Here is a 56,036-nt window from a genome sequence, read left to right as displayed (position 1 = left end):
ACCTTCTTTCCTGCCCGGTGCCGGCGGACCACGGGCGACGAGGAAAGGAGGCACGCCAGTGCCCGGCGAACTCGATCTCGAACAGCTGCGCAAACGCGCGAAAGAACGCGCGCGCACCGAAGGCGTCAAGCTCACCGAAGCGCAGTTCCGGATCGCGCGGGACCACGGGTTCCCGAGCTGGCCGAAGCTGCAGGCGTACGTCCGGCGCGTCACCGAGCACGGCGAAACCCTGCAGCACCCGTACCACCAGGACGTCGAGTACTACGCGGGACGCGCACTCGGCCTGCTCGCTTCGGCCGAGGACGACACACCCGGCGCGAAAGAACCGTTCGACCGCTGGAACCAGCCACTCACCCGCGACGGCGCCCGCGTGGTCGTCGCCCGCGAGCACGGTTTCGTTTCCTGGAGGGCACTTCGCGACCACGTGAAGTCCCTTGTGGACAGCGGCGAGCCGTTCGCCCGCGCGTACCGGGCGATCGAGGCGCGGGATCCGGCACAGCTCGAGACGCTGCTGGGCGAGTTCCCCGGCCTGGTCTCCGCCCGCGGCACGAACGGCAACGACCTGCTCGGCATGGCCGGTGCCACCGGCGACGAGCGGCTCAGCCGCCTGCTCCTCGACCACGGCGCCGATCCGGCGCGCGGCAACGTCCACGGCTGGACGCCGTTGCACCAGGCCGCCTACAGCAACCAGCCGGGCTTGCTCGGCATGCTGCTCGAAGCGGGCGCGCCCACCGACGTCTCCGCACGCGGCGACGGCGGCACCCCGCTGGTCGTCGCCCTGTTCTGGGGCCACCGCACGGCCGCGAAGATGCTGGCGGAGCACAGCCGGGCGCCGGGCAACCTGCGGGTCGCGGCCGGGCTCGGCGACGCGGACCTGCTCCGCGAGCTGCTCCGGCCGGGCCACCCGGCGGCCGGTGCCCACCGCGGGTTCTACCGCCCGCACAGCGGTTTCCCGCACTGGCAGCCGACGGACGACCCCGCCGAGGTCCGGAACGAAGCCCTCTCCTGGGCCGCGCGCAACGACCGCGTCGCCGCCGTCGGCATCCTGGTCGAGCACGGCGCCGACGTGGACGCCGACGTGTACCGCGGCACGGCGCTGACCTGGGCCGCGGCGCGCGGCCGCAGCGCCGCCGTCCGGACGCTGCTGGAGCTCGGCGCCGACGTGAACCGGGCCGGCACGTTCGGCGGCCCGACGCACGGCGAAGGCGTCACGGCCCTGCACCTGGCCGCCGAGAACGGGCGCCTCGACGTCATCCGGATCCTCGTCGCAGCCGGCGCCGACCTCGGCGCGCGAGACGCCCGTTACGGCAGCACCCCGGAGGTCTGGGCGGAGGTCGGCGACCAGCCGGCCGCCCGGGACCTCCTCCGCTCCCTGTAGACAACCGGAGTCAGCAGTCCGTATCGTCACAGACGGACTGCTGACTCCGGTTTGCCCTCTGGGAGGATTCATGACCCCACCACGCGACGTCTTCGCGGCGTTGTCCGACGGCATCAGCGAAGGACGCTTCGCCGAGCTGTCCGCGCTCTACGCCGAAGACACCGTCGTCGAACACCCGCAAGCGGTTCCCCGGCCCACCCGTCTGGTCGGCCGCGAAGCGGTCCACGAGCGGTTCACCGGCGCCCTCGCCGGAGCGCTGCGGCTCAAGCGCAAGAACGTCGTCGTCCACGAAACGACCGATCCCGAGGTGATCGTCGCCGAATACGACTACGACGCCGAGTCGCTCGAAACCGGCAAGACCACGACGACGGCCAACATCCAGGTCCTGCGCGTGCGCGACGGCCTCATCGTCCACTCCCGCGACTACCACGACTACCTGCGGCTCGCCGCGCTCCGCGACGGCGTCGACCAGCTCGCCCAGGCGTACGCGCAGGCGCCGCCGCGCGCACTGTCGCCGGTCACGCCGGAGAGCGCCGACACGGTGTTCGAGCGGCTCGTGCACGGCGTCGCCGGCGGGCGCTGGGACGAACTGCCGGAGCTCTACGCGGAGGAAACGCACGTCACGCACCCGTTCCTGCCGGGCTCCGGAGTGGTGCGCACCCGCGACGAGCTGCGAGCGCACTTCGCGGCGGGCAAGGCGATGAACCACGGGTTCGCCGTCGCGGACGTGGTCACCTACCGCGGCGCCGATCCGGAAGTGCTGATCGGCGAGTTCGCCTATCAGGGCGAGTACGGCGGGAACCCGGTGCGGATCGCCAACATCTTCTCGATGCGGGTGCGCGACGGGCTCGTCGTCGAATCGCGCGACTACGGCGACCACCTGGGCATCGCGGGCGACCTCGGCCGGATCCCCGAGCTGGCCGCGAAGCTCTAAGCCTCGGCGAGGTCCTCGGGCAGGTCGAACTCGCCGTCGCGGACGCCCTTGACGAACGCGTCCCACTCCCCCGGCGTGAAGACGAGGATGACGCCGTCGGGCTTCGCCGACTGCCGCATCGCCGTGTAGGTGACGCCGTCGGTGTGCTCGATGAAGGCGTACTCGACGCAGTCGTCGAGGGTGACGCCTTCGGGCTCCGCGCGGATCCACTCGGCCTTCGTGAAGTCGAGGTGGTGCCGGATGTGCGCCTTGTCGTCGACCGGCTGATCGCTCATGTGACCAGCGTAGCGAAACGACCACAGAACGCACCGAAGGGGACGCCCGGCACCGGGCGTCCCCTTCAGGCGACGGGAATCAGGCGGTCTCGGTGATCGGCCGGTCCACCCACGACATCAGGTCGCGCAGCTTCTTGCCGGTCGCTTCGATCGGGTGCTGGTTGCCCTGCTCCTCGAGCTTGGTGAAGTTCGGCCGGCCGGCCTCGTCCTCGGCGACCCATTCGCGGGCGAACGTGCCGTCCTGGATCTCGCCGAGGATCTTCTTCATCTCTTCCTTGACCGCCGGCGAGATGACGCGCGGACCGCGGGTCAGGTCGCCGTACTCGGCGGTGTCGGAGATCGAGTAGCGCTGGCGCGCGATGCCGCCCTCGTACATGAGGTCGACGATCAGCTTGAGCTCGTGCAGCACCTCGAAGTAGGCGATCTCCGGGGCGTAGCCGGCCTCGGTGAGCACCTCGAAACCGGTCTGCACCAGCGCGGACGCACCACCGCAGAGCACGGCCTGCTCGCCGAAGAGGTCGGTCTCGGTCTCCTCGGTGAACGTCGTCTTGATGACGCCGGCGCGGGCGCCACCGATGGCGGCCGCGTAGGAGAGCGCGAGCGCCTGGGCGTTGCCGGTGGCGTCCTGCTCCACGGCGATGAGCGCCGGGACGCCCTTGCCGTCGACGAACTGGCGGCGGACGAGGTGGCCCGGGCCCTTCGGGGCGACCATCGCGACGTCGACGTTCGACGGCGGCTTGATCAGGTCGTAGCGGATGTTGAAGCCGTGCCCGAAGAACAGCGCGTCGCCGTCCTTGAGGTTGGGGGCGATGTCCTGCTCGTAGATGAAGCGCTGCTTGGTGTCCGGCGCCAGGATCATGATCAGGTCGGCCTCGGCCGACGCCTCGGCCGGGGTGAGCACGCGCAGGCCCTGCTCCTCGGCCTTCGCCCGCGACTTGGACCCCTCGGGCAGGCCGATGCGGACGTCGACGCCGGAGTCGCGCAGGCTCAGCGAGTGGGCGTGGCCCTGGCTGCCGTAGCCGATGACAGCGACCTTGCGCCCCTGGATGATCGAGAGGTCGGCGTCGTCGTCGTAGAAGATTTCCACTGCCATGGGGGTACTGCTTCCTTTCCTGACTTACTTCGTTAGCGCGGTGAGGTGGCGGTGATCGAACGGGCGCCGCGACCCACCGCGACCATGCCGGACTGCACGAGCTCGCGGATGCCATACGGCTCCAGCATCCGCAGCAGCGCACCGATCTTGTCGGACGTCCCGGTCGCCTCGACGGTGAGCGCCTCCGGGGACACGTCCACCACCTTCGCACGGAAGAGCTGGACGGTTTCGAGGACCTGGCTGCGCACGGTGTTGTCGGCGCGCACCTTCACGAGCAGCAGTTCGCGCTGCACGGCGGTCGACTGCTCCAGCTCGACGATCTTGATCACGTTGACCAGCTTGTTGAGCTGCTTCGTCACCTGTTCGAGCGGTAGCTCTTCCACGGCGACCACGATCGTCATGCGGGACACCTCGGGGTTTTCCGTGGGCCCGACGGCGAGGGACTCGATGTTGAACCCGCGGCGGGAGAACAGGCCCGAGACGCGCGCGAGCACACCGGGCTTGTTCTCGACCAGGACACTCAGCGTGTGGACGCTCATCTTCAGCGCTCACCCTCTCCGGCGGCTTCCGCGGCGGCCTCGGTCGTCTCGACCGAAACCTCGTCGTCGTCGAACAGCGGCCGGATGCCCCGGACCGCCATGATCTCGTCGTTGCCGGTGCCGGCCGCGACCATCGGCCACACCTGGGCATCCTTCCCCACGACGAAGTCGATCACGACGGGGCGGTCGTTGATTTCCATCGCGCGGCGGATGGTGGCGTCGACGTCTTCCTTGGTCTCGCACCGCAGGCCGGCACAGCCGAGCGCCTCGGCCAGCAGCACGAAGTCCGGGATGCGATGCTTGTGCGTGCCGAGGTCGGTGTTGGAGTACCGCTCCGAGTAGAAGAGGTTCTGCCACTGCCGGACCATGCCCAGGTTGCCGTTGTTGATGACGGCGACCTTGATCGGCGCGCCTTCGATCGCGCAGGTGGCCAGCTCCTGGTTGGTCATCTGGAAGCAGCCGTCGCCGTCGATCGCCCACACCTGCGTGCCCGGGACGCCGAACTGCGCGCCCATCGCGGCCGGCACGGCGTACCCCATGGTGCCGAGGCCACCGGAGTTGATCCAGGTGCGCGGGTTCTCGTACTTGACGAACTGCGCGGCCCACATCTGGTGCTGGCCGACCCCGGCGGCGTAGACGGCGTCCGGGCCGACGAGCTGCCCGATCCGCTCGATGACGTACTGCGGCGACAGCGAACCGTCGTCCGGCCACTCGTAACCGGCCGGGTAGGTCTTGCGCCAGTCGTCGGCCTGGGTCCACCAGTCGGCGAGGTCGGGCTTGCCGCTGTGGTCGAACTCGGTCTGCACGGCGGTGATCAGCTCGCCGATGATCTCCTTGCAGTCGCCCACGATCGGAACGTCGGCCTTGCGGTTCTTGGAGATCTCGGCCGGGTCGATGTCGGCGTGCACGACGGCGGCGTCCGGCGCGAAGGAGGACAGCTGGCCGGTGACCCGGTCGTCGAACCGGGCGCCGAGCGCGATCAGCAGGTCGGCGCGCTGCATGGCGGCGACCGCGGCGACCGTGCCGTGCATGCCCGGCATGCCGAGGTGCTGCGGGTGCGAGTCGGGGAACGCGCCGCGCGCCATCAGCGTGGTGACGACGGGGATGTTCGTCAGCTCGGCGAGCTCCTTCAGCTGCGCGTGCGCTTCGGCCTTGATGACACCGCCGCCGACGTAGAGCACCGGGCGCCGCGACTTCGCGATCAGCTTCGCGGCTTCGCGGACCTGCTTGCCGTGCGGGCGCAGCGTCGGGCGGTAACCCGGCAGCCGCAGCTCGGTCGGCCAGGAGAACGAGGTCATCTCCTGCAGCACGTCCTTGGGGATGTCCACCAGGACCGGGCCGGGGCGGCCGGTCGCGGCCAGGTGGAACGCCTCGGCGATGGTCCGCGGGATGTCCGCGGGGTCGGTGACGAGGAAGTTGTGCTTGGTGATCGGCATGGTGATGCCGCAGATGTCGGCTTCCTGGAACGCGTCGGTGCCGATCAGCGCGCGCGACTGCTGGCCGGTGATGGCCACGACCGGGACCGAGTCCATGTTCGCGTCGGCGAGCGGGGTGACCAGGTTGGTCGCGCCCGGGCCGGAGGTCGCCATGCAGACGCCGACCTTGCCGGTGGCCTGCGCGTACCCGGTGGCGGCGTGACCGGCGCCCTGCTCGTGGCGGACCAGGACGTGGCGGACCTTCGTCGAGTCGAGCAGCGGGTCGTAGGCGGGCAGGATGGTGCCGCCCGGAATCCCGAAGACCACCTCGGCGCCGACGGCCTCGAGCGAGCGCACGAGGGACTGGGCGCCGGTGACGCGCACCGGCGTTCCCGCCGGTGGGGCCGGCTTCGGACGTGCTCCGGGCGTTCCGGGCGTCGGCCCGGGCTTCGCGTCGCTGCGCGACGTCGCACTGGTCATCGGATCTGCCTCGTGGGTCTCGGTGTCACTCGTTCGGGTCTGTTTTGGGCTCGTTTTGTGCGGTGGGGCCGGGAATCTCTTCCCTTGGGCAACAAAAAACCCTCGCCGACCGTAAGGTCGCACGAGGGTTCGCGCGTCGACGCAGCGGAAAGTCTTCCCTAAGCGTCGACGCGCTTGGGAAGTACGAGGCCGGTCAGCGGTGTCACGGCGATGACGCTAGACCGAACGCCCCGCGGGTGTCAACTCTGCGGGATGACGTGTCCGCATCGTGGACGTGGGTCACACCGGCGCGACCCGGGTCCGGGCCCGGCGTGCGCGCGGTGCACCATTTCCGGGTGGCCGAAAAGCAGCAGGAAGAAGGTCGGAAGGCCGTCTTCCGCATCCCCCGCACGTCGTTCATGGCGATCGCCCTCCTGACGATCTGCGTGACCCCCATCGCCCTGGGGGAGATCCCGTACCTGCAGTGGCTCTACCTCTTCCCGATCGCGCTGGCGGTGTTCGTGGTCCGCCACCGCACGATCGCGACGCGCTCGGGGCTGGCGGTCCGCACGGTGTTCGGCCACCGCGACATCCCGTGGTCGGCGCTGAAGGGGCTCGCGATCACCAAGAAGTCGCGGGTGCAGGCGGTGCTGCAGGACGACACGAAGGTGCCGCTGCCGACCGTGCGGACCCGGCACCTGCCGGTGCTTTCACTGGTCAGCGAGGGACTGGTCGCCGACCCGAGCGGGCTGCTCGACGCCGAGGACATCAGCCCCGGGACGCCGGAGGCTTCCGCGTCGGAGTGACCCGGCCCCCACCCGCACCGGACCGGTTGGGCCGGGCAGCGTAAATTGGTCCTACCAGTTTGCCCGGCCCGCCTTTGACCTGGGAGTTCCCGTGCCGCCTCTCCGTTCCCGGACCACCACCCACGGCCGCAACGCGGCGGGCGCGCGCTCGCTCTGGCGCGCCACGGGCATGACCGACAGCGACTTCGGCAAGCCGATCGTCGCGATCGCCAACTCCTATACACAGTTCGTGCCGGGCCACGTGCACCTCAAGGACCTCGGCGAGATCGTCGCCGAGGCGGTCAAGGAAGCGGGCGGCGTCGCGCGCGAGTTCCACACGATCGCCGTCGACGACGGCATCGCGATGGGCCACTCCGGCATGCTCTACTCGCTGCCCTCGCGCGAGATCATCGCCGACTCGGTGGAGTACATGGTGAACGCGCACCAGGCCGACGCGCTGGTGTGCATCTCCAACTGCGACAAGATCACCCCGGGCATGCTCAACGCGGCGATGCGCCTGAACATCCCGGTGGTGTTCGTCTCCGGCGGCCCGATGGAGGCCGGCAAGGCCGTGGTCGTCGGCGGCGTCGCGCAGGCCCCGACCGACCTCATCACGGCGATCGCGGCGTCGGCCAGCCCCGACGTCGACGAGGACGGGCTCTCGATCGTCGAGCGTTCGGCCTGCCCGACCTGCGGTTCGTGCTCGGGCATGTTCACCGCGAACTCGATGAACTGCCTCACCGAGGCGCTCGGTCTGTCGCTGCCGGGCAACGGCTCGACGCTGGCGACGCACGCCGCGCGCCGCGCGCTGTTCGAGGAGGCCGGGCGGACGGTCGTCGAGCTGTGCCGCCGCTGGTACGAAAACGACGACGCCTCGGTGCTGCCGCGGTCGATCGCGTCGAAGGCGGCGTTCGAGAACGCGATGGCCCTCGACATGGCGATGGGCGGTTCGACGAACACGGTGCTGCACATCCTCGCCGCCGCGCAGGAGGGCGAGGTCGACTTCACGATCGCCGACATCGACGCGATCGGCCGCCGCGTGCCGTGCCTGTCGAAGGTGGCGCCGAACTCCGACTACCACATGGAAGACGTCCACCGGGCGGGCGGCATCCCGGCGATCCTGGGCGAGCTGCACCGCGGCGGCCTGCTGAACACCGACGTCTGGTCGGTGCACTCCCCCGACCTGGACTCGTGGCTCGCGGCGTGGGACATCCGGGCTTCGTCGCCCTCGCCCGCGGCGGTCGAGCTGTTCCACGCGGCGCCGGGCGGAGTCCGCACGACGCAGGCGTTCTCGACGTCGAACCGCTGGTCGTCCCTGGACACGGACGCGGCGGAGGGCTGCATCCGCGACGTCGAGCACGCATACACGAAGGACGGCGGCCTGGCGATCCTGCGCGGCAACCTGGCGGAGAACGGCGCGGTCATCAAGTCCGCGGGCATCGACGAGGACCTGTGGCACTTCGAAGGTCCGGCGCGGGTCCTCGAGAGCCAGGAGGAAGCGGTCTCGGCGATCCTGAAGAAGGAGATCCAGCCGGGCGAGGTCCTGGTGATCCGCTACGAGGGCCCGGCGGGCGGCCCGGGCATGCAGGAGATGCTGCACCCGACGGCGTTCCTCAAGGGCTCGGGCCTGGGCAAGAAGTGCGCGCTGATCACGGACGGCCGCTTCTCGGGCGGCTCATCGGGCATCTCGGTGGGCCACATCTCCCCGGAGGCGGCGGCGGGCGGCCTGATCGGCCTGGTGGAGAACGGCGACCGGATCCTCCTGGACGTCCACGAGCGCCGGCTGGAGCTGCTGGTGGACGCATCGGTGCTGGCGGAGCGGCGGGCGAAGATGGAGGCGTCGGAGCGGCCGTGGCAGCCGAAGGACCGCCAGCGCCCGGTGACGGCGGCCCTGCGCGCGTACGCCCGGATGGCGACATCGGCGGACACTGGTGCGGTGCGGGACGTGAACAAGTAAGTCAGGGTCGAGCGGAGAAGGCCGTCCCGGGGTTCCCCGGGGCGGCTTTTTCCTTGCCACGACACCCCTGGGCCCTCGGGGGACCCCCGGTTTCAACGTTACTCGCGCCCACCGACAATCCCGGCCCCGCGAACCCCAGTTGTCCACAACCGCACCCGAACCCGCCGAGTTGTCCCCAGCCTTGGCGGGTCAAAACAATGACCACCACAGCCGCCGCGCATTCACCGTTCCCAGGTGGCTCGCAGACAGCCACCCTCGGCTCCCCTACGTGGTCGCGACTCGCGAAGACCGGTGAGCGTGGCTGCGTCCAGTCAAATTCAAACCGCCACCGAAGATTTACCCGGCGTGAAGCCTCGTCGAGACGCGAATCAACATGCCGATCACTTGGCCACCGAAGCACTGCTGCGGGCACAAACACCCCCGGCCCTCGGGGGACCCCCGGTTTCAACGTTACTCGCGCCCACCGACAATCCCGGCCCCGCAAACCCCAGTTGTCCACAACCGCACCCGAACCCGCCGAGTTGTCCCCAGCCCTACCGCGTCAAAACAATGACCACCACAGCCGCCGCGGCCGCCAGCAGCAGCGACACCAGCCCCAGCGGCAACGGCCGCTTCCGCCAAGGCGTGTTCCGCTCCAGCGAAATCGTCCCGGACCCGGTGAACAGCAGCCCCAGCGCCACCGCCCCCAGCAGCAGCTCCAGCTCGAACCCCTGCCCCGAACCCTCGAAGAACCCACCGTGGAACTTCGCGTACACCGCGTTCGCCGCCACCCCGAGCAACCCGGCCGCCGCCAGCGGGGTGAACAGCCCGACGATCACCAGCACGCCGCCGCCGACCTCGGTGATGCCGGTGATCCACGACAGCAGCGTCGGCTGCTTGTGGTAGCCGAACGTCTCCAGCACCCGCGCGAACCCGCCGACGCCCGGCCCGCCGAACAGGCCGAACAGGTGCTGCAGCCCGTGCGCGCCCATGGTCACGCCGAGCGCCAGCCGCAGGATCAGCAGGCCGAAACCGAGCCCTGCCTGGCGCGGCGTGTCGTCCGGCCGATCGTCCTCGACACCCGACAGGACGCTGGTGGGCTGCTGCGAAAAGTCGTCTCCACTGCTCACCCGCGCAGGTTAGGGGAATCCCGCGGGCATGGCGAACCCGGTGAGGCGTGTCCAGCCGTCCGCCACCGGCCTGACCGGAACCAGCATCAGTATTCGCCGTGGACGAGGTTGTCCGGCAGCTCACCACCGGCGTACCGCGCGATCTCGGCCGCGGCGACGGCGTACGAACGGCCACGGACCCCGCGCACGGCCCCGCCGACGTGCGGGGTCAGCAGCAGCCCCGGCGCCGTCCACAGCGGGTGCCCGGGCGGCGGCGGCTCGGGGTCCGTCACGTCCAAAGCGGCCCGCAACCGGCCCGTGGTCAATTCGGCGACCAGGGCGTCGGTGTCCACGACGGCGCCGCGCGAGACGTTCACCAGCACCGCGCCGTCGCGCATCCGGGCCAGGAACTCCGCGTCGGCCATCCCGCGCGTGCGGGACGTCAGCGGCACCATCAGCACGACCACGTCGTGCAGCTCCAGCAGCCCGGGCAGCTCCCGCACGCCGTGCACGCCCTCCCGCGCGGTCATCCCGACCATCGTGCAGCGCGCGTCGAACGGCTCGAGCCGCCGCCGCAGGTGCCGCCCGAGGTCGCCCGCGCCGACGACGAGCACGCGCTTGCCCTGCAGCGTGTCCGCCGTTTGCCGCTCCCACCGGCCTTCGCGCTGGGCCACCGCGAAGACGTCCAGCTTCCGGTACATCGACAGCAGCGCGGCGACGACCCACTCGGCGGTGCTCCCGCCGTGCGCGCCGCGGCAGGTGGAGAGCAGGACGCCGTCGGGCACCTTGCCGATCCAGTCTTCGGCGCCGGCGGACAGCAGCTGGATCAGCTTCAGCTTCGGCAGCGTGCGCCACAGCTGCTCCCCCGGCGGGTGCTTGCCGGGGATGAGCACCTCGGCCTTGGCGGCCTCGGGTGGTACCGGCTCGCCCCACTGGTAGCGCACGGGCAGGACCCGCGGGACCTCGGCGAGCACGTTCATGCCCTCGTCGTCGGGCACCAGCACGGTCAGCGTCATGATCCCCAACGTAATCGAGGAGTGCTCACCCGTGGTTCACGCACCGGCCCTTAGGCTGGGGGATCATGCGCACCCGCTACCGCTCGGCCCTGCTGGCGATCTTGGCCTGCGGCGTCCTGCTGCCCGCCGGGTGCGCGCGGTTCGACGACACCGCGGCCGGCCAGACGTTCAGCCCCGCGCCCGTGCCGAGCCCCGAGTCGCCGCCCGAGGTCCAGGGCCCCGGTGCGGACTCCGGCAGCGGCCCCAAGCAGGCGCGGCCCGGCCAGTCGGCCACACCGGTACCGCCGCCGCAGGGCTGCAAGGACTTCGACCCGGCGGTCATCGCGACCTGCCTGGACACCGTCGCCGCGGTGGCCGGCCTCCCGGGCGACGGCTCGACGCCGAGCGCGCTGGCCGGCGAGCGCAAGAGCGGCCGCGTCCTGCTGGCCACCGGCGGCAAGGACGCGACGGACTTCGCGAAGCTCGATGTCCAGACCGACGGCGACGGCGGCCTGACCGGCCTCGCGCTGTCGCCGTCGTACGTCGAGGACCAGCTGGTGTTCGCCTACGTCACGACGGCGACCGACAACCGCGTCGTGCGCTTCGCCAAGGGCCAGGCGCCCAAGCCGGTGCTGACCGGGATCCCGAAGGGTGCGTCCGGCAACCGCGGCTCGATCGGCACCGACAACCGTGGCGCGCTGCTGGTCGCCACCGGTGACGCGGGAAATCCCAACGCCGCGGCCGACCCGAACTCCCTCGCCGGGAAGCTGCTGCGGATCGACACCTCCGGCAAAGCCGCGGCGGGCAACCCGAACGGCTCGCTCGTCGTGGCGGCCGGGCTGCACGCGCCGGGAGGGGTGTGCGCGTCGGCCGACGGCGGTCGCGTCTGGGTCACCGACCGCCTCGCCGACAAGGACGCCCTGTACCGGATCCGGTCCGGGCAGCCGCTGTCGACGCCGGCGTGGACGTGGCCGGACAAACCGGGGGTCGCGGGCTGCGCCGACTTCGTCGACGCCAACGGTTCGCTGTCGGTGGGCACGTCGCTGACCGGCACCCTGCAGAACCTGCCGGTGACCCCGGACGGCGCGATCAGCGGCAAGCCGACGACGAGCCTCGACGGCAAGAGCGGCAAGCCGCCGCTGACGTACGGGCGGCTGGCCGGCATGAGCATGATCAACCCGCAGCTGGCGGTGGCGGGCACGGTCAACAAGGACGGCGGCGCCCCGGTCTCGAGCGACGACCGCGTAGTGCTCATCACCCCGGCGACGTCCGGCGGCGGCAACGGCAAGGACTGACCCGTCCGGCGCAACCGGTCCCACTCTCGGTCGCCCTGGGTGACGACGATCATCCCCTTCTGGCGCACGATTCGGCGATCTTCGTCCTGTTAAGGTCACGTCCGGGCGGATCCTCACAGTGATCCGCCGAGGGGGATTTCCGGATGTTCACGGCTTTTCGCGCTGCCCGCACGACGGCTGACGGCCCGCCGTCGGCGGGCTGACGCCTTCCGGTCGTTTCCCACGCCCGAGCACCGGACGGTGTGGCGCCGGTGCGCGTCTACGGAAAGAGAGCCATGAGACCGGTGAAAAGAATTCAGCGGCTCCGGCGCGGCGGCCTGGTCGTCGCGCTCGTCGCCGCATTGACCGCCCAAACGGTGCAACAGGCCACCGCAACCCCGACGGCGGCGCCACGGGCCACCGCCACGGCAACCGCCGGCACGCTTTCCCCGCGCGCCAAGGTCCTCACGATCTGGCGCAGCGCGGGCTCACAGGTCAAGGCCGAGGCCGAAAAAGCCCTGATCGGCTCGGACGCCGACATCGCGGCGTTCCTGAACGACAAGCTGGGCCGCCTCGCCGCGCTGGACGACCGCCTGTCGGTCAACCAGATCCTCAACGCCGGCGGCCCGGCGGTGAAGACCGCGGCGCAGCAGGCCCTCGACGCCGCCGACACCGATCCGAACGCGCTGCGCACCTTCATCAACGAAACCTGGGCGCCCGCGTCGGACACGGACCTGCGCGTCCGGGTCAACCAGATCATGGCGGCGGGTGGCCCGCAGGTCAAAAAGGCCGCGCAGGCCGCCCTCGACGACGGCAGCTACGACGCTCTCCACCGGTTCCTCGACACGACCGCGGCCACCGCCGAGGCGACCGACCTGCGCCTCCGGGTCAACCAGATCCTCGCGATCAGCGGCCCCGAAGCGAAGGCCGCGGCACAGGCGGCGCTCGACGACGGGACCCCGAACCGGCTGCGCCTGTTCGTCGACCGCGAGTGGGAGGTCGCCGCCGCCCGCGACCAGGAAACGGCGAGCATCCAGCAGCTGGTCGACGCGGCGAAGATCGCCGGCGCCCAGGCTGCCCAGGAGACTCAGGAAGCCAAGGACGCCGCCGATCGCGCGGTGAAGGAAGCCGACCTCGCGCGGCAGGCGAGCGAACTGGCCGCCCAGGCCGCGGCGGCGGCCAAGGACAACGCCGCCGGTGCGGCGGAAGCGGCGGGCCGTGCCGCAACCGCGGCCGATCGTGCGGCGAGCGCCGCGGTCACCGCGATCGGCGCGGCCAACGCCGCGACGTCCGCGGCCCGGGTGGCCGCCAGTGCGGCGACGCGCGCCGCCGCGGCCGCGTCGAAGGCCGGCCGGGCGTCGACCGCCGCGTGGAACGCCGCCGCGGCCGCGCGCGTGGACCGGGGCAAAGCCGGGGACGCGTCCAAGGCGGCCATCGACGCGGCCGCCGCGTCGACCAGCGCGCAGCAGGCGGTCGAGGCGATCGACCAGGCGAAGGTGGCACTGGGGCACGCCAAGGAAGCCATCGACGCGGCGAACTCGGCCGGCACCAACGCCTCGAACTCGGCGGCTGCGGCACGCGAAGCCGTCAAGTGGGCGAAGGCGGCCGGCGCTGACGCACGGCAGGCCGAGGCCGCGGCGGCGACCGCCCAGCGGCAGGCCGACCGGGCGAACCGGGCGGCGGCGTCGGCCCGCGCGTACGCGGTCGAAGCCGCGGACGCGGCCGGGCAGGCACGCGAGCTGGCCTCCCGCGCGGCGGCGGACGCCGCTGTGGCCGCCGCGGCGGCGAAGGACGCGGCGGACCACGCGGTCAACGCCGACCAGGCGGCCCAGCTCGCCACCGACCACGCGAACGCGGCCAGCTCGGCCGCGCAGATCGCGATCGACTCGGCCAAGCAGGCCCAGCGGATCTACGACGCGGCCCGCAAGGCCGACGCGGACCGGATCGCACTGCAGGCCGACCAGGCCACCGAAGCCGCGCAGCAGGCCCTCGGCGTGCACGACCAGCTGGGTCTGACCCGGAAGTGGAGCGCGGCGCAGGAAGTCCAGCGCGACGCGGAAGCGAACCGGCTGCTGGCCGAGGCGAACGCGCCGGGCGCCGATCCGGCACTGGTCACCCTCGACGGCCGCAAGGTCGCGCTGCGGCTGCTGACCACCGGCGGCCCGTGGACGAAGTCGGCCGCCGAAGGCGCGCTTTCCGGCGCCGATCGTGAGGTCCAGGAGTTCGTCCACACCGGCGTCGCGCGGGCGGCGGCACTGGACGACCGCGAGACCCTGCAGGAGATCGTCGACGACGCGAACCCGGCGAAGAAGGCCGCCGGCCAGCAGGCCCTCGCGGGCAGCGACGCCGACGTCAAGCGGTTCCTGGCGTCGCCGGACTACCCGACCGAGGGCAGCGACCTCCGGTTGCAGGTCAACCAGGTCCAGGCGACCGCGCGCGCCGAGAACAACGCCGTCGTCGTGTCGGAAGCGCAGAAAGCACTCGACGCCGGAACCGTGGCCGCGTACCGGCAGTTCCTGGACACCGGGCAGAACATCGCCCGGGAGAAGGACGACCGCCTCGCGCTGAACCAGCTCATCGCCGACACCGCGACCGGGCCCGAAGCCCGGATGCTGGCCCAGGCGGCGCTGGCCGGGCCGCCCGACATGATCCGCATGTACCGGCTCAACGGCCAGTACGTCGCGGCTCGCCACGACCGGGAGTCCGCAGCGCACAACGCGGTCGTCGCGGGACTGGTCAACGAAGCGACTTCGGTCGCGGCCACGGCGTCCCAGAACGCCGCGCTGGCGCAGTCCGTCGCCGCCAACGCCCGCCACGCGGCCGCGGACGCACTCGAGTACGCCAAGCAGGCCGACGCCTACGCCGAAAGCGCCATCAACTCGGCGCAGGACGCGGCGAAGTCGGCGCAGGACGCGCGGGATTCGGCGATCCGGGCCGCGCAGTCGGCCGACACCGCGCAGCAAGCCGCGGCCCGGGCTTCCCAGGCGGCCGTCCGGGCGACGCAGTCGGCGCTGTCGGCGCGGCATTCGGCCAACCTGGCCAACCAGTACGCACAGAGCGCCATCGCGGCGGCTCACCAGGCGTACCAGGACGCGATCGACGCCGGCAAGGACGCCGACGCCGCCGTCACGGCCGCGAACGACGCCCGGGACAAGGCGATCGCCAAAGCGAACGCCGAGATCGACGCGGCGAAGAAGAAGTTCGCCGACGACGTCAACGGCGCGTGCAACGCCGTTCCGGCGGGGCCGGCGCACGACGACTGCGTCGCCCGCGCGACCCGGTTGATCAACGACCCGAAGGGCGAGTCCGAGCGCAACGTCGCGGTCTGCAACCAGCTCAAGCAGTACAGCGAGCAGACGTTCAACGACTGCCTCAAGGGCGCGTACAACCCGGCGCTGACCTACATCATCGACAAGGCGATCGCCGACGCCAAGCAGAAGGCCGAGGACGAGGCCGACTCCGAACGCTGGTGGTCGATCGCCGGCACGATCGTCGCGGGCGCGGTGATCGTCGGGGCGGGCATCTTCTGCGCGGAGGTCTGCACGGCTCCGCTGGTGGGCGCACTGGCCGGAGCGGAAGCGGGCTTCCTCGCCGAAGCGGCGGGCGCGGGCATCGAGCTCACGATCGGCGCGGAGTTCGTCACCGGCATCGCGAGCGACTCGTTCCTCGCGTCGCGGTTGAGCGCCCTGAGCTCAGAGGAATTCCTTTCCAGCATCGCGGTCCGCAACACCCTCGGCGACCTCGCCCGCACCATCGCCTCGAAGATCGGCGGGGCGTGCATCCCCGGCTTCGCGGCGGCCCACCGCGCCGCGGCGGCCGCGGGCTTCTGTCTCAACGCCATCCCGTACGAGCGCTGGGGCAGCGAGCTGGCCGACAAGGCGTACGAACTGCGCCGGACGATGGGCCTGCTCAACAAGCCGGGGATCAACGTCTCGGTGGCGAAGATCCCCGGTTACACGGATCCCGTCCTCGGCGAGGGCTACATCGGCGCGATCAGCGGCAGCGGCAAGCACGCCGAAGAACGCATCATCGACACCCTGCGGCAGAAGGGGTTCGACACGAAGACGATCGAGCGCCTGTTCACCGAGCGGAGCCCGTGCATCGACCGGTGCGCGCCGCTGCTGGGTGAGGCTTTGGCGAACGGGACGACGGTGGACTTCGCGGTCTACTACCTGAAGCAGAGCCGGCAGGAAATCGCCTCCCTGAAGGCGCTGCTCGCCCAGCGCGGCCAGGGTTATCGCTGACCGATCGACCGCCGGTGGTGGCCGTGCGCTGCGGCGCCGGTCACCACCGGCCCGGTGTTAAGGTGCCGAAGTGACCGACCCGTTCCGTTACGAAAAGGCCGCGCTCGTCGCGGACGACCCCATGTTCCGCGCCCCGGACGAAGCCGTGGCCGCCTGGCGGGAGCTGGCCGAAGCGGTGCGCGCGGAGCTCACCCGCATGGGGTTCGCCGCCGCGGTCCTCGACCGGTTCAGCCCCGACCCGTGGCCGGCCGGCGCCCAGGTCCTCGTCAACGACATCCAGCCGTTCGGCGTCACGCTGGACTGGCGCGCCCCGGTCGAGGACACCGAGTCCTACCGCGCGCACCTGCTCGCGCAGGACTCCGACGACCCGTTCGTCGGCTACGTGCTCACGGCGAACGAACTGATCGTCCGCACACTGCTGGAAGTCGTGCGAGCGGCCGGTTTCCGGACGCTCGTCGACCACGAAGAACGCCAGACGTACCACTACCGCGTGCTCGAAGCCCCGCAGTTCCCGCAATCCTGAACTAAGCCAGGGGCTTCAGCTCCACCCGCCGTCCCTCCGCCGACGACGTCAACCCGGCCTCCGCCACCTGCAGCCCGCGGGCGGCGGACAAGAAGTCGTACCGGTGCCGGCGGCCGGCGACGACGTCCCGGACGAATTCCTCCCACTGCGCCTTGAAGCCGTTGTCGAACTCGGCGTTGTCCGGCACCTCCTGCCACTGGTCGCGGAACGGCTCGGTGGCCGGCAGGTCCGGGTTCCAGACGGGCTTCGGCGTCGCCGAGCGGTGCTGGACGCGGCAGCGCCGCAAGCCGGCGACCGCGCTGCCTTCGGTGCCGTCGACCTGGAATTCGACCAGCTCGTCGCGGAAGACCCGCGTCGACCAGGACGAGTTGATCTGCGCGATGACCCCGGAGTCCAGTTCGAAGATCCCGTACGCGGCGTCGTCCGCCGTCGCCGCGTACGGCTCGCCCTGCTCGTCCCAGCGGCGCGGGACGTGCGTCACCGCCTTCGCCGTCACCGCCGAGACGCGGCCGAAGAGGTTCTCGAGCACGTAGGTCCAGTGGCAGAACATGTCGAGCACGATCCCGCCGCCGTCCTCGGCGCGGTAGTTCCAGCTCGGGCGCTGCGCCTCCTGCCAGTCGCCTTCGAAGACCCAGTAGCCGAACTCGCCGCGCACCGACAGGACCCGTCCGAAGAAGCCGCCGTCGATCAGCCGCCGCAGTTTCAGCAGGCCGGGCAGGAACAGCTTGTCGTGCACGACGCCGTGGCAGATCCCGGCGTCCCGCGCGAGCCCGGCCAGCTCCAGCGCCGATGTCAGGTTTTCGGCAAGGGGCTTCTCGGCGTAGACGTGCTTGCCCGCGGCGATCGCCGCCCGCACCGACGGCTCGCGCGCCGACGTCAGCTGCGCGTCGAAGTAGACGTCGACGTCCTGCAGCGCGGAGCCGGCGTCGGTGGTCCACGCGGTCAGGCCGTGCCGGTCGGCGAGGTCCTTGAGCTTCGCGGCGCTGCGGCCGGCGAGGATCGGCTCGAGCTGCACGCGGCTGCCGTCCGGCAGGGCGACCCCACCCTGTTCGCGGATCGCCAGGACCGACCGGAGCAGGTGCTGCCGGTAGCCCATCCGGCCGGTCACCCCGTTGAGCAGCACTCCGATGCTGGACTGGTTCGTCACGGCAAGCCTTCCTGGTCGAGCGGGATGTCGTATTCGGTGCGGCGGCCGCACATGCCGTAGCCGTCGGGGTTCGACGGCGTCGCGACCCGCAGGCCGGACCGGTCGAGGTGGCTCCCGTCGCCGTCGGCGAGCGCCTTCAGGTGGGCGCCGGTCAGTTCGGCGGCCCGCAACGCCCCGGTCTGCCAGCGCGGTACCCACTCTGCGACCTTCGGCGCGACGAGCGCGACGGCCGCACGGTGGAACGCCCGCAGCGGTTCCGGATCGCCGTCCCGCAGAGCGGCACGCAGCGGCAGGTACCCGCGAATCGCCAGGTCACGGCGGTGTCGCGCGGCTTGGTCGGTTTTCGGCAACGCCGCGGCCTCGGCGTAGGCGGCGGCGTCGGCGAGCACTTCGGGCGGGAAGGTGAAGACGGCGTCCCCGGCCTCCGGCAGCCCGCTGTTCTGCATGAGGACCGTGACGCGCAGACCGTCCTCCGGCACCATCCGGTGCACGGTGCCGGGCGCGAACCACGCGATCACGCCGGCTTCCAGCGGCGTCTCGGCGTAGCCGCCGGTGCTCAGGGTCTGGACGACGCCCCGGCCGCCGGTGACGACGTAGGCCTCGGTGCAGGCGAGGTGGACGTGCGGGCTACCGCCGCGGACGCCGTCCTCGGCCGCCCAGTCGTAGGCGCGCAGGTGCGAGACGCCGATGGCGCCCGGGAGCGGAAAATCGGTCATGACCACCCGTGCCCATCGAGGTAGCAGGTCACCCGGTCGCGGTCCCAAGCCCCGTCGGCGACGACGATCCGGTACCGGTAGGCGAAGCTCTCGCCCGGCGGCAGGTCGAACTCATCGAAAAACGCCCACGAGAAGGCGACCATGGGTGCTTCCCGGGCGCGGACGAACCAGTGCGACTCGTGGATAGCCTTGTCGTTCTCGGGCGCGTGGGCGAAGACGAGCGTCGAATGCGCGTCGACGTCGTCGTGCTCGCCGACGAACGCGAGCCACGGCGCCTGCGCGCCCATCATCGCCTCGCCCTCGAGGTCGCTGGGGCCCAGCACCTGGCCACCGCCGAAGTCGCGCGGCCCCCGCCAGTGCAGGCCGGTGTACCCGGCGCGCTCGCGGCCGGCGGTGGTCGGGCTGCCGAACACGAGCGGGACGTCACGGATGTTGGTCAGCTCGATCGCCCAGTCGAGCGCCCAAGCCCCTTCACCGGGCTCGACCGAGTGGACGACGATGTCCCGCCGCTCGCGCGCCCACTCGTCGCCGTCGTTGGCGACCCAGGTGAGGTCTTCGGTCAGGCTCAGCCGGTCGCGTTCGACGGTGAAGCCGGCGAATCCGTCGTGCCGCATGGAGCCGATGCGGTCGGGCAGCTCCTGGTACCAGTCGCCGGGGACGAAGGTGTGCCCGCCCCAGAAGTTCTGCCCGGAGAGGTGACTCGACGTCATCTGCAGGCCCTTGTGCCACCGGTGGTCGGCAGGCCGGTAGCCGCTGACGTGCCGTCCGCCGAGGGTCCGCAGCGGGTGGGCGTAGGGCTTGCGGGACTCGAAGGCCACGGGGTCGGGCCGGTACACGTAGGACATCAGCCGGACGCCGCCCGCCTCGACGGCCACGTGCTCGCCGTGCCGGTGGGTCACGGTGATCGTCGCGCTCATCCGCCCTCTCCTGTCCGAATTCCGGCCATCGAGCGGTAGAAGGGGTCACCGGGCCCGATCTCCCCGCGTCGCACACCGGCGCCGGTGGCCGCGGACTTGTACAGCGCGGCGACGAACTCGAGCACCCGCCGCCCGTCGTCCCCGCTGCACGGCGGCCGCCGCCGGGCCCGGTAGGCGGCGAGGATGGGCGCGAAAGCGGCGGCGTGCGAGCTGCCGACGTCGTCGGCCGGGGAGTGCCACCGCTCGACGGCGTCCCCGTCGACGTGCGGCGCCGGCGTGTAGCGCCAGTCCTTGACGCCGTATCCGTAGAGATGGGTGAGCTCCGCGGTGGCGAGTTCGCAGTCGACCCGGATCCGGCTCACCTCGTCCGGTGAGAGGACGCTGTTGACGACCGTCGCCAGCGCCCCCGACTCGAACCGGACGAGCGTGGTGGAGACGTCTTCGGTCTCGACGTCGTGCACCAGCCGCGCGGTCATCGCGCGCACCTCGGCCCAGTCGCCGAGCAGGTGGAGCAGCAGATCCATCTGGTGGATACCGTGGCCCATGGCCGGCCCGCCGCCCTCGGTGTCCCAGCGCCCGCGCCACGGCACCGCGTAGTAGGCGGCATCGCGGTACCAGGTGGTCTGGCAGTGCGCGACGAGCGGCCGTCCCAGCTCGCCACCGGCGAGCAGCTCCCGAAAGTGCGCGGCACCCGAGCCGGACCGCTGCTGGTAAACGAAGGCGGCGTACGGACCGCCCTTCCGCTCGGCGACGGTCATCTCGTCATACTCGGCGAGCGATCGGCATGGTGGCTTTTCGCACCAGACCCAGGCACCGCTTTCGAGCGCCTGTTTCGTGTGCTCGACGTGCAGGCCCGGCGGCGTGCAGATCGAGATGAGGTCAGGTTCCTGCTCGGCGAGCAGGGTGCCCAGATCACGGTAGGGCCGGGCGCCACCGGCCTCGGCGCAGAAGGCGGCAACGCGCGCCTCGTCGACGTCGGCGGCGGCCACGATCTCGACGTCCTCACGGTGAACCTCGAAGGCGACCCAGTGGCTTTCCGCAATGGCCCCGGTCCCGACGACGGCGACCCGTAAGCGCTTTCTCTCAGCCACCTCGAGCCTCCTTCGTTCGGCTCCGCGCCCCCGCAGCGTCGATCTCGCACCGCGCCCACCCACGGGACGGCGACCTCCACGCCCGGGCTGCGCCTCACCGACCGTTCCAGAAAGCGCTTTCTCATGCAACGCTCGCCCGTGATGACAACGTTGTCGGCGCCCGCGATCCACCGGTCGGACGACTCCGCGATCCCGACGGAAGTTCTCCGCAGCAGGACTCTTATCGAGCGACCGCGCGACACCCGCGAAGGTCAGCGGATCTTGCTGCGCGCCTTCCGCGGCTGCCGGCTCTCAGCCCGCATGGCCCGCACATCCAGAAATGCGACAACGCAGGACACGAGCGCGGCGAACAACCCGAGGAACCGGCCGAGCCCGGGCCCGATGGCGATCCCGGCCGCCTCGAAGATGCCCCGCTGGTCGGCGTCGAACTCCCAGTCCAGGGTGAACCAGCCCAGCGCCATCAGCAGCAGCGACGCCGCGGCGACCACCAGCCACAGGTGCGGCAGCCCGCTGATCCGCAGGTTCCGGATTCGCCCGAAAACGACCACGACCAGCCCGGCCAGCAACAGCGGCAACGGCGGACACCAGGCGAAGAAGCTCGAGTGCCAGGCATCGCGCACGACGTCTCCGTGCGGCAGCTGCGTCAGGATGTCTTCGATGTCCGGCCTGGTCGCGGTCAGCGTGGTCCACGGCAGGAACGTCGAGCCCAGCGCGAGCAGCCCGGCCGCCAGGCCGAGCCACTCGCGCCAGGTGACGCTCTTGACGAAATTCGGCAACGTCAGGAACCGACGCGTTCGATGATCAGCTCACGCACCCGCTTGGCGTCGGCCTGCCCCTTGGTCGCCTTCATGACCGCGCCGACGATGGCCCCCGCGGCGGCGACCTTCCCGCCGCGGATCTTCTCCGCGACGTCCGGCTGCGCCGCCAAGGCCTCGTCGATCGCCGCGAGGAGGGCCGAGTCGTCCGAGACCACCTTCAGCCCCCACTTCTCGACGACCTCGCGAGGCTCGCCCTCGCCGGCGAGCACGCCCTGGACGACCTCCTTGGCGAGCTTGTTCGTCAGCTCACCGGACGACACCAGCCCGATCACCTCGGCCACCTGCTTCGGCGTGATCGCCAGGTCCGTCAGCTCGACCTCGCGCGCGTTCGCCTCCTGGGCGAGGGTGTTGACCCACCAGCCGCGCGCCTCGTCCGGCGTGGCGCCGGCCTCGACCGTGGCCGCGACGAGGTCGACGGCACCGACGTTCAGCAGGTCACGCAGGGCTTCGTCGGAAAGCGACCATTCCTGCTGGATCCGCTTCCGCCGCTCCGACGGCATCTCCGGCAGGGTCCCGCGCAGCTGTTCGACCCACTCCCGCGACGGCGCGATCGGGACCAGATCGGGCTCCGGGAAGTACCGGTAGTCCTCCGCGGTCTCCTTCGTCCGCCCGGACGACGTGGTGCCGTCGGCCTCCTGGAAGTGCCGCGTCTCCTGCTTGATCGAGCCACCCTCGGCGAGGATCGCCGCCTGCCGCGTCATCTCATACCGGACGGCGCGCTCGACGCTGCGCAGCGAGTTGACGTTCTTCGTCTCGGTGCGCGTCCCGAACTCCGTCGCGTCCTTCGCCATCAGCGAGACGTTCGCGTCGCACCGCAGCGAACCCTGGTCCATCCGGACGTCGGAGACGTCGAGCGCGCGCAGCAGGTCGCGCAGCGCCGAGACGTAGGCCCGGGCGACCTCGGGCGCACGCGAGCCGGTGCCCGTGATCGGCTTCGTCACGATTTCGATCAACGGCACGCCGGCCCGGTTGTAGTCGAGCAGCGAGTGCTCGGCACCGTGGATCCGCCCGGTGGCGCCGCCGACGTGCAGCGACTTGCCGGTGTCCTCCTCCATGTGCGCGCGCTCGATCTCGACGCGCACGACCTCGCCGTCGTCGAGCGTGACGTCGAGGTAGCCGTTGAAGGCGATCGGCTCGTCGTACTGCGACGTCTGGAAGTTCTTCGGCATGTCCGGGTAGAAGTAGTTCTTCCGCGCGAACCGGCACCACTCGGCGATCTCGCAGTTCAGCGCGAGCCCGATCCGGATGGCACCCTCGACGGCCTTGCCGTTGACGGCCGGCAGCGCCCCGGGCAGGCCGAGGCAGGTCGGGCAGACCTTCGTGTTCGGCTCGCCGCCGAACTCGTTCGGGCAGCCGCAGAACATCTTCGTGTTCGTGTTCAGCTCGACGTGCACCTCGAGCCCGAGCACCGGGTCGAACCGCTCGACGACGTCGGCGTAGTCCATCAACTCGGCCACGGCAGTCACTTCGTTCCTCCCAGCTCCGGGACCTTGTGGATGAGCGCCCCGCCGGCGGCGGCGTCACGGGCGGCCTCGTAGGCGGCGCCGACCCGGTAGAGCCGGTCGTCGGCGAGCGCCGGGGCCATGATCTGCAGGCCGACGGGCAGCCCGTCCTCGTCCGACAGCCCGCTCGGCACGCTCATGGCGGCGTTCCCGGCGAGGTTCGACGGGATCGTGCACAGGTCGGCGAGGTACATGGCCATCGGGTCGTCGACGCGTTCGCCGATCTTGAACGCCGTGGTCGGCGTCGTGGGCGAAACGAGGACATCGACCTGCTCGAAGGCGGCGTCGAAGTCCCGCGTGATCAGCGTGCGCACCTTCTGCGCCGACCCGTAGTAGGCGTCGTAGTAGCCGGACGACAACGCGTAGGTGCCCAGCATGATCCGCCGCTTGACCTCGGCGCCGAAGCCCTTTTCCCGCGTCAGCGACATGACCTCTTCGGCGCTGTGCGTGCCGTCGTCGGCGACGCGCATGCCGTAACGCATGGCGTCGAACCGCGCGAGGTTCGACGAGCACTCGCTGGGCGCGATCAGGTAGTAGGCAGGCAACGCGTAGACGAAATTCGGACACGACACCTCGACGACGTCGGCGCCGAGCGCCCGCAGCTGCTCGACCGCGGCCTGGAACGACCGCAGCACCCCCGCCTGGTAGCCGTCGCCGCCGAACTCCTTGACGACCCCGACCTTGACGCCCTTCAGGTCACCGTTGGCACCCTGCCGCGCCGCGGCGACGACCGGCGGCACCGGCGCGTCGATGGACGTCGAGTCCCGCGGGTCGTACCCGGCGATGACCTCGTGCAGCAGGGCGGCGTCGAGCACCGTCCGCGCGCAGGGCCCGGCCTGGTCGAGCGAGGACGAAAAAGCGACAAGGCCGTAGCGCGACACCCCGCCGTAGGTCGGCTTGACCCCGACGGTCCCGGTGACGGCCCCCGGCTGCCGGATCGAGCCGCCGGTGTCGGTACCGATGGCGATGGCGGCCTCGAACGCCGCGATCGACGCCGACGAGCCACCGCCCGACCCGCCCGGGATCCGGGCGTGGTCCCACGGGTTGTGCGTCGGGCCGTACGCCGAGTTCTCGGTCGACGACCCCATGGCGAACTCGTCCATGTTCGTCTTGCCGAGAATCACGACACCGGCTTCGCGCAGCTTGCGCGTCACCGTCGCGTCGTACGGCGGGATCCAGCCTTCGAGCGTTTTCGAACCACAGGTCGTCGGCACGCCCTCGGTGGTCAGGACGTCCTTGAGCGCGAGCGGCACGCCGGCCAGCGGCGACGCGGGCGCGTTGCCCTCGGCGATCCCCTCGTCGACCTTCTTGGCCGCGGCGAGCGCGCCCTCGGTGTCGACGTGCAGGAACGCGTGGATGTGGTCGTCGACCTCGGCGATCCGGTCCAGGTGCGCCTGCGTGACCTCGACCGACGACACCTCGCGCGCGTGGATCTTCGCCGCCAGCTCGGCGGCGGTCAGCTTGATGAGCTCGCTCACTGCTCTTCCCCCAGAATCCGCGGCACCCGGAAACGCCCGTCCTCGGCGGCCGGCGCACCGGCCAGTGCCTGCTGCTGCGTGAGCCCGGGGACCACGACGTCCTGTCGGAAGACGTTCGTCAGCGGCACGGCGTGCGACGTGGGCGGCACGTCGGCGGCGGCGACCTCGCTCACCTTGGCCACCGAGTCCAGGATCTGGTCGAGCTGGCCGGCGAAGACGTCGATTTCGTCGTCGGTCACGGCCAGCCTGGCCAGCTTCGCGAGGTGCGCGACCTCGTCTCGGGAAATGTTGGGCACGCGGGTGACTCCCGGGTTGTGCTGTGCGGGTTGTCTCGGAAGCTGCAAGTCTATGGTGGCGGCGCGGGCGGACTCGACTGGGTTACGCCCGGCGCAGGCCGGCTGCCGTCCGGCGACGCTCACATCCCGCCCGGCGGACAGCAGGTCCCGCGAGCCGGGTGGGTCTGTCACAATCGGCGACCGGCATCGAGCGTCCCACGGCAAGGCTGGGACGCCAGAGGTGAGAGGGGCGCGTGGTGTCGTTCCTGATCCGGGTCCTCCTTCCGGACAGCCCGGGGACCCTCGGCGCGGTAGCCACGGCGCTCGGCACGGTAGGCGCCGACATCCTCAGCGTGGACGTCGTCGAGCGCGGCACCGGGGTCGCAGTCGACGACCTGGTGGTCGAGCTCCCGTCGGGCCGCTTGCCCGACGCGCTGATCACGGCGGCGGAGAGCGTCGAGGGCGTCGAAGTCGACGCGGTCCGTCCGTACGCGGGTGTCCTGGACACGCACCGCGAGCTCGAACTGGTCGAAGAGATCGCCGCGCAGCCGAAGTCCGGCCTGGACATCCTCGCCGAGGGTGTCCCCCGCATCGTGCGCGCCGGCTGGGCGATGATCGTCGAGCATTCGGAGACCGGCGCGGTCCGGCTGGCCTCGTCCAGCGCGGCTCCGGAGACGCCGATCACCGACCTGCCGTGGCTGCCGCTCGAACGCGCCACGGTCCTCGACAGCGAAGAAGCCTGGATCCCGGAGACGTGGAAAGAGCTCGGCACCGAGCTGGCCGCAACTCCGCTCGGCAAGCCGGGCAAGGCGCTGCTCGTCGCCCGCCCCGGCGGCCCGAACTTCCGCGCCGCCGAAGTCGCCCGGCTCGCCCACCTCGCCGGCATCGTCGCGGTGGTCCTCGACGGCTAGCGTCGAAACGGCGGAAAGGGACGAGCCCACCCGGGTTCGTCCCTTTCCCGACAACGCCCAGGTCAGACGTCGATCTGGTAGGCGATCAGCGTGATGTGCGGAAACGGCCGCCAGTCCCGCTCGGCCAGGCGCGCGAACCCGAGACGCTCGTAGAGCCGATGCGCGCTGTGCATCCGTTCCAGGCTGCTGAGCACGACCTTCCGGAGCCCCAGACTGCGAGCGCGGTCGAACACGGCTCGGGTCAGGGCCTCGCCGATACCGCGCCCACGCGCGGACGGCGCCACCGCCAACATCCGGAACTTGAGCTCACCCGGACGCGAAATCTCGGCGTATGGCGACCCCGGCCGCACGATGGTCACGGTCCCGACCACCTCCCCCGCACCGTCGACGGCGACGAGGACCTCGGCCTCCTCCACCCGACTGGCGACGTCACGCAGCACGGCGTCGTAGCCGACGTCGTGCGCCAGATGGCCGTCGGCCTCGTAGGCCTGGACTGTGACCTCGCCCGCCGCGGCGTACTCCTCGGGCCGCGGCGGCCGGATCTCGACATCACCCATCCGTTCCCCCGGTCTCGTCCTCGGCGGTCTCGTCGCCGGCGGGCAGCGCCACCTCCCGCGCCGCGTCGGGGCCCTGCTCCAGCAGAACGCGGAAGCCCGCTTCGTCGAGCACCGGAACCTTGAGCTGAACCGCCTTGTCGTATTTCGAACCAGGCGAATCCCCGACGACCACGAACGCTGTCTTCTTCGAGACCGACCCGGCGGCCTTGCCGCCACGCGCCATGATGACTTCCTTGGCCTCGTCGCGGGAGAAGCCGTCGAGCGAGCCCGTCACCACGATCGACAGGCCTTCGAGGTTGCGCGGGATCGAGTCGTCGCGTTCCTCCTCCATCCGCACGCCGGCGCGTCGCCACTTTTCGACGATCTCCCGGTGCCAGCCGACCTCGAACCACTCCCGCGTCGCGCGGGCGATGGTCGGGCCGACGCCGTCGACGTCCGCGAGCTCTTCCTCGGTCGCCTGCTCGATGCGCTCGATCGAGCCGAACTCCCGCGCCAGGGCCTGCGCCGCGGTCGGCCCGACGTGGCGGATCGACAAAGCGACCAGCACCTTCCACAGCGGCCGGTCCTTCGCCACATCGAGGTTGGCAAGCAGCTTTCGCGCGTTCGCCGACAAGTCGCCAGCTTTGGTCCGGAACAGTTCGACCTCGGCGAGGCTGTCTTCGTCGAGGTCGAAGACATCGCCCTCGTCGGCGATCACCCGCGCGTCGAGCAGCGCGGCCGCCGCCTCGTATCCGAGGACCTCGATGTCGAAAGCGCCGCGCCCGGCCAGGCTGAACAGGCGTTCCCGCAGCTGCGCGGGGCAGAAGCGGCTGTTCGGGCAGCGGATGTCCTTGTCGCCTTCCTTCTGGTAGGCGAGTTCGGTGCCGCAGGCCGGGCAGTGAGTGGGCATGACGAACTCGCGTTCGTCACCGGTGCGCGCGTCCACCACCGGCCCGAGGACCTCGGGGATGACGTCGCCGGCCTTCCGGATGACGATCCGGTCGCCGATGAGCACGCCCTTGCGCTTGACCTCCTCCTGGTTGTGGAGGGTGGCCCGCGCGACGGTCGACCCCGCGACCTTGACCGGCTCGGTGACGGCGAACGGCGTCACCCGCCCGGTCCGGCCGACGTTGACCTGGATGTCCAGCAGCGTCGTGATGGCTTCTTCCGGCGGGTACTTGTAGGCGATCGCCCACCGCGGCGCGCGCGACGTCGTGCCCAGCCGCCGCTGCAGCGCCACCCGGTCGACCTTGATTACGACACCGTCGATCTCGTGCTCGGCGTCATGCCGGTGCTCACCCCAGTAGGTGATGTGCGCGGTGAGTTCGTCGGCCGACGTCAGAACCTTGCTGTGCGGCGACACCGGAAGCCCCCACGCCGCCAGGGCGTCATACGCCTCCGACTGACGCTGTGGCTCGAAGCCCTCGCGCTTGCCCAATCCGTGGCAGATCAGCCGCAGCCGCCGCTCGCGGGTGATCTTCGGGTCCTTCTGCCGCAGCGAGCCGGCCGCCGTGTTGCGCGGGTTCGCGTACGGCGGCTTGCCCGCCTCGACCATCTTGGCGTTCAGCTCGAGGAAGTCCTCGACGCGGAAGTAAACCTCGCCGCGCACCTCGACGAGCGCAGGCACGGGGAACTGGTCGGTCCCGGTCAGCGTCTCCGGGATCTGGTCGAGAGTGCGGACGTTGAGCGTGACGTCCTCGCCGGTCCGGCCGTCGCCGCGGGTGAGCGCCCGGGTGAGGTGGCCGTTTTCGTACAGGAGGTTGATCGCCAGGCCGTCGATCTTCAGCTCGGCCAGGAACTCGGTCTGCCCGACCTCCTTTTCGACACGCTCGACCCAGGCAAGAAACTCCTCGGTGTCGAACACGTTGTCCAGGCTCAGCATGCGTTCGAGGTGGTCGTACGCGGTGAACTCGGTCGAGAAAGTGCCGCCGACCCGTTGGGTCGGCGATTCGGGCGTCACCAGGCCCGGGTATTCGTCCTCGATCTGCTGCAGTTCGCCCAGCAGCTCGTCGAACTGCCCGTCGGAGATGATCGGCGAGTCCAGAACGTAGTACCGGAACTGGTGGTTGCGCAGTTCCTCGGCGAGGGCGCCGTGCCGCTCGCGCACGTCGGCCGGGACGTCGGTCACGTCCTCCGCGGCCGCCACGACCTGGTCCTGGGGAAGTTCGGTGCTGCTCACGGGTGGTAACCCTAGCCGGAGGTACCGACATTTTCGTCCGGTCCGGGGGCCAGTCCGCGGACCAGCTCACGGAACTCCAGAAGGGTGATGGCGCCGGTCGGCTCGGCCTCCGCGGTCTCGACGCGCCGTAACCGTTCGGCGGCGAGCCGTTCACCCAATGTCGCATCGAGCGGCAAGAAGGTCATCGTCCGCCGGGTCGCGTCGTCGAGCTCACCGAAGCGCGGGTGGAAGACGGCGACGTCGACCACGTGCTCGTCGTCGTCCACCTGAGCGACGACCCGGACATCGGCCAGCGCGATCCGGTGCTCGCCGAGGTTCACCGTCACCTCGGTCGGATCGGGCACCGGCGGCACGGAGTCGTGGTACTCCCAGATCGCGTCGTCGGGCGGCGCGGCAGCACGCCAGGCGTCGGTGAACGGCCGCACGTCGGGGTCTTCCTGACCGGTCACGACCAGGGCGTAGATCGCTTGGCGACCACGCTCGAGCGAGAAGTGCAGCCGCGGGTGCAGGGCCTCCACCAGCTGGCAGAGCTCGTGCTCGACCCGGTGCGGCTCACCTTCGCCCAGCGCCGCGCTGACCATCGGCAGCAGCTCGAACCAGCCGTGCCAGAACGCCTCCGCAGCGGCCGCCGGATCGGCAGGCACGGGCTGCTCGGACCACGCCGTGCGCGGATCGGGCGGATCGGCGGCGGTGCTCTTGCGGCGGAACAGGCGCATGGTCTCGGGTGGTCCTCGTTCGGTCGGCTACCCCGCCAACGCTACTTGCCGGCCGCGGCGCACGTCGGCGAGTTGCCCGATTCCGTCACCAGCCTTCCGGCGGTTCGACGAAGGCCTTGCCGAGGTCCCGCGTCAAGGACAGGGCCCGGCGCATCCATTCCGGCGTCGCGCCGGCGAGGCCGCAAGCGGGTGTCGGCACCGCGCGTTCGGCGAGGACGCTGCGATTGAAGCCGAGCCGATCGGCCAACCGGAACGCCGGCTCGCCGACGTCCTTCAAACTCGGCGAAGCGCCGGACGACGTTGTCGGGACCGCACCCAGGAACAGCGTGGCCCCGCCGTCCCACACTTCCCCGATCTCGTCGAGGAACGCGGCGGAGGCACCATCGAGCGCGGCGAGGTCGAAGGCCAGGGCGTCCGCACCCGCCTCACGCAGCAGGCCCAGAGGCGGTTTCGCTGCGCAGCAGTGCACGATCACCGGGCGGCCGGTGATCCGCCGGGCACCGTCGATCACGGTGTCGAGCAGCTGGCGCGCTTCGGGCTCAGGAACCGCCGGGACGTTCCCGTAGCCGGACGGGGTCGACAGATTCCCAGCCAGCACCGCGGGCAACGACGGTTCGTCGAACTGGACCACCACCGGCGCACCGGTCCTGGCCTGCACTTCCGCGACGTGTTCGACGAGGCCGTCCAGTAGGGACGACGTGAAGTCCCGCAGGGCCCCGCGATCGGTGAGTACCCGGTGCCCGCGGGGTAGTTCGATCCCGGCGCCGAGCGTCCACGGCCCCGCCAGCTGGATTTTGAAGACCGGCGGGGTGGCTCCGGCCTTCTCCCGCGCCTCCTGCACGGCGTCAAGGTCCCACTGGAGCAGGTCGACGGCCCGGCGGTGCTCGTGCCCGGGCCGGGACGCAACTCGGTAGCCGCTCGGCACCACGTCGACGGCCAGGTCGACGAGCAGCGCGGCAGTCCGGCCGAGCATGTCGGCCCCCACGCCGCGGGCCGGCAGTTCAGGCAGGTGCGGGAAGTCGGGCAACTCGCCGAACACGACCGCGGCCGCTTCGGCAGGATCGGTGCCCGGCATCGAGCCGATCGCCGTCGCAGCTCCGCTGGGCCAGATTCGCTCACTCACGAACACCGATTCTGGTGGACATCCCGGCGCGGGCACCGGCCGGGGCGCCGGGATGCGGACATTCACCGCATATCCCTTGGCCGACGCCATCAGCGGGTCCACGGAGATAGGCTGACCGGCCATGACGAGTTCGCCACCGCAGCCGGGCTGGTACCCGGACGCGCGGGACCCCCGTCTGCACCGATGGTGGGACGGCCGGGCCTGGACCGCCGACACCCGGCCGGCGCACCAATCGCCGCCACCGAGTGATTCCGTGCCGATCGAGCTGGACATCGAACGCGCCCACGACCCGGCCCGAATCCAGCACCAGGTCAATCGCGCAACACGCGGCCGGGGCGGCGCGCGGGCCGGGGGCGGCACCCTCTTCACCGAGCCGGTCCTCGTGGTCAACCAGCGCGCCAAGCTGATCGAGATGGCGAACGAGTTCGGCGTCTTCGACCAGCACGGCAACCAGCTCGGTGGGGTCGTCGAGGTCGGCCAGAGCACGCTGAAGAAGGCGATCCGGCTCCTGACCAACTACGACCAGTTCCTGACCCACAAGTTCGAGGTTCGCGACGCCAACCACAGCACCGTGCTGAAGGTGACCCGGCCGGCGAAGGTGTTCAAGTCCCGGTTCCTCGTCACCCGGGCGGACGAGACGCCGATCGGCGAGATCGTCCAAGAGAACGTTTTCGGCAAGATCCGGTTCGGCTTCGTCGTCGACGGCCGGTCGGTCGGCGGCATCTTCGCGGAGAACTGGCGCGCCTGGAACTTCTCGATCCGCGATCACGCCGACACCGAGGTCGCCCGCGTGACCAAGACATGGGGCGGCTTGCTCAAAGCCGCCTTCACCACGGCCGACAACTACGTGGTGGAGATCCCGCACCCGCTCCCGGATCCGCTCGCCAGCATGGTCGTCGCCGCGGCCCTGACGATCGACACCGCCCTGAAGCAGGACACCGACTGAGCGAGTGACCGGCGTCTCATCTCCTCCTGGTGGACAGCGGCCCCGGCACGGCTCAAGGTGAAGAAAGGCCGGGACGCCGCAGTCTCGCCGGGACGGAGGTCACCGTGGAACCGTTGCCGGAAAGCAGCGACAGGAACTGGACCGAGCCCGGGATCTACGAGGTCTCGACCGGCGTCTACCGGATCCCGTTGCCGCTGCCCAACGACGCTTTGCGGGCGGTCAACGTCTACGCGGTCACCGACGGCCAGACGCTGGTCCTGGTCGACTCCGGCTGGGCGCTGACCGTGGCCCGGAAACAGCTCGCGGACGCCCTGGGCGGGATCGGCGCCCAACTCGCCGACGTCAGCGAGTTCCTGGTCACCCACGTACACCGGGATCACTATTCGCAAGCGGTGGTCCTCCGTCGTGACTTCGGTTCGAAGATCGCGCTCGGCCAGGACGAAGAGCCGTCGCTCAAGGCGTCGAACAATCCCGACCGGCTGCCGATGGAGGCCCAGATCGACCTGTTGTTCCAGGCCGGGGCCGGCGAAGTCGTGGAAGAGCTTGGCCGCCAGTTCGGCACCAACCGGCGGCACACGGAAGCCGACCTTTGGGAAGCGCCCGACGAATGGCTTACGCCGGGCCCACGGTCGATCCTGCCCGGGCGCGAATTCGAAGTCGTCGCCACTCCGGGCCACACGTCCGGGCATGTCGTTTTCGTCGACGACACTGCCGACCTGCTGTTCTCCGGCGACCACGTGCTGCCGCACATCACGCCCTCCATCGGGTTCCAGCCGGTGCCGGCCGAACTGCCGCTCAACGACTTCATCGACTCGCTCCGCCTGGTGCGCGCCATGCCGGATCGCCGCATGCTTCCCGCGCACGGTCCGGTGTCGGAAAGCGTGCACACTCGGGTCGACGAACTGCTGGAACACCACCGTCAGCGCCTCGAGACGATCGCCGCCCAAATCGAAGCCGGAGCAACCTGCGCGTACGAGGCAGCACATCGGATCGGCTGGACCCGGCGCAACCGCAAACTGTCCGAAATGGACTCGTTCAACCAGATACTCGCAGTGCTCGAAACCGCCGCACATCTCGATCTTCTGGTGTCACAAGGCAAATTGAGCGCCCAAGTTGTCGACGGAGTCCGCCGCTACACGGTGGCGTGACGCTGGCGCGGCCAGCACTGCCGGTAGCCACATCGTTGCGGTCAGATCCTTCGTGCTGCCTCCTGCATACTGGATGAAATGGAGGTCATCAGACGTGCCCGCACAACGGACATCGAGGCGCTCGTGCGCCTGTTCGCGGCGCCGGGCGCGCCGTTGGCGGCCGCACTCCGCGAACTCACGAACACCCCGAACGTCACGTTGGTCGTGGCCGAGGACGACAACGGCGTCGCCGGCACCGCACAGCTGACGGTGCTCCGAGGCCTCGCGTGGGACGGCGCGCCCCGCGGCCTGCTCGAAGGCATCCGAGCCGCGCGGCGCGGAGTGACGAGCGCACTCCTGACCTGGGGCATCGACGAAGCCCGCCGCCGAGGCTGCACGCGCCTTCACCTCGATTCGGGCCTCAACCGCGGCGACCTGCGGGACTTCTACGCCCGCTTCGGGTTCGAGTACAGCTACCAAGGGTTCACCCGCCTCCTGTGATACTGACGGCGTGGCCGACTACGCAATTCGCCGGGCACGGCGCGAAGACATCGATGCGATCGTGCGCATGCTGGCGGACGACCAGCTCGGCGCCACGCGGGACGATCCCGACGACCTCGAGCCGTACCTGCGCGCCTTCGACGAGATCGACGCGGATCCGCACCAGCTTCTGGTGGTCGTCGCGGATGGCGACAAGCCGGTCGGCACCCTGCAGCTGACGATCATTCCGGGTCTGGCCCGACGTGGCGCGCTTCGGGGTCAGATCGAGGCGGTGCGGATCCACGCCGACCACCGGGGTGCCGGGCTGGGTGCCGAGCTCATGCGCTGGGCGATCGACGAGTCACGGCGGCGCGGGTGCGCCCTCGTGCAACTGACGTCGGACACCTCCAGGACTGAGGCACACCGGTTCTACGAGCGCCTCGGGTTCGTCCCGAGTCACACGGGGTTCAAACTGAAGATCTGAGCAGCTAGCGCTGCAAAAGCGCGATTTTTAGCGTCCATTTAGGACAACGCTCCTTTCTGATGTCGACCACGATACACACTGGTACCGTCCCGAAATACTTGCGCCAAGTCAAGCGAACGTCACGAAAGGACCGTTCGTGACGTTTTGCTGACTTTTGTCGTCCGCCGTCGTACGGTCGAACACATGACACATTCACAACCGGTCCGCCAGCTCGTTCCTGCGACTTCCCGAGGCATCGACGACTTCCCGTCCAGCGTGCGATCCTTCCGCGCCGACCCGAACTCGTTGCAGCACATGAAAGACGACCAGGTCATCGGCCTGATCCGCGATACCGACGGCGAGATTTCGAAGCTGCAAGCGCTGCAGCTCCGGGCGATCGCGGACCTGAGCGTGCGCCGGAGACGCGCGCCCAGCGCCTCCTCGGAAGTCGCAATGGCTTTGTCCACAACGGAACACCGTGCCAGCGCCATCGTTTCCGCGGCCAACGCGTTGATCGCCCGCCTCCCGCGCATGCTCAACCTGATGGACGACGGCCGGCTCGACCTGCATCGAGTCATGAAGGTCACCGATGCGACAGCATGGCTGTCGGGAGACGACGTACGTGTCGTAGACGCGACCCTCGAAGACCGGGTCCCGGGAAAGAACGCCACCCAGGTCCGCCGGGCGGCGACCTATGCGGCCGCGCAAGTCGATCCGGAGGGCGCAGCGCTCCGCACCGAACGAAAGCTCGTCGAGCGACGCCTCACCCTGCACCACCAGGACACCGGAGTGACCCACCTGTCGGTCAACAACGCAGCCACCGAAAAGGCAGCAGCCGCCTACGCCCGCGTCGACCAGGCCGCCCGGGCGTTGAAGACGCCGGACGAACCGCGCACGCTCGACCAGCTCCGGGCGGACGTGGCCATCGACCTGCTGCTCAGCGGCAAGGGCGGCCCGAGCGAACGCACCGAAGTGTTCCTGCACATCGACCTGGCCACCTACATCGGCCTCAACCAGACCCCGGCGGCACTGGCCGGCCGCGGGCCCATCGGGGCCAAGCTGGCTCGTCACATCATCGGCGGGTCCAACACGACGCTGCGCCGAGTTCTCACCGACCCGCGAACGGGGCACGCCGTCGAACTGTCTCCGACTCGCTATCCGCTCGATCAGGACGAGTTCGTCCGGGTTCGCGACCAGGAATGCCGACAGCCCGGCTGCACCCGTCCGGCACAGAGTTGCCAAGTCAAGCCGATTCGCACGAAGGGCGGAGGTGATGCGGATCAGGCCGCCACGTTCTGCTCACGACACAGCAAGCTCGAGGGGCAGCCTGGTTGGAACTACGAAGTCACGCCGGACGGCACTGTCAACGTCGCGACACCGTCAGGGCAGGTGCATTCGACGACACCACCGTCGATGCACCCCGGCCGCCGACGGACGAACCGGCTCCGAAAGAAGCCGCGGAAGTGACCGACGTTTAGCGGGTGCCCGAGATCTTTGCGCTGCCGAGGACGACGTCTCCGCCTTCGGCATCAGGGCGGTAAAGCACGACGACCTGGCCCGGAGCGACCCCGCGCAGCGGCTCACGCAAGTGCACCGTCATGGTGTCGGAATCCACGTCGGCGACCGCATCCACGATGCCTCCGTGGGCCCGGACCTGGACCACGCATTCGGTCGGCTCGGTCAGCGGCCGGCCGCTGGGCCAGATCGCCCGATCCGCCTCGATGACCTTGACGCCGAGATCAGCCACGGAGCCGACCTTGACGGAACCAGACACCGGTTCGAGCGATAGCACGTACCGAGGACGGCCATCGGGCGCCGGAGCATCGATGCCCAGCCCCTTGCGCTGGCCGACCGTGAACCCGTGCACTCCGGTGTGCCGGCCGAGGACTGCGCCCGTTTCCGCGTCGACGAGCTCGCCGGGGCGCTGGCCCAGCCGGTTCTCCAGGAACTTCTTGGTGTCGCCGTCGGGGATGAAGCAGATGTCGTGGCTGTCGGGCTTGTTGGCGACGGACAGACCTCGTCGCTCCGCCTCGGCTCGCACGTCGCTCTTCCACGAATCCCCGAGGGGGAACATGGCGTGGCTGAGCTGTTCGGAGGTCAAAGAAGCGAGCACGTACGACTGGTCCTTGCCCGTGTCCGCGCTACGACGCAACTCGGGGACACCGTCTTCCACGGAGAGGCGTGCGTAGTGGCCTGTGGCAACCGCGTCGAATCCGAGTGCCATCGCCTTCTCGAGAAGTGCTTCGAACTTGATCTTCTCGTTGCAGGTGACGCACGGGTTCGGGGTACGCCCCGCGGCGTATTCGCCGACGAAGGTCTCAACGACTTCTTCAGTGAAGCGCTCCGCGAAATCCCAAATATAGAAAGGAATTCCGAGGATGTCGGCGGCCCGCCGGGCGTCGTGCGAGTCCTCGATCGTGCAGCACCCACGCGAGCCGGTCCGCAGCGTGCCCGGCTTGGCGGACAGAGCCAGATGCACGCCGACGACGTCGTGCCCGGCGTCGACCGCGCGCGCCGCGGCGACCGCCGAGTCCACTCCTCCGCTCATCGCGGCCAAAACCCGCATTGTTCTACACCTCTTGCTTCTGGGTCTGCTTGCGCATTCCGGCCAGGCCGGCCTGCCGGGCGCGCAGAACGACACCGCCGATTTCCGCAGCCACGGCCTCGACATCGGCGGCGGTGGATGTGTGGCCGAGGGAGAAACGGAGGGAACCGCGAGCCGCCGCCGGATCGGCTCCCATGGCGAGCAGGACGTGACTCGGCTGGGCGACGCCTGCTGTGCACGCAGACCCGGTCGAGCATTCGATGCCCTTGGCGTCGAGCAGCATCAGAAGGCTGTCGCCGGCGCATCCGGGGAAGGTGAAGTGGGCATGGCTGGGAAGCCGCTCGCCATCCCCACCGTTGAGGACGGCATCGGGTACCTCGCGTCGGACGGCCTCGACGAGCCCATCCCGGAGTTCCTCGACCCGCTTCGCGTACTCGGCCCGGGTCGCGACGCTGCTTCGGACAGCAGTCGCGAAACTGACGATCGCCGGGACGTCCAGGGTGCCGGAGCGGACATTGCGCTCCTGACCTCCGCCATGCAGCAGGGGCGTGCAGGGAACGTCGCGCCCGAGCAGAAGCGCTCCCACTCCGAATGGGCCACCCAGCTTGTGTCCGGTCAGAGTGAGCGCAGCGGCCCCACTGGCCCCGAAGTCGACCGGAGCAGCCCCGACGGCCTGGACCGCGTCGGTGTGGAGCGGGACGTCGAACTCGGCGCACACCGCCGCGAGCTCGGCGATCGGGTTGATCGTGCCGACCTCGTTGTTCGCCCACATCACAGTGGCGAGCGCTACGGTCTCAGGATCCGCCGCGATGGCGGTCCTGAGGACCTCCGGCGACACCCGGCCCTGGCTGTCCACGTCCAGCAAAGTGACCTCGGCGCCGCTGTGGGCTTCGAGCCACTCGACGGTGTCCAGGACGGCGTGGTGTTCCGCGGCTCCGCACAGGATGCGACGACGCTTGTCCTGCTCGCCGCGGCGGGCCCAGTAGATGCCCTTGATCGCGAGGTTGTCGCTCTCGGTCCCCCCGCCGGTGAAGATCACCTCGGAGGGACGGGCGCCCAGCGCCTCGGCGATGGTTTCGCGGGCTTCCTCGACCATCCGGCGGGCTCGGCGGCCGGAAGAGTGCAGCGCCGAGGCGTTGCCCACGGTGGACAGCGCCTCGGTCATCGCCGCTATGGCTTCGGGCAACATCGGAGTGGTCGCCGCGTGGTCGAGATAGGTCATCGCTCTTCCAGGGTAGTCCGCTCCAGCGCGTGACGAAGCCCACCCTGGCCCTGGAAGTGGGCTGTCACACCTTTGACGGCCACCGCCCGGTCAGCCGGACGCCCACCATCGCGAGTGTCACCAAGACGACGGTGAGCAGGGCCATCGCCGGCGAGGGGTCGAGCACCGAGCCGATCGCGCCGAGCAGGACACCGCCCAGGCCGATGAGGAGGGCGGACCCGACCCAGTCCGCGAGCTGCACCGCGGAGGTGTTGAAGCCGCGCTCGCCTTCGGGTGAGTAGCGCAACAGGAGGACGGAGATGGCGGGCATGGCGATCCCCATGCCGGCCCCACTGACCGCACAGGCCACGAACGCGACCCACCCGGGAAACCACGGCTGCGAAACCAAGCCGAAGCCGACCAAGCCTGCCGCGACCAGCCAGAACCCGGCGCGCAGCGAGGCCTCCCGCGACCAGCCGAGGTATCGCCCTTGTGCTGCCGACGCCGCGGACCAGCCCAAAGCGGTGATCGTCAACGGCAGGCCGGCGAGGGCGGGGCTGTAGCCGTGGACCGCGCTCATCGTCAGCGGGAGGTATGCCTCCATTCCCGCGTACGCACCGGCGATCAGGGCTCGGGAAGCGACGACCGTCGGCAGGCCGGGACGGGAAGTCAACGTGCCGGCCGGCAGCAGCGCCCGGAGTGCGTAGCCCAGGGCGATGAGTCCGACCGCGCCGTAAGCGAGCGCGAGCAGCGACTGGTGTTGGGCCGCCCACGTCAACGCCGCGACGCCCAGTGCGGCGACGATCGCCTGGGGCACGCTTGCTTGACGACCGCCGACGGCCGGTTCGTGGGAGGGCAAGCGCTGGACGACCACGACCAGCATGACGACCCCGGCGACTACGAACGGAAGCAAACCGAGGAAGACCCAGCGCCAGCCGACGCTCACCGTCACGACCCCGGCCACTGAAGGCCCGATGACCGCAGGCAGGACCCAGGCAGCGGCGTTCGCGGCGTAGATGACCGGACGTTCGTGGTCGGTGAACGTCAGCGCGATCAAGAGGGAAACCGAGACCAGCAGCAGCCCCGAGCCGAAGCCCTGGAGTGCGCGGCCGAGGAGGAACATCGGCATCCCGCTCGCCGTCCCGGCGACCACGAGGCCCGCCGCGAACAACAACGGGCCGGCCAGCAGGGCCGGTGCCGGGCCGCGGCGGTCGCCGATCCGGCCCGAGAGCACCGTCGCGACCACGCTGGAGATCAGGAAGATCGTGAACGGCCACGAATAGAGCGACAACCCGTGCAGGTCGGCGACCAGAGTGGGCATCGCCGTCGCCACACCCATGCTCTCGAACGCGACCAACGTGACCACCAGCAGCAGGGCAATCGTGGTCAGGCGGTGTTCCGCGCTCCAGAGCACACTTCGGCGACGAGGTGCCGAATCGATCGTCGAGGCCATGATCAGCAGCGTGCAACCTCGAGCCCGCTGGAGGTCAAGGCGGTTTCAGGCGGAACGGTGTGTCACCGGTTCCAGCGGCAGGTCGCGGGCCAGCGCGGCCGCCTCGCCTCGGGAGCTCACGCCCAGCTTCTCCAGGATGTTGCGGACGTGGAACTTCACCGTGTGCTCGCTGAGCTGCAGCTGTCCGGCGATCTGCCGGTTGCGCAGGCCTTGGGAGATGCCGGACAGCACCTCCAGCTCGCGCGGGTTGAGGCGGTCGAGCGGACGCAGTTTCGGCGGTTCGGCCACGCCGAGCGGGAGAGCCGCGGTGACCGTCGTGCCCCAGCCCGGCACCGCGTCGACCTCCCAGTGGCCGCCGAGGGCCGTGAGCCGCTCGGTCAGGCGCCGGGGCGGGATCGCGTCGGCGACCTCGGGACAGTCGTCGCGGACCGTGATCCGCAGCAGTGAGCCCTCCGCGCGCCAGGACGCCCGCAGACGCGTCGTCGCCGGACGGTCCAAAGCGGCGAGCACCAGGCCACGGGTCAGCGTGCGAGCCGTGTGGGCGATGTCCTGAGGGAGGGACGCGTCGCCGACCGGATCGGGGAGGTCGACGTCCACCTCGGTATGCCGCACGAGGTCGGCGAGCTGGGTCTTGAGGACGGCGAACGCCGCGTCCGCCTGCTCCGCGGACAGGACCTGGTCGCGGTCGACGACGCCTTTGAGCTCGAGCAGCGCGTCGGCGGCGAGATCGACCGCTGTGCGGCGGGCCACGGCGTCCGAGAGGCGGCCGGAGCGGAGCACCGACAGGAGCGTCACCAAGGTCGCCGCGTGCGTTTGGCCGAGGTCGGTGATGACCTGGGCGCGGGCGGACGCGGCGGCCAGGCTGCCGGCCAGGACGTCCGGGCCCGGGTCCGTCGCTCGCTGGCCCGCGTCGGTGCTGACGATGTGCCACAGCTGAGCCGCCAGCTCCAGGTCCGCGACCGGTGGCTCCGCGGCCTCCGGTACCACGGCGATCACCGCGCCCTGGCCGACCGCCGGTGTCGAAGCGAGCAGGATCAAGCGGCGCTCGACGCCACCGAGCACGCCGTCGATCACCACGGCTTTGCCCGGCTCACTGCGGTCGACCAGCCGCTGCAGCTCGACGCTCGTCACCGCCTGCGTGATCGCTTCGTCGCCGATGACCTTGATCGGGCTGCGGGGACAGTCGCCCGTCTGCATCGCGGCCGCGCGGTGCGGGACCAGGCGGCCCAGCTCGGCGGTGAACCGGCTGAGGAACTCGGGCCGCGGTGCCGACAGGAGCCGCTCGACGACGTCCAGCACGTGCCGCGGATCCGACCAGGAAGCGTCCATGGCGTCCAAGGTAGGCGCGTCCAGGAACCGTCGGCCTGCTCGTCCGGCTAGTGAACACTGCTCTTCCGGGCGGTTCGGCAGCTCCGCCGGGCGAGTTGACTCGCGGAGGAGGACATTCGAACGGTCACGAACCAAGGAGCGAGAACCACCATGCGAGCGATCACCTTCTCCGCATACGGCGGACCGGAAGTCCTGCAGCTGTCCGACGTTCCGCTGCCGGAGCCGGGCCCGGGACAGGTGCGGCTGGCCGTGCGGGCCGCCGGGGTCAACCCGATCGACTGGAAGATCCGCAACGGCGCCATGCAGCAGAACTTCCAGGTCCCGTTCCCGCACATCCCCGGCCTCGAGGTCGCCGGCGTCGTCGACGCCGTCGGGGAGGGCGCGGACTTCGTCGTGGGCGACGAGGTCTTCGGCTGGTCGGAGACCGGCGCCTACGCCGAGTACGCCTTGGCGAAAGCGATCGCACCGAAGCCGTCGAGCCTTTCGTGGGCGGACGCCGCCGCGCTGCCGGTCGCCGGCGAGACCGCGCTTCGCGTCCTCGGGCTGCTCGGTGTCCGCGAGGGCGAGACGCTGCTGCTGCTCGGAGCCAGCGGCACGGTCGGGCGGTTCGCCGCTCAGGTCGCCGTTGCGCAGGGGGTGACCGTCATCGGGACCGGCGGAAGCCGGAGCCTCGATGACCTCAAGTCGCTGGGTGTCGTGCCCGTCCGCTACGGCGACGGCTGGGTCGAGCGGGTCCGCGAGGTCGCGTCCGGGCCGGTGGACGCCGTGTTCGACGCCGCCGGGCACGGGGTGCTGCCGGGCGCCGTCGAGCTGCGGGGCACCAAGGACCGGATCGTGACCATCGCCGATGCGGCCGCGTTCGAGCTGGGGATCCCGTTCTCCAGCGGAGGCGAGCAGACCCCTGAGGTCCTCAGCGAAATCGCCGGTTGGGTGACCGATCGCGGTGTCGGCATCGCGCAGGGCAGGAGCTATCCGCTGGCCGAGGCGGCCGCGGCGCAGGTCGAGAGCGAGGGCGGGCACCCTGGCGGAAAGTTGACCATCACCGTCGGCTGACCGAACGGGAACCAATCCGGGCCTGTCGCCGGATCGCGGCGACAGGCCCGGATCACTTCGCGGGAGGCGAAGCCAGTGGGGCCGCCTGGCGGCGCGGGGTCCGGCGCCGCTGCTGAGCCGGGATCTGGACCGTGCCCAGCGCGGAATGGACCGCCGACTCGGCGAGGGCGGCCAGTTCGCGGCGGGTTTCCGCGCGGCCCGGCGCGATCTCCGGGCAGACGTGGATCTCGAGCACCAGGCCGCGCAGGGCCGCCACCCGGCGCAGGGACGCGATCAGCGACTCCGGCCCGATGAACGCCGGTCGGCTGGTCTCGCGGCCGTCGGCGAGGCGGTACCGCAGCGCGATCGGGCGCACCGGGACACCGCCGTCGATGGCCGCCTGGAACGTCGCCGTCGTGAAGCGGCCCGAGGCCAGGCCGCACCACGTGGTGCCTTCGGGGGTGACGCTCACCAGGGAGCCCGTCCGCAGCGCGTCGGCCAGCGCCGCCACCGTGTCGGGCAGCGTCCTCAGCCGCTCGCGGTCGAGGAAGATGCTGCCGCCGCGGCGGACCAGGCCGCCGAGCACCGGCCAGCCCGCGATCTCCTTCTTGGCCAGCGCGCGCATCGGCCGCAGGGCGTTGATCGCGACGATGTCCAGCCATGAGATGTGGTTGTTGACCACCAGCGCGCCACGGCCGGCGGGCGCGGTCAGGAAGTCGCCGCCGCCACGGATGTCCAGGCGGACGCCGAAGGCCCGCAGGACGCCGCGGAAGATCAGCCGGAGCAGGCGCTCGCGGCCCGGGGCGACCAGCAGCAGGGGCGCGGACGCCAGCGCCGCGAGCACCACCGAGATCGCCGCCGTGAAGCGCAGGACCCGTCGCCAAAATCCGACCACCGGGTCATCGGCGGTGAGGCAGCCGTCGCCGCACGGCGAGGACGGCATCCACGCGTGGCTCATCCCTGGACCCCGAGGAAGAACTTCAGGTACCGCTCGTCGACGTTCTGCAGATCCAGGAGGACCAAGAAGTCCGCGACGCCGAAGTCGGCGTCCAGCGCCGGCGGCCCGCAGACCTTCGCGCCGAGCCGGACGTAGCCCTTGATCAGCGGCGGCAGCGTGGGCCGCGCCGGACGTTCGATGCTCGAGACGTCCCAGGGGATCAGCGGCGTGACGCGCGTGGCCTCGTCGGAGTAGTGCTTCGTGCGCAGGAGGTCCCACACGCCGGCGGCGAAGGAGCCGTCGTCCACCAGCGGGACGGACGCACAGCCGGCGAGGTAGCGGTGGCCGGAAAGCAGCATGTAGCGGGCGATGCCGGCCCAGACCAGGCTGACGACGGCGCCGCTGCGGTGGTCCGGGTGCACGCACGACCGGCCCGTTTCGACCAGCGACGGTCGCAGGCCAGCGAGGGCGGTGAGGTCGAATTCGCTGTCGGCGTAGAGCTTGCCGGCCTGGACGGCTCGCTCGGGCGGCAGCATGCGGTAGCAGCCGACGATGTCGCCCGTGTTGTCGTCCCGGACCACGAGGTGGTCGCAGAACTCGTCGAACTCGTCGACGTCGAGACCGGGCCGCGGGGAGTGGAGGCGCGCACCCATTTCCTCGGCGAAAACCCGGTGCCGCAGTTTCTGGGCCGCGACGACTTCGTCGTTCGCGTGCGCGACGAGAAGCGAGTACCGGGGAGCGTCGGCGGGAAGCTTGGCACCCGCCTGATCAGTGCTGACGAGGAGCTGTGACGTCGTCATGGTCAAGGTTTACCTGCGCGGAGGAAGCCGCGGAGAGTGCCATCCGATGACCGATCAATGCACGTTCAGTTAATGGCGGGTTCTCTGTCCCGAAAACGCACGAAGGGCCTCCCGGGGTGTCCCCGGAAGGCCCTTCGCGGGTGAAGATCAGCCCTTGCGCTTCTCGACCGCCTCGGTCAGCTGCGGCGCGACGTTGAACAGGTCGCCGACGATCCCGAAGTCGGCGATCTCGAAGATCGGCGCCTCCGCGTCCTTGTTGACGGCGATGATCGTCTTCGACGTCTGCATGCCGGCGCGGTGCTGGATCGCGCCGGAGATGCCGAGCGCGATGTACAGCTGCGGCGAGACCGTCTTGCCGGTCTGGCCGACCTGGAACTGCGCCGGGTAGTAGCCGGAGTCGACCGCCGCACGCGACGCGCCGACAGCCGCGCCGAGCGAGTCGGCCAGCTTCTCGACGACGTCGAACTTCTCCGCCGAGCCGACACCGCGGCCACCGGAGACCACGATCGAGGCCTCGGTCAGCTCCGGCCGGTCGCCGCCCGTCACCGGCTCGACGCCGGTGATCTTGGTGGCCTTCGCCGCGTCGACCGCAGGGACCTCGACGGTCTCTTCGGCCGCCGCGCCCTCGGCCGGCTCGGCCTCGACCGCGCCCGGGCGAATGGAGACCACCGGCGCACCCTTGGCCGACTTGGACTTGACCGAGAACGCACCACCGAAGATGGACTGGTCGATGACGCCGTCGCCGTTGACGCCCACGGCGTCGTAGATCAGGCCGGAGCCCAGGCGCACGGCCAGGCGGGCGGCGACCTCCTTGCCCTCACCGCTGGCGGTGACGAGCACGGCGGCCGGGGACGCCTGCTGCGCGAGCGCGGCGAGCACGTCCACCTTGGGCGTGACCAGGTAGTTCGCGGCGTCGTCGCCTTCCGCGACATAGACCTTGGCGGCGCCGTGCGACGCCAGCGCCTGCTTCGCCTTCGCGGCGGTCCCGGTCGGGCCGACGACGACGGCCGACGGCTCACCGAGCGCGCGGGCGGCGGTCAGCAGCTCGAGCGTGACCTTCTTGACCTCACCGTCGACGTGGTCGACGAGGACGAGTACTTCAGCCATGGTTCTACTTCCTCCTCGAAGAGCCGTTGTCAGATGAGCTTCTGGCCGACCAGGTACTCGGCGACCTTGGTGCCGCCGTCGCCCTCGTCTTCGACCTTCTCGCCGGCGGTGCGCGGCGGCTTCGGCGCGGATTCGGTCACGGTGGACCACGCGTTGCCGAGGCCGACCTCGCCCGCGTCGACGCCCAGGTCGGCGATGGTGAACGTCTCGACCGGCTTCTTCTTCGCGGCCATGATGCCCTTGAAGGACGGGTAGCGCGGCTCGTTGATCTTCTCGCCGACGCTCACGATCGCGGGCAGGCTCGCCTCGAGGCGGGTCAGGCCGTCCTCGGTCTCGCGGGTGGCCTTGATCGTCGAGCCATCGACGGTCAGCTCACGCACGTAGGTGACCTGCGGCAGGCCGAGCAGCTCGGCGAGGATCGCCGGGACGGCGCCGCCGCGGCCGTCGGAGGACTCGTTGCCGGCGATGACCAAGTCGAAGCCTTCGACCTTGCCGATCGCGGCGGCCAGCACTTTGGCGGTGGCGATCGCGTCGGAGCCGTGCAGCGCCTCGTCGGAGACGTGGATGGCCTTGTCGGCGCCCATGGACAGCGCCTTGCGGATGGCGTCGGTCGCGCGGTCCGGGCCCACCGAGATCACGGTGACCTCGCCCTCGCCGGCTTCCTTGATCTTCAGCGCTTCTTCGACGGCCTTCTCGTTGATCTCGTCGAGCACGGCGTCGGCGGATTCGCGGTCAAGGGTGTGGTCGGACCCGTTGAGCTTCCGCTCCGAGTAGGTGTCCGGTACCTGCTTGACCAGGACGACGATGTTGGTCATGGGTCTGCTTCGACCTCCCGGTTCGTGGCCCGCGGTCGACCACGGGACAGTGCTCTACTGGCCGGTAGATTAGGGCCATTCCGCCGCCAGGACCCGTCGAGGTGACGCCATTCACCTGGATGCGCACTCTAGTGGGACGATCGTCCCGGTAGTCGACCGGTTACCTCGCCCGAACTGCCGTTCGTCCGATCGGACCAACCACGGCCTACTCGCAGTGGGTGTCAGGCATTAATCTCCCCCACCATGCCCGCGCGCATCGCCGTCATCACCGACTCGAGCTCCTGCCTTCCCGACCTCGTCGCCTCCCGCTGGGCGATCGGGGTCGTCCAGATCCAGCTGAGCCTCGGCAGCCACTTCGACGACGAAAACCGCTTCGACCGCGGCGAAGTGATCGACGCCATGAGAGCCGGGCACGTGATCACGACGGCGCCCCCGGACCCGGGGGCGTTCTTCTGGGCCTACCAGGAGGCGGCCGCCGCGGGAGCGACCGCCATCGTCAGCATCCACCTCTCCGGCCGCATGTCCGACACCCTCCGCGCGGCCCGGGAGGCCGCCCAGCAGGTCCGCGTCCCCGTGCACGTCCTCGACAGCCGGACCACCGGCATGAGCCTCGGCTTCGCCGCCGTGTCCGCCGCCCGCGCCGCCGCGGCCGGCGCGGACGCCACCCGCGTCATCGAAGCGGCCGAACGCCGGTGCAGCACGAGCACGGAGTTCATCTACGTCGACACCCTCGAATACCTCCGCCGCGGGGGCCGGATCGGCGCCGCGCAGGCCATGCTCGGTAGTGCGTTTTCGATCAAACCGCTGCTCACGGTCAAGGACGGCGAGGTCTCGCCGCTCGCCCGCGTCCCCGGCACGCGCCGCGCGCTGGCCAAGATGGTCGACCTCGCGGTGAAGAAGTCCGGCGGCTTCCGCGCCGACATCGCCGTGACGCGCTTCGGCGCGAGCGACCACGAGCTGGAGATCGGCAGGCAGATCGAACGCCGGGTGCCGGCGATGGTCGAGAGCATGGTCGTCGAGGCGAGCACGGTCATCGGCGCCCACCTCGGCCCGGGCGCGCTCGGCATCACGGTGTCGCCGGTGGGCTGACCCGCCGGCCGGGGACCAGCAGGACCACGAACGGGAGAAGGACGCCGAGCCCCGTCATCGCGAGGATCAGCACCTGGTCGATCGGCTCGAAGTGCGACACGTGGCCGAGGTGGTAGAGGAAGTGCGGGACGCCGAAGAGCAGCGCGGCGACCGCCGCGAGCCGCGCCACCGCTGTGGTGGCGATCACGGCGGCTCCGATCAGCAGTGCGGCGAGGGCCAGGTTGAGTCCGCCGAAGTCGCGCAGGAGGTGCTCGTTGAACGGCCCGTCCATGGCCACCCAGCCGGTGCGGAAGCCGGGAAAGTCCTGGTAGAAGCCGGTCGGAGAGGCCAGTGGCCAGATTCCGGCCACGGCCTCGACGAGGCCGAAGACGACGAGCAGTACGCGGGTGATGGTCCGTTGCATGACCACGGAACGAGACGGCGGCGCCGGACGTGACACCCGCTAGGGTCGCGGAGGTGACCACCCCAGCCACCCGGGCCGAGGCGCTGCACCTGACCGGCGAGCGGACCGTCCCCGGCATCGCCGAGGAGAACTACTGGTTCAGGCGCCACGAAGCCGCGTACGCCGCCCTGCTCCCCCACTGCGCGGACGCGACGGTGCTCGAAGCCGGCTGTGGTGAGGGCTACGGCGCGAGCCTCCTCGCGACGACGGCCCGCCGGGTGCTCGCGCTGGACTACGACGTCCCGACGACCGAGCACGTCGCCCGCCGGTACCCCGAGGTCGCCGTCGCGCGGGCGAACCTGGCCTTCCTCCCGGTCCGGGACGGCGCGGTCGACGTCGTGGCCAATTTTCAGGTCATCGAGCACCTGTGGGACCAGGCCGGGTTCCTCGCCGAGTGCCGACGGGTGTTGCCACAAAACGGCAAACTGCTGGTCACGACCCCGAACCGGCTCACCTTCACCCCGGACAGCGACACGCCGCTGAACCCGTTCCACACCCGCGAGCTGGCGCCGTCCGAGCTGGCCGGCCTGCTCACCGACGCCGGTTTCGATGTCGAAACCCTGCACGGGCTGCACCACGGCGAGGCCGTGCGCGCGCTCGACGAGCGGTACGGCGGTTCGATCATCGACGCCCAGCTCGACGTGGTCATGGGCAAGCTCCCGGGGCAGGCCGTGTGGCCGGACGCCCTGCTCGCCGACGTCGCCGCGATCGAAGCCACCGGCTTCGACATCCACGGCGACGACCTCGACGCGAGCCTCGACCTGATCGCCGTGGCGGTGCGCCGATGAGCGAGGGCACCTTCTGCCTCGTCCTGCACAGCCACCTGCCCTGGCTGCCGCACCACGGCAGCTGGCCGGTCGGCGAGGAGTGGCTATACCAGGCGTGGGCGCACTCCTACCTGCCGATGGTCGAGCTCCTGGAGCGCTTCGCAGACGAGGGCCGCCGCGACGTGCTGACGCTGGGCGTGACGCCGGTGCTGGCCGCGCAGCTCGACGACCCGTACAGCATCCGCGCCTTCCACGACTGGCTCGGCCACTGGCAGCTGCGCGCCCAGCACGCGGCGACGCTGTGGCGCGGCGACCCGCTGCTGCGCGAGCTCGCCGCGGCCGAGCACCGGACCGCCGTCCGCGCGGCCGAAGAGCTCGGGACACGGTGGCGGCACGGGTTCTCGCCGGTCCTCCGTCCGCTGGTCGACAATTCGACCATCGAGCTCCTCGGCGGCCCGCTCGCCCACCCCTTCCAGCCGCTGCTGGACCCGCGGGTGCGGGAGTTCGCGCTCAACGCCGGCCTCGCCGACACCGCGCTGCGGCTCGGGACGCGACCCGAGGGGATCTGGGCGCCCGAGTGCGGCTACGCGCCTGGTCTGGAAAACGACTACGCGGCCGCGGGCGTGCGGCGGTTCATGGTCGACGGGCCGTCGCTGCACGGCGAGACCTGGGCCGCGCGGCCGGTCGGCGACACCGACGTCCTCGCCTTCGGCCGGGACCTCGAGGTCACCTACCGCGTCTGGTCGCCGAAGGCCGGCTACCCCGGCCACGCCGCCTACCGCGACTTCCACACCTGGCAGCACGAGGTCGGCCTCAAGGCCGCGCGGGTCACCGGCAAGGCGGTCGAGCCGCAGGACAAGGCGCCGTACGACCCGGCGCTCGCCGCCGACGTGCTGGGGACGCACGTCAAGGACTTCGTCGACACCGTCGTGACGCGGCTGCGGTCGCTGAAGCGGCAACACGGGCGTGAGGCGCTCGTGGTCGCCGCGTACGACACGGAGCTGTTCGGACACTGGTGGCACGAAGGCCCGGCGTGGCTGGAGGGCGTGCTGCGCGCGCTGCCCGAGGCCGGTGTGCGGGTGACGACGCTGAAGGGCGCGATGGAAGCCGGCCACGTCGGCGAGCCGGTCGACCTGCCGTCGTCCTCGTGGGGGTCCGGTAAGGACTGGCGCGTCTGGGACGGCGAGCAGGTCCAGGACATGGTCGCCGCCAACGCCGCATTGCAGGACCGGCTGCTCACCCTGGTCCGGGGGCTGGACCGGACGGCGCGGGATACCGTCGCCGACCAGGCCGTCGCCGAGGCCGTGCTGGCCCTGGAAAGCGACTGGGCGTTCATGGTCACCAAGGACTCGGCCGCGGACTACGCCCGTCGTCGCGCGGCGGTCCACACCGAGCGCTTCGACACGCTGGCCGGCTTGCTCCGGCGCGGCGATCGCGCGCGGGCCGAGGAGCTCGCCGCGGCCTACCGCGCCGACGACGGACCGTTCGGGCACCTCGACGCCCGGGCGCTGAAGCACGACTGAAAGGGACTCACCGGATGGGTATCCACGAAATTCCGCTCAAGACCCTCGACGGCCGGGACGGCTCGCTGGGCGAGTTCGCCGGGAAGGCGCTGCTCGTGGTCAACGTCGCGTCGAAGTGCGGCCTGACCCCGCAGTACTCCGGTCTCGAACGGCTGCAGGAACGCTTCGGCGCGCAGGGCTTCTCCGTCGTCGGGTTCCCGTGCAACCAGTTCGCCGGGCAGGAGCCGGGCAGCGCGGAGGAGATCCAGACGTTCTGCTCGACGACCTACGGCGTCACGTTCCCGATGTTCGAGAAGATCGACGTCAACGGCGAGAGTCGGCACCCGCTCTACGCCGAGCTGACCGAGACCGCCGACGCCGAGGGCGCGGCCGGCGACGTCCAGTGGAACTTCGAGAAGTTCCTGGTCAGCGCCGACGGCGACGTTCTGGCGCGGTTCCGGCCGCGCACCGAGCCCGAGGACGAAGCGGTCGTCAAGGCCATCGAAGCGGCGCTGCCGGCCTGAAACCACGGCGGGGGACGCCGGTCCCCCGCCGTCCACGGCCCGCTGTGGGCGGTTGCCGGAAATCGACCACCGCTCTGACCTGCGTAGATCCGGGTCAGGACGAGCCTGCCTCGATCACCGCTCGGACGCACTCGGCGACCACCACCGGATCCACCTTGATCACCTGACGGTCGTAGGTCAGCAGCCCGTTGACCTCGTTTTCGACATCCGTCGTCTGGGTGTAGACGGCCCCGGACAGGCCGCGGTCCGCCACGACTCGCTCGAGGGCCGCGCTCACCTCGGCGTAGCGCTCGGTGAGGCGCTCCGGCGTCGGCGCCATCTCGTACGCGTTCGGCGGACCGGGCCAGCAGTGGTCGTCCACGACCAGACCGAGGCCGCCGTACTCGCCGTCGACGATCGCACGGCCGTCGCGCACCGACGGCGTCCCGGGGCCCACGTAGGTGTGGTCGTCGTAGACGTCGCCCGCGCCGCTGTCCGGCCGCGAGAAACAGCAGTTGACGCCGCTGTTGGCGATCACCAGCCGCGTCGGGTCCAGGGCTTTGACCGATTCCGCGACACGGACGGTGTCGAACTCGCCCCAGCCCTCGTTGAACGGGACCCAGCCGACGATCGACGGCACCGCTCGCAGCTGCGTCACCATTTCGGCCAGCTCCGCCTCGAACCGCTCCCGCGCCCGCGGGACCGGGTCCGGCGCGATTCCGGGCGGGCCGTCGAACGACACCGTCAGCGACGGCATGTCCTGCCAGACGACCAAGCCCAGCTTGTCGGCCCAGAAGTACCAGCGGGCCGGCTCGACCTTGACGTGCTTGCGGACGAAGTTGAAGCCCAGCTCCTTCGTCTTCTCGAGGTCGAACCGCAGGGCTTCGTCGGTGGGCGCGGTCGAGATGCCGTCCGGCCAGTAGCCCTGGTCGAGCGGTCCGTGCAAAAAAGTGACACGGCCGTTGAGCGCGATCCGCGGGCGTCCCCGCGCGTCCGGGACCAGCCCGATCGTCCGCAGACCGGCGTAGCTGCCGACTTCGTCCGAAACCGAACCACGCGCGTCGAGCAGCTGGACGCGCAGCGCGTAGAGGTGCGGGTCGTCCGGGCTCCAAAGGCGCGGCGAAGGGACGTCCACGCGCACGGCCGTCCCCGCCTCGCCGGACGCTCGGGCCACCTCGGTGCCGTTTGCCGAAATCACGACCACGACCTCCGCGCCGCCGGTGACCTGCGGGAACACCGTCACGCCGGCCAGGTCCGGCGTCAGGTCCAGCCGCTCGACCCGAGCCTCGGGGACCGGCTCCAGCCACACCGTTTGCCAGATTCCCGACGACGGCGTGTAGCAGATCCCGCCGGGTGCGTTGCGCTGCTTGCCGACCGGGAAGGGCTCGATGTCGGTGCGGTCCTCGGCTCGGACGGTCAGCTCCTGCGGTCCCGAAGCGCGCAGCACGTCGGTGATGTCAGCGCTGAACGCCGTGTACCCGCCTTCGTGGGTGGCAACGAGCTGGTTGTTGACCCAGACCTTCGCCGTCTGGTCGACCGCGCCGAAGTGCAGCAGCACCCGTGAGCCGCGCCAGTCGGCGGGGACTTCGAACAGGCGCCGGTACCAGAGGACTTCGTCGCGTCGTCGAATTCCGGACAACGCCGATTCCGGCGGAAACGGGACGAGGATGCGCTCGGCGTAACCCGACGGCCGTGGTTCGTCCGGCGACGACGGCCAGCCCGCGTACTCCCAGACGCCGTTGAGGTTCAGCCAGCGCGGCCGGGTCAGCTGGGGCCGCGGGTACTCGGGCAGCACGTGGTCCGGAGCGACGTCGGCGCTCCACGGGGTCGGCAGAAGCGGGTCGAGCCGGCGCCAGCCGCGGTCCTCGGGAGAAGTCATCGCGGTCGATGGTCGCAGAGATCGTCAGGGCCGCCAGTGATCGGAATCACATGTGAACACTTCGCCAGCACGGGCGCGTCGAGCTGTTCTGACTCGCGAGTAACCTCTGCCCATGCGAGTGCTGATGCTGTCCTGGGAGTACCCGCCCGTGGCCATCGGGGGCCTGGCCCGGCACGTCCACGCGCTCGCCACCCACCTCGCCCGCCAGGGCCACGAGGTCGTCGTCCTCTGCAGGCACGCCGCGGGCACCGACGCCGGGACGCACCCGCGCACCGACCGCGTCGTCGAGGGCGTGCGCGTCATCCGGGTCGCCGAGGACCCGATGCACGTGACGTTCGAACGCGATCTCGTCGCCTGGACGCTGGCCATGGGGCACGCCATGATCCGCGCCGCGCAGGACCTGCTGCGGACTTGGCAGCCCGACGTCGTCCACGCGCACGACTGGCTGGTCGCCCACCCGGCCATCGCGATCGCCGAGGCCGCGCGCGTTCCGCTGGTCGGCACGATCCACGCCACCGAGGCCGGCCGGCACTCCGGCTGGCTTTCGCACCCGCTGAACCAGCAGGTTCACTCCGTCGAGTGGTGGCTGGCGAACCGCGCCGACGCGCTGATCACCTGCTCGCAGGCGATGCGCCGCGAGGTCGCGCACCTCTTCGAGGTCGAGGCGGCCGACGTCACGGTCATCCACAACGGCATCGAGGAACGCGGCTGGCAGGTGCCCGCGGACGAGATCGCGCGCGCCCGCGAGGTCTACAGCCCGGCCGGTGCGCCGCTGTTGCTCTTTTTCGGACGACTCGAGTGGGAGAAGGGCGTGCAGGACCTGCTGGCCGCGCTCCCCCGCATCCGGCGCCGCCACCCGGGCACCCGCGTGGTCGTTGCCGGAAAAGGACGACACTTCGACGAGCTGGTCGAACAGGCGCGGAAGCTGCGGGTGCGGCGCGCGGTCGACTTCGTCGGGCACCTCTCCGACCGCGACCTCCGCGCCGCGCTCGCCGCGGCCGACGCCGTCGTGCTGCCCAGCCGGTACGAGCCGTTCGGCATCGTCGCGCTGGAGGCCGCGGCCGCGAAGGCACCCCTGGTGGCGTCGACGGCCGGCGGGCTCGGCGAGGTCGTCGTCGACGGCGAGACCGGGCTGGCGTTCAACCCCGGGGACGTCGCCGCGCTGGCCGCCGCGGTGACCACGGTCCTTTCCGACGCCGAGGCCGCCGCCGAGCGGGCGCGGGCCGCGCAGTCCCGGCTGGCCGCGGACTTCGACTGGGGCCGGATCGCCGAAGCGACCGCCGACGTCTACCGGCGGGCGAAGCCGGGTGAGCCGGTCGAGCTGCCGCGGCCGAAGATCGCCACCGGCAACGCGTTCGAACCGGTTCCGGCCGAGATCCCTGAAGTCTAGGTAGCCGCCCGGTCAGAACCGGCAGGGCCGGAAACAGTCCGGGGCGGCCGAGACGGTCGTGGTCACCGATCCGCCCACGGCGGACGCGAACGAAAAGACGACGAACAACGCTACGACGGCAGCGCGGAACCTGCTGGTCATGGGGACTCCTCGGGGAACGGCGGCGCGATCGGCGCCTCGCAGCGAGCATCCGCGCCGCCTTCCGCGGAAACAATAAGCGGAACAGCAGGGGCCGATACGTATTCGCCTTCCGTGATCGGTTCGTCCGGTTCACCGCGTCCCGGTCAGCCACCGAACCCGGACGCGTTCCCGCAGTGGCCCGTGCGGAGCGACCGCCGCCCGGATGCGCTCGGTGAACGCCGGACGCGCGTCGGGGCCGGGCAGCTGCTCGGGGCTCATGGCCGAAAAAACGCCACCGGCCAATTCGCCGACGCTCAGCGGCGCGGAGTACTCGACGTCCGCCGAGGTCACGGTGTACCCGGCGGCCGCGAGGGCCTGCGCGTACCGCTGCTGGCTCGCGTCGTCCGTGCCGCAAGTCCGGTGCACCGGGGTGCCGAGGTAGGCGGACAGGAGCTCCCGCAGCGCGGCCGACCACGCCGTGTCCTGGAGCCACAGCGGCTCGCCGTTGGTCACCACCGCAACCCCGCCGCCGGGACGCAGCAGCGGGCGGACCGCCGCGAACAGCCGTTCGTGGTCCATCCAGTGCAGCGCCTGCGCCACCGTCACCGCGGCCAGGCGCCCCGCTCCGAAGGCGGCGGTCAGCGCGCCGACGTCGGAGTCCGCGCCGAGCAGCCAGCTGACATTCGGCTCTCGCGTCGCCAACCGGGCCTGCGCGAGCATCGCCGGCTCCGGGTCCATGCCCAGCACCGCCCCGACGCGGGGCGCCAGGGCCCGGGTGAGCTGACCGGTGCCGCAGCCGAGGTCGAGGACCACGTCGTCGCGGGTCAGCGAGAACGCGGTCGCCAGCCCGTCCGCCACCTCGGGCGGGTAGCCGCGGCGGAACCGCTGGTAGTACTCGCTCACTTCGCCGCCGAACCCCGAGGTCGTCATGTCGCGAGCATGCCCACGCCCCCGGCCGGCCGGACGTCGTTCCGCGGAGAGCGGACCTCAGAACACCGGCAGCAGGACGCCGTGCTCGGACTCCGGCCGCGGACCGAAGATGCGGCGGTCGGCTTCGGCGATCGGCACGTCGTTGATGCTCGCTTCGCGCCGGCGCATCAGGCCCTCGTCGCTGAACTCCCAGAGCTCGTTGCCGTAGCTGCGGAACCACTGGCCCTCGGCGGTCCGGGACTCGTACTGGAACCGCACGCCGATGCGGTTGCCGCGAAAACCCCACAGCTCCTTTCGCAGCGCGTAGTCCAGCTCGCGCGCCCATTTTGCGGTGAGGAACTCGACGATCCGAGCGCGTCCGACGAGGTATTGGTCGCGATTGCGCCAGACCGAGTCCTCGGTGTACGCGAGCGAGACGCGCTCGGGGTCGCGGGTGTTCCACGCGTCTTCGGCGGCCTGGACCTTCTGGCGGGCGGTGTCCTCGTCGAACGGCGGGAACGGCGGGCGCGGGGTCATGGCGGCTCCTTCCGAGCGTAGAGAACGTGCGTTCTCCACTGCTCCCGCTAGACTAGAGAACGATCATTCTCAGCGCCAGGGGCAGGTGACATGGATTCCGCGGAGGCGACCGACCGGCTGCTGGCGGCCGCCGAGGACCTCTTCTACGCCCACGGCGTGCAGGCGGTCGGGATGGACGCCGTCCGCGAACGCTCCGGCGTCTCGCTCAAGCGGCTCTACCAGTGCTTCCCGGCGAAGAACGACCTCGTCGAGGCGTACCTCCTCCACCGCGACGAACGCTGGCGCGGCTCGTTGCGCGATTTCGCCCACGCCCGCGGCGACGACCCACTGGCCGTCTTCGACTGGCTGGAGAACTGGTTCGCCGAGCCGGGCTTCCGCGGTTGCGCGTTCATCAACTCCTTCGGCGAGTTCGGCGAACCCGCTCCCGGCATCGCCGCCGCGATCCGACGGCACAAGGACGAGGTCCGCGCCTACTTGCGCGGTCTCGTGCCGGACCAGGGCCTCGCCGACCAGCTGTTCACGCTTGTGGAGGGCGCGACCGTGCTCGCCGCCATCACCGGTAACCCCCGCGAAGCCGACACGGCCCGCGAAGCCGCGAAGGTCCTGCTCAAAGCACTCGAATGAGGGACGACTCCGCGTAACGAGCAGCCACCGGCCGCCGACTACCGGCCACCAGCAGCGACGACGCGGAGGTGCCGGTTCCATGGAAATCTTCGTCGCGGCGGCCACCGACCAGGTCGTCGCCGATTGGCGCGTTTTCGGCCACGGGCTGCGCGCCGGGCTCATCGCGGCCGTCGTCGTGACCGCCGACCTCGCTCTGCTGACGTTCCGGCGGCGGGGTGTCGAGCTGCCCGGCGGCGCCCAGTGGAAGTTCACCGACAGCTGGGCCAGCAACCTGACGGCGTTGACCGCCGCCTTCGCCGCCCTGCTCGCGGCCTTCTCCGGCAAGCTCGACACCGCGATCGCGCCCGGAGCGTCGGCGGCCTTCGCGGTCGCGTCGGCGCTGTACGTCGCCATCGCCGCCTGCGCCCCGATCGCCTACACCGTCGGCCAACGCACCACGAGGGACAAGACAGGAGCGGCCACGCTCAACGGCAGTCCGGGCGGCCTGCTCGCCGCCGCGTTCCTGACGCTGTGGTCGGTCTTTTCGTCGCTCGGCTCGGTCTTCTTCGTCCTGCAGTACGGCGGGATCGGCGCCATCCGCGACCAGCGCTGGCTCGCCGCGATCCTCCTCGGGGCCATGGCGCTGCTGGTCGCGGCCTATGCCGTCCGGACGATCCGGTGGCTGCTCACCGTGTCCGCCACCACCGCCGCGCTCCCGGGCATCACCGGGTTCACCTGCTGCGAACCACCCGCGGACGTCGTGACGCGGCGGATCTTCCTGCTGTGAAAAGACGTGAACCGGTCCGGTGACGGGGAGCCGCCGTCACCGGACCGGTCCGGACCCACACCATCCCAACAGTGTGGAACCCGGTCGCCCCTCGTCAGGTAGGGGCGACCGGATGCCCGAAGCACTCTCTAGCGCCGAGAGCGCATCGAACAGAGCCCTGCTACCGGGCGTCCGTGAGGTACCGCGCGTAGGCACCCGTGGTGAGGAAGCTCGGCAGCTTCTCCCCCAGCGCGGTTTCGGTGAAGATCTCGCGGGCGTCGTCGAGGCGGTGGCCGTCGCCGAGGTCCGCCCGCACCGAGGCCAGTTCGTCGTCCAGGAATTCGACCGCCAGCTCGCGGGTCAGCGCCGTGCCGTCTTCGAGCTTCGTGCCGTTGCGGATCCACTGCCAGACCTGGCAACGCGCGATCTCCGCGGTGGCCGCGTCTTCCATGAGGTTGTGGATCGCCGCCGCGCCGGTGCCGCGCAGCCAGGCGTCGACGTACCGCAGCGCGACGTTGATGTTCGCGCGCACGCCCGCCTCGGTGACCTCGCCGCCGGCGCTGGCCACGTCCAGCAGGTCCTCGGCGGTGACGTGGACGTCCTCACGCAGCTTGCCGAGCTGGTTGGGCCAGCCGCCGAGGACGCCGTCGAAGATCTCGCGGCAGACCGGGACCAGGCCCGGGTGCGCGACCCAGGAGCCGTCGAACCCGTCGCCGGCCTCGCGTTCCTTGTCCGCGCGGACCTTCTCGATCGCCGTCGCGTTGATCTCCGGGTCCTTGCTCGGGATGAACGCGGCCATGCCGCCGATGGCGTGGGCGTGGCGCCGGTGGCAGGTGCGCACCAGCAGTTCGGTGTAGGCGCGCATGAACGGCACGGTCATGGTGACCTGCGCGCGGTCCGGCAGCACGAAGTCGGCGCCGTGCGCG

Annotated in this window: 53 protein-coding genes (1 of these 53 cut by a window edge); 21 read left to right on the top strand and 32 right to left on the bottom strand. The window is 70.7% G+C overall.

All coding sequences use genetic code 11. The features are described 5' to 3' along the window. The first annotated feature begins 58 nt into the window (after positions 1-58). Positions 59-1,378, top strand: a complete 1,320-nt coding sequence (locus tag ACLJPY_RS23185) for an ankyrin repeat domain-containing protein (RefSeq protein ID WP_410591411.1) — start codon at positions 59-61, stop codon at positions 1,376-1,378. A 70-nt stretch (positions 1,379-1,448) separates the two neighbouring features. Beyond that, positions 1,449-2,312, top strand: a complete 864-nt coding sequence (locus tag ACLJPY_RS23180) for a nuclear transport factor 2 family protein (RefSeq protein ID WP_410591410.1) — start codon at positions 1,449-1,451, stop codon at positions 2,310-2,312. Here the strand turns inward: ACLJPY_RS23180 and ACLJPY_RS23175 are convergent. From ACLJPY_RS23175 to ACLJPY_RS23160, 4 genes are all read right to left on the bottom strand, one after another. Further along, positions 2,309-2,587, bottom strand: coding sequence for a DUF397 domain-containing protein (locus ACLJPY_RS23175; RefSeq protein ID WP_043780771.1), 279 nt, complete (start codon positions 2,585-2,587; stop codon positions 2,309-2,311). The genes ACLJPY_RS23180 and ACLJPY_RS23175 overlap by 4 nt on opposite strands. 79 nt (positions 2,588-2,666) lie before the next feature. Then, entirely contained in the window at positions 2,667-3,680 is a 1,014-nt protein-coding gene (gene ilvC, locus ACLJPY_RS23170) for a ketol-acid reductoisomerase (protein WP_003080750.1), read from the bottom strand. A 32-nt stretch (positions 3,681-3,712) separates the two neighbouring features. Further along, positions 3,713-4,219 (bottom strand): acetolactate synthase small subunit, encoded by a 507-nt coding sequence (gene ilvN / locus ACLJPY_RS23165; RefSeq protein WP_003080760.1) that lies wholly within the window; start codon positions 4,217-4,219, stop codon positions 3,713-3,715. Between the two features lie 2 nt (positions 4,220-4,221). Next, positions 4,222-6,114, bottom strand: coding sequence for an acetolactate synthase large subunit (locus tag ACLJPY_RS23160; protein ID WP_410591408.1), 1,893 nt, complete (start codon positions 6,112-6,114; stop codon positions 4,222-4,224). A gap of 335 nt (positions 6,115-6,449) precedes the next feature. Here ACLJPY_RS23160 and ACLJPY_RS23155 point away from each other — a divergent pair, with 335 nt between their 5' ends. Together ACLJPY_RS23155 and ilvD are read left to right on the top strand one after the other, a co-directional pair. Beyond that, positions 6,450-6,899, top strand: a complete 450-nt coding sequence (locus tag ACLJPY_RS23155; protein WP_410591406.1) for a PH domain-containing protein — start codon at positions 6,450-6,452, stop codon at positions 6,897-6,899. Between the two features lie 91 nt (positions 6,900-6,990). After that, on the top strand, positions 6,991-8,835 hold the full coding sequence (ilvD, locus tag ACLJPY_RS23150) for a dihydroxy-acid dehydratase (RefSeq protein WP_410591404.1): 1,845 nt from the start codon (positions 6,991-6,993) through the stop codon (positions 8,833-8,835). 533 nt (positions 8,836-9,368) lie between these two features. Here ilvD and ACLJPY_RS23145 read toward each other — a convergent pair. Next, the gene (locus ACLJPY_RS23145; RefSeq protein WP_410591403.1) at positions 9,369-9,944 is read right to left on the bottom strand and encodes a DoxX family membrane protein; all 576 of its coding nucleotides are present in this window, start codon (positions 9,942-9,944) and stop codon (positions 9,369-9,371) included. An 86-nt stretch (positions 9,945-10,030) separates the two neighbouring features. Continuing rightward, on the bottom strand, positions 10,031-10,939 hold the full coding sequence (locus ACLJPY_RS23140; RefSeq protein ID WP_410591402.1) for an NAD(P)-dependent oxidoreductase: 909 nt from the start codon (positions 10,937-10,939) through the stop codon (positions 10,031-10,033). Between the two features lie 65 nt (positions 10,940-11,004). Between ACLJPY_RS23140 and ACLJPY_RS23135 the strand changes: the two genes are divergently transcribed. From ACLJPY_RS23135 to ACLJPY_RS23125, 3 genes are all read left to right on the top strand, one after another. Then, positions 11,005-12,213, top strand: coding sequence for a PQQ-dependent sugar dehydrogenase (locus ACLJPY_RS23135; protein WP_410591400.1), 1,209 nt, complete (start codon positions 11,005-11,007; stop codon positions 12,211-12,213). A gap of 275 nt (positions 12,214-12,488) precedes the next feature. Continuing rightward, complete coding sequence (locus ACLJPY_RS23130) at positions 12,489-16,436, top strand: nucleic acid/nucleotide deaminase domain-containing protein (RefSeq protein ID WP_410591398.1); 3,948 nt, start codon at positions 12,489-12,491, stop codon at positions 16,434-16,436. A gap of 70 nt (positions 16,437-16,506) precedes the next feature. Continuing rightward, positions 16,507-16,959: a hypothetical protein gene (locus tag ACLJPY_RS23125; RefSeq protein WP_410591396.1), complete on the top strand. Its 453-nt coding sequence runs from the start codon at positions 16,507-16,509 to the stop codon at positions 16,957-16,959. 1 nt (position 16,960) lies between these two features. Here ACLJPY_RS23125 and ACLJPY_RS23120 read toward each other — a convergent pair whose 3' ends face one another. From ACLJPY_RS23120 to gatC, 8 genes are all read right to left on the bottom strand, one after another. Further along, complete coding sequence (locus tag ACLJPY_RS23120; RefSeq protein ID WP_410591846.1) at positions 16,961-18,055, bottom strand: Gfo/Idh/MocA family protein; 1,095 nt, start codon at positions 18,053-18,055, stop codon at positions 16,961-16,963. Positions 18,056-18,102: 47 nt separating this feature from the next. Further along, positions 18,103-18,822, bottom strand: a complete 720-nt coding sequence (locus ACLJPY_RS23115) for a cupin (protein ID WP_410591394.1) — start codon at positions 18,820-18,822, stop codon at positions 18,103-18,105. Beyond that, positions 18,819-19,739, bottom strand: a complete 921-nt coding sequence (locus ACLJPY_RS23110; protein ID WP_410591392.1) for a PmoA family protein — start codon at positions 19,737-19,739, stop codon at positions 18,819-18,821. The genes ACLJPY_RS23115 and ACLJPY_RS23110 overlap by 4 nt, the downstream gene beginning before the upstream one ends. Further along, positions 19,736-20,830 carry a Gfo/Idh/MocA family protein gene (locus ACLJPY_RS23105; protein ID WP_410591391.1) on the bottom strand — a complete coding sequence of 365 codons (1,095 nt, stop codon included), beginning with the start codon at positions 20,828-20,830 and terminating at the stop codon, positions 19,736-19,738. Before ACLJPY_RS23105 ends, ACLJPY_RS23110 begins: the two co-directional genes overlap by 4 nt. 251 nt (positions 20,831-21,081) lie before the next feature. Then, complete coding sequence (locus ACLJPY_RS23100; RefSeq protein WP_410591845.1) at positions 21,082-21,612, bottom strand: hypothetical protein; 531 nt, start codon at positions 21,610-21,612, stop codon at positions 21,082-21,084. Then, positions 21,609-23,114, bottom strand: coding sequence for an Asp-tRNA(Asn)/Glu-tRNA(Gln) amidotransferase subunit GatB (gatB, locus tag ACLJPY_RS23095; RefSeq protein WP_410591389.1), 1,506 nt, complete (start codon positions 23,112-23,114; stop codon positions 21,609-21,611). The genes ACLJPY_RS23100 and gatB overlap by 4 nt, the downstream gene beginning before the upstream one ends. After that, on the bottom strand, positions 23,111-24,628 hold the full coding sequence (gene gatA / locus ACLJPY_RS23090; protein WP_410591388.1) for an Asp-tRNA(Asn)/Glu-tRNA(Gln) amidotransferase subunit GatA: 1,518 nt from the start codon (positions 24,626-24,628) through the stop codon (positions 23,111-23,113). The genes gatB and gatA overlap by 4 nt, the downstream gene beginning before the upstream one ends. Then, entirely contained in the window at positions 24,625-24,924 is a 300-nt protein-coding gene (gene gatC / locus ACLJPY_RS23085; protein ID WP_310974691.1) for an Asp-tRNA(Asn)/Glu-tRNA(Gln) amidotransferase subunit GatC, read from the bottom strand. The genes gatA and gatC overlap by 4 nt, the downstream gene beginning before the upstream one ends. A 236-nt stretch (positions 24,925-25,160) precedes the next feature. Between gatC and ACLJPY_RS23080 the strand changes: the two genes are divergently transcribed. Further along, the gene (locus tag ACLJPY_RS23080) at positions 25,161-25,814 is read left to right on the top strand and encodes an amino acid-binding protein (RefSeq protein WP_410591843.1); all 654 of its coding nucleotides are present in this window, start codon (positions 25,161-25,163) and stop codon (positions 25,812-25,814) included. 62 nt (positions 25,815-25,876) lie between these two features. Here the strand turns inward: ACLJPY_RS23080 and ACLJPY_RS23075 are convergent, their stop codons facing one another. The 4 genes from ACLJPY_RS23075 to ACLJPY_RS23060 all read right to left on the bottom strand — a co-directional run bounded on the left by ACLJPY_RS23075 (position 25,877) and on the right by ACLJPY_RS23060 (position 30,368). Then, entirely contained in the window at positions 25,877-26,371 is a 495-nt protein-coding gene (locus ACLJPY_RS23075) for a GNAT family N-acetyltransferase (protein ID WP_410591387.1), read from the bottom strand. After that, positions 26,364-28,529: an NAD-dependent DNA ligase LigA gene (gene ligA, locus ACLJPY_RS23070; protein ID WP_410591385.1), complete on the bottom strand. Its 2,166-nt coding sequence runs from the start codon at positions 28,527-28,529 to the stop codon at positions 26,364-26,366. Before ligA ends, ACLJPY_RS23075 begins: the two co-directional genes overlap by 8 nt. 11 nt (positions 28,530-28,540) lie before the next feature. Continuing rightward, complete coding sequence (locus tag ACLJPY_RS23065; protein WP_410591384.1) at positions 28,541-29,245, bottom strand: hypothetical protein; 705 nt, start codon at positions 29,243-29,245, stop codon at positions 28,541-28,543. Positions 29,246-29,330: 85 nt separating this feature from the next. Next, positions 29,331-30,368, bottom strand: a complete 1,038-nt coding sequence (locus ACLJPY_RS23060) for a methionine synthase (protein ID WP_410591382.1) — start codon at positions 30,366-30,368, stop codon at positions 29,331-29,333. 121 nt (positions 30,369-30,489) lie between these two features. Between ACLJPY_RS23060 and ACLJPY_RS23055 the strand changes: the two genes are divergently transcribed. From ACLJPY_RS23055 to ACLJPY_RS23035, 5 genes are all read left to right on the top strand, one after another. After that, positions 30,490-31,314, top strand: a complete 825-nt coding sequence (locus tag ACLJPY_RS23055) for a phospholipid scramblase-related protein (protein WP_410591380.1) — start codon at positions 30,490-30,492, stop codon at positions 31,312-31,314. A gap of 104 nt (positions 31,315-31,418) precedes the next feature. After that, the gene (locus tag ACLJPY_RS23050; RefSeq protein WP_410591378.1) at positions 31,419-32,462 is read left to right on the top strand and encodes an MBL fold metallo-hydrolase; all 1,044 of its coding nucleotides are present in this window, start codon (positions 31,419-31,421) and stop codon (positions 32,460-32,462) included. A 78-nt stretch (positions 32,463-32,540) separates the two neighbouring features. Then, positions 32,541-32,942 carry a GNAT family N-acetyltransferase gene (locus ACLJPY_RS23045; protein WP_410591376.1) on the top strand — a complete coding sequence of 134 codons (402 nt, stop codon included), beginning with the start codon at positions 32,541-32,543 and terminating at the stop codon, positions 32,940-32,942. Positions 32,943-32,952: 10 nt separating this feature from the next. Beyond that, the gene (locus tag ACLJPY_RS23040; RefSeq protein WP_410591374.1) at positions 32,953-33,405 is read left to right on the top strand and encodes a GNAT family N-acetyltransferase; all 453 of its coding nucleotides are present in this window, start codon (positions 32,953-32,955) and stop codon (positions 33,403-33,405) included. Positions 33,406-33,588: 183 nt separating this feature from the next. Further along, positions 33,589-34,851 carry a DUF222 domain-containing protein gene (locus ACLJPY_RS23035; RefSeq protein ID WP_410591372.1) on the top strand — a complete coding sequence of 421 codons (1,263 nt, stop codon included), beginning with the start codon at positions 33,589-33,591 and terminating at the stop codon, positions 34,849-34,851. Positions 34,852-34,858: 7 nt separating this feature from the next. Here ACLJPY_RS23035 and mnmA read toward each other — a convergent pair whose 3' ends face one another. The 4 genes from mnmA to ACLJPY_RS23015 all read right to left on the bottom strand — a co-directional run bounded on the left by mnmA (position 34,859) and on the right by ACLJPY_RS23015 (position 39,912). Beyond that, on the bottom strand, positions 34,859-35,950 hold the full coding sequence (gene mnmA, locus ACLJPY_RS23030; RefSeq protein WP_410591370.1) for a tRNA 2-thiouridine(34) synthase MnmA: 1,092 nt from the start codon (positions 35,948-35,950) through the stop codon (positions 34,859-34,861). A 4-nt stretch (positions 35,951-35,954) separates the two neighbouring features. Further along, a complete protein-coding gene (locus ACLJPY_RS23025) occupies positions 35,955-37,151 on the bottom strand; it encodes a cysteine desulfurase family protein (RefSeq protein WP_410591369.1) in 1,197 nt (398 codons plus the stop codon). Positions 37,152-37,215: 64 nt separating this feature from the next. After that, positions 37,216-38,583 carry an MFS transporter gene (locus ACLJPY_RS23020; RefSeq protein ID WP_410591368.1) on the bottom strand — a complete coding sequence of 456 codons (1,368 nt, stop codon included), beginning with the start codon at positions 38,581-38,583 and terminating at the stop codon, positions 37,216-37,218. Positions 38,584-38,628: 45 nt separating this feature from the next. Beyond that, the gene (locus ACLJPY_RS23015) at positions 38,629-39,912 is read right to left on the bottom strand and encodes a helix-turn-helix transcriptional regulator (RefSeq protein ID WP_410591366.1); all 1,284 of its coding nucleotides are present in this window, start codon (positions 39,910-39,912) and stop codon (positions 38,629-38,631) included. Positions 39,913-40,062: 150 nt separating this feature from the next. On the opposite strand from ACLJPY_RS23015, the gene ACLJPY_RS23010 reads away from it, so the two are divergent. Further along, positions 40,063-40,965, top strand: coding sequence for an NADP-dependent oxidoreductase (locus ACLJPY_RS23010; protein ID WP_410591364.1), 903 nt, complete (start codon positions 40,063-40,065; stop codon positions 40,963-40,965). A gap of 52 nt (positions 40,966-41,017) precedes the next feature. On the opposite strand, the gene ACLJPY_RS23005 is transcribed toward ACLJPY_RS23010, so the two are convergent. The 4 genes from ACLJPY_RS23005 to ACLJPY_RS22990 all read right to left on the bottom strand — a co-directional run bounded on the left by ACLJPY_RS23005 (position 41,018) and on the right by ACLJPY_RS22990 (position 44,603). Next, complete coding sequence (locus tag ACLJPY_RS23005; RefSeq protein WP_410591362.1) at positions 41,018-41,902, bottom strand: lysophospholipid acyltransferase family protein; 885 nt, start codon at positions 41,900-41,902, stop codon at positions 41,018-41,020. Then, complete coding sequence (locus ACLJPY_RS23000; protein ID WP_410591361.1) at positions 41,899-42,681, bottom strand: GNAT family N-acetyltransferase; 783 nt, start codon at positions 42,679-42,681, stop codon at positions 41,899-41,901. The genes ACLJPY_RS23005 and ACLJPY_RS23000 overlap by 4 nt, the downstream gene beginning before the upstream one ends. A gap of 147 nt (positions 42,682-42,828) precedes the next feature. Beyond that, on the bottom strand, positions 42,829-43,788 hold the full coding sequence (locus ACLJPY_RS22995) for an electron transfer flavoprotein subunit alpha/FixB family protein (protein ID WP_308670351.1): 960 nt from the start codon (positions 43,786-43,788) through the stop codon (positions 42,829-42,831). 29 nt (positions 43,789-43,817) lie between these two features. Next, positions 43,818-44,603, bottom strand: a complete 786-nt coding sequence (locus tag ACLJPY_RS22990; RefSeq protein WP_410591359.1) for an electron transfer flavoprotein subunit beta/FixA family protein — start codon at positions 44,601-44,603, stop codon at positions 43,818-43,820. Positions 44,604-44,846: 243 nt separating this feature from the next. Here ACLJPY_RS22990 and ACLJPY_RS22985 point away from each other — a divergent pair, with 243 nt between their 5' ends. After that, positions 44,847-45,692 (top strand): DegV family protein, encoded by an 846-nt coding sequence (locus tag ACLJPY_RS22985; RefSeq protein WP_410591357.1) that lies wholly within the window; start codon positions 44,847-44,849, stop codon positions 45,690-45,692. Here ACLJPY_RS22985 and ACLJPY_RS22980 read toward each other — a convergent pair. Next, the gene (locus ACLJPY_RS22980; protein ID WP_410591356.1) at positions 45,670-46,095 is read right to left on the bottom strand and encodes a hypothetical protein; all 426 of its coding nucleotides are present in this window, start codon (positions 46,093-46,095) and stop codon (positions 45,670-45,672) included. The two genes, ACLJPY_RS22985 and ACLJPY_RS22980, sit on opposite strands and share 23 nt — an antisense overlap. Before the next feature lie 53 nt (positions 46,096-46,148). Here ACLJPY_RS22980 and ACLJPY_RS22975 point away from each other — a divergent pair, with 53 nt between their 5' ends. From ACLJPY_RS22975 to ACLJPY_RS22965, 3 genes are read left to right on the top strand one after another with little or no spacing between them, the layout of a single operon-like run. After that, a complete protein-coding gene (locus tag ACLJPY_RS22975; protein ID WP_410591354.1) occupies positions 46,149-46,922 on the top strand; it encodes a methyltransferase domain-containing protein in 774 nt (257 codons plus the stop codon). Beyond that, on the top strand, positions 46,919-48,424 hold the full coding sequence (locus ACLJPY_RS22970; RefSeq protein ID WP_410591353.1) for a 1,4-alpha-glucan branching protein domain-containing protein: 1,506 nt from the start codon (positions 46,919-46,921) through the stop codon (positions 48,422-48,424). The genes ACLJPY_RS22975 and ACLJPY_RS22970 overlap by 4 nt, the downstream gene beginning before the upstream one ends. 14 nt (positions 48,425-48,438) lie before the next feature. Further along, positions 48,439-48,927 carry a glutathione peroxidase gene (locus ACLJPY_RS22965; RefSeq protein ID WP_410591351.1) on the top strand — a complete coding sequence of 163 codons (489 nt, stop codon included), beginning with the start codon at positions 48,439-48,441 and terminating at the stop codon, positions 48,925-48,927. Between the two features lie 94 nt (positions 48,928-49,021). On the opposite strand, the gene ACLJPY_RS22960 is transcribed toward ACLJPY_RS22965, so the two are convergent. Then, positions 49,022-50,785, bottom strand: a complete 1,764-nt coding sequence (locus ACLJPY_RS22960; protein WP_410591350.1) for a glycoside hydrolase family 2 protein — start codon at positions 50,783-50,785, stop codon at positions 49,022-49,024. A 112-nt stretch (positions 50,786-50,897) separates the two neighbouring features. Here ACLJPY_RS22960 and ACLJPY_RS22955 point away from each other — a divergent pair, with 112 nt between their 5' ends. Beyond that, the gene (locus ACLJPY_RS22955; protein WP_410591349.1) at positions 50,898-52,175 is read left to right on the top strand and encodes a glycosyltransferase family 4 protein; all 1,278 of its coding nucleotides are present in this window, start codon (positions 50,898-50,900) and stop codon (positions 52,173-52,175) included. A 12-nt stretch (positions 52,176-52,187) separates the two neighbouring features. On the opposite strand, the gene ACLJPY_RS22950 is transcribed toward ACLJPY_RS22955, so the two are convergent. The 3 genes from ACLJPY_RS22950 to ACLJPY_RS22940 all read right to left on the bottom strand — a co-directional run bounded on the left by ACLJPY_RS22950 (position 52,188) and on the right by ACLJPY_RS22940 (position 53,741). Beyond that, positions 52,188-52,316, bottom strand: a complete 129-nt coding sequence (locus ACLJPY_RS22950; protein ID WP_410591348.1) for a hypothetical protein — start codon at positions 52,314-52,316, stop codon at positions 52,188-52,190. Positions 52,317-52,445: 129 nt separating this feature from the next. Then, positions 52,446-53,225 (bottom strand): class I SAM-dependent methyltransferase, encoded by a 780-nt coding sequence (locus ACLJPY_RS22945; RefSeq protein WP_410591347.1) that lies wholly within the window; start codon positions 53,223-53,225, stop codon positions 52,446-52,448. A 57-nt stretch (positions 53,226-53,282) separates the two neighbouring features. Continuing rightward, positions 53,283-53,741, bottom strand: a complete 459-nt coding sequence (locus tag ACLJPY_RS22940; protein WP_410591346.1) for a nuclear transport factor 2 family protein — start codon at positions 53,739-53,741, stop codon at positions 53,283-53,285. Between the two features lie 90 nt (positions 53,742-53,831). Here ACLJPY_RS22940 and ACLJPY_RS22935 point away from each other — a divergent pair, with 90 nt between their 5' ends. Both ACLJPY_RS22935 and ACLJPY_RS22930 read left to right on the top strand, forming a co-directional pair. Next, entirely contained in the window at positions 53,832-54,365 is a 534-nt protein-coding gene (locus ACLJPY_RS22935) for a TetR/AcrR family transcriptional regulator (protein WP_410591344.1), read from the top strand. A gap of 79 nt (positions 54,366-54,444) precedes the next feature. Beyond that, positions 54,445-55,131: a hypothetical protein gene (locus ACLJPY_RS22930; RefSeq protein ID WP_410591343.1), complete on the top strand. Its 687-nt coding sequence runs from the start codon at positions 54,445-54,447 to the stop codon at positions 55,129-55,131. 160 nt (positions 55,132-55,291) lie between these two features. On the opposite strand, the gene aceB is transcribed toward ACLJPY_RS22930, so the two are convergent. Beyond that, a protein-coding gene (gene aceB / locus ACLJPY_RS22925) for a malate synthase A (RefSeq protein ID WP_410591341.1) crosses the window boundary here: on the bottom strand, positions 55,292-56,036 show its 3' end. 863 nt of this gene lie beyond the right edge of the window; 745 of the gene's 1,608 nt are visible here — the last part of the coding sequence; its start codon lies off the right edge, out of view — the gene reads right to left on this strand; the stop codon is at positions 55,292-55,294.

The sequence above is a fragment of the Amycolatopsis sp. lyj-23 genome (assembly GCF_046549135.1).
In the GTDB taxonomy this organism is placed as follows: domain Bacteria; phylum Actinomycetota; class Actinomycetes; order Mycobacteriales; family Pseudonocardiaceae; genus Amycolatopsis.
Note: the sequence above shows the minus strand (reverse complement) of the source record. Positions and strands in the feature narration are given on the sequence as shown.

What these genes read in the sequence shown, in the direction of transcription:
- ACLJPY_RS23180 (WP_410591410.1), top strand. Translation starts at nt 1,449, where the DNA reads ATGACCCCACCACGCGACGTCTTCGCGGCGTTGTCCGACGGCATCAGC.
- ACLJPY_RS23175 (WP_043780771.1), bottom strand. Translation starts at nt 2,587, where the DNA reads ATGAGCGATCAGCCGGTCGACGACAAGGCGCACATCCGGCACCACCTC.
- ilvC (WP_003080750.1), bottom strand. Translation starts at nt 3,680, where the DNA reads ATGGCAGTGGAAATCTTCTACGACGACGACGCCGACCTCTCGATCATC.
- ilvN (WP_003080760.1), bottom strand. Translation starts at nt 4,219, where the DNA reads ATGAGCGTCCACACGCTGAGTGTCCTGGTCGAGAACAAGCCCGGTGTG.
- ACLJPY_RS23160 (WP_410591408.1), bottom strand. Translation starts at nt 6,114, where the DNA reads ATGACCAGTGCGACGTCGCGCAGCGACGCGAAGCCCGGGCCGACGCCC.
- ACLJPY_RS23140 (WP_410591402.1), bottom strand. Translation starts at nt 10,939, where the DNA reads ATGACGCTGACCGTGCTGGTGCCCGACGACGAGGGCATGAACGTGCTC.
- ACLJPY_RS23135 (WP_410591400.1), top strand. Translation starts at nt 11,005, where the DNA reads ATGCGCACCCGCTACCGCTCGGCCCTGCTGGCGATCTTGGCCTGCGGC.
- ACLJPY_RS23130 (WP_410591398.1), top strand. Translation starts at nt 12,489, where the DNA reads ATGAGACCGGTGAAAAGAATTCAGCGGCTCCGGCGCGGCGGCCTGGTC.
- ACLJPY_RS23120 (WP_410591846.1), bottom strand. Translation starts at nt 18,055, where the DNA reads ATGGGCTACCGGCAGCACCTGCTCCGGTCGGTCCTGGCGATCCGCGAA.
- ACLJPY_RS23115 (WP_410591394.1), bottom strand. Translation starts at nt 18,822, where the DNA reads ATGACCGATTTTCCGCTCCCGGGCGCCATCGGCGTCTCGCACCTGCGC.
- ACLJPY_RS23110 (WP_410591392.1), bottom strand. Translation starts at nt 19,739, where the DNA reads ATGAGCGCGACGATCACCGTGACCCACCGGCACGGCGAGCACGTGGCC.
- ACLJPY_RS23075 (WP_410591387.1), bottom strand. Translation starts at nt 26,371, where the DNA reads ATGGGTGATGTCGAGATCCGGCCGCCGCGGCCCGAGGAGTACGCCGCG.
- ACLJPY_RS23065 (WP_410591384.1), bottom strand. Translation starts at nt 29,245, where the DNA reads ATGCGCCTGTTCCGCCGCAAGAGCACCGCCGCCGATCCGCCCGATCCG.
- ACLJPY_RS23055 (WP_410591380.1), top strand. Translation starts at nt 30,490, where the DNA reads ATGACGAGTTCGCCACCGCAGCCGGGCTGGTACCCGGACGCGCGGGAC.
- ACLJPY_RS23045 (WP_410591376.1), top strand. Translation starts at nt 32,541, where the DNA reads ATGGAGGTCATCAGACGTGCCCGCACAACGGACATCGAGGCGCTCGTG.
- ACLJPY_RS23035 (WP_410591372.1), top strand. Translation starts at nt 33,589, where the DNA reads ATGACACATTCACAACCGGTCCGCCAGCTCGTTCCTGCGACTTCCCGA.
- mnmA (WP_410591370.1), bottom strand. Translation starts at nt 35,950, where the DNA reads ATGCGGGTTTTGGCCGCGATGAGCGGAGGAGTGGACTCGGCGGTCGCC.
- ACLJPY_RS23025 (WP_410591369.1), bottom strand. Translation starts at nt 37,151, where the DNA reads ATGACCTATCTCGACCACGCGGCGACCACTCCGATGTTGCCCGAAGCC.
- ACLJPY_RS23020 (WP_410591368.1), bottom strand. Translation starts at nt 38,583, where the DNA reads ATGGCCTCGACGATCGATTCGGCACCTCGTCGCCGAAGTGTGCTCTGG.
- ACLJPY_RS23015 (WP_410591366.1), bottom strand. Translation starts at nt 39,912, where the DNA reads ATGGACGCTTCCTGGTCGGATCCGCGGCACGTGCTGGACGTCGTCGAG.
- ACLJPY_RS23010 (WP_410591364.1), top strand. Translation starts at nt 40,063, where the DNA reads ATGCGAGCGATCACCTTCTCCGCATACGGCGGACCGGAAGTCCTGCAG.
- ACLJPY_RS23005 (WP_410591362.1), bottom strand. Translation starts at nt 41,902, where the DNA reads ATGAGCCACGCGTGGATGCCGTCCTCGCCGTGCGGCGACGGCTGCCTC.
- ACLJPY_RS23000 (WP_410591361.1), bottom strand. Translation starts at nt 42,681, where the DNA reads ATGACGACGTCACAGCTCCTCGTCAGCACTGATCAGGCGGGTGCCAAG.
- ACLJPY_RS22995 (WP_308670351.1), bottom strand. Translation starts at nt 43,788, where the DNA reads ATGGCTGAAGTACTCGTCCTCGTCGACCACGTCGACGGTGAGGTCAAG.
- ACLJPY_RS22990 (WP_410591359.1), bottom strand. Translation starts at nt 44,603, where the DNA reads ATGACCAACATCGTCGTCCTGGTCAAGCAGGTACCGGACACCTACTCG.
- ACLJPY_RS22985 (WP_410591357.1), top strand. Translation starts at nt 44,847, where the DNA reads ATGCCCGCGCGCATCGCCGTCATCACCGACTCGAGCTCCTGCCTTCCC.
- ACLJPY_RS22980 (WP_410591356.1), bottom strand. Translation starts at nt 46,095, where the DNA reads ATGCAACGGACCATCACCCGCGTACTGCTCGTCGTCTTCGGCCTCGTC.
- ACLJPY_RS22970 (WP_410591353.1), top strand. Translation starts at nt 46,919, where the DNA reads ATGAGCGAGGGCACCTTCTGCCTCGTCCTGCACAGCCACCTGCCCTGG.
- ACLJPY_RS22965 (WP_410591351.1), top strand. Translation starts at nt 48,439, where the DNA reads ATGGGTATCCACGAAATTCCGCTCAAGACCCTCGACGGCCGGGACGGC.
- ACLJPY_RS22960 (WP_410591350.1), bottom strand. Translation starts at nt 50,785, where the DNA reads ATGACTTCTCCCGAGGACCGCGGCTGGCGCCGGCTCGACCCGCTTCTG.
- ACLJPY_RS22955 (WP_410591349.1), top strand. Translation starts at nt 50,898, where the DNA reads ATGCGAGTGCTGATGCTGTCCTGGGAGTACCCGCCCGTGGCCATCGGG.
- ACLJPY_RS22950 (WP_410591348.1), bottom strand. Translation starts at nt 52,316, where the DNA reads ATGACCAGCAGGTTCCGCGCTGCCGTCGTAGCGTTGTTCGTCGTCTTT.
- ACLJPY_RS22945 (WP_410591347.1), bottom strand. Translation starts at nt 53,225, where the DNA reads ATGACGACCTCGGGGTTCGGCGGCGAAGTGAGCGAGTACTACCAGCGG.
- ACLJPY_RS22940 (WP_410591346.1), bottom strand. Translation starts at nt 53,741, where the DNA reads ATGACCCCGCGCCCGCCGTTCCCGCCGTTCGACGAGGACACCGCCCGC.
- ACLJPY_RS22935 (WP_410591344.1), top strand. Translation starts at nt 53,832, where the DNA reads ATGGATTCCGCGGAGGCGACCGACCGGCTGCTGGCGGCCGCCGAGGAC.
- ACLJPY_RS22930 (WP_410591343.1), top strand. Translation starts at nt 54,445, where the DNA reads ATGGAAATCTTCGTCGCGGCGGCCACCGACCAGGTCGTCGCCGATTGG.